Below are 57,671 nucleotides of genomic sequence, written 5' to 3'. Positions count from 1 at the left end.
AAGCGCCGCGCCCGGGCCAGTCGCGAGAGTGTGATTCTGCTCGACGGGCTGTTCTCCAAGCTCTCCCATCGTCGCCTGATCCAGGACTCGCTGGAGTCGCTGCGCAACACCCGCGGGCGCTTCCAGATGATCGGGTTGATCCACAACCCCAACTACGAGAACGACCCGAGCATCTTCCCCACCTATCTGGTGGGTAGCGTGATCGGCGGCCAGCAGGGGCAGGGCGGACACGTCATCGTGCGTGACGGGCGCCAGGTCGCGCCCGAGGAGACCGGGCGCGGTAGCGGCGAGGCGAGCCTGTTCGGCATTCACGTGACCCCGGCGACCGCGGAGTAGCGTCGACGGTGCCTAGGTGCTGCGCGGCCTCGTTGGGCCGCGCTGCGGGCCACTCGGCGGATCAGCGCGGGGCGTCGTAGCGGCCCTGGCGCGAGTGCGAGAATACCACCTGCCACAGCTGCAGCTCGCGGGCGCGGAAAGCCCCGGCGCAGGCGCCCAGATAGTAGAGGAACATGCGCTTGATGCGCTCGTTGTAGTGCTGCGCGATCTCGTGCCAGTGGGCGAGCAGGTTTTCCTGCCAGGCCATCAGGGTGGTGTCGTAGTCCGGGCCGAAGTTCTGCCAATCCTCCATCACCAGCTTGCCCTCGCTGGCATCAATGATTTGCTGCACCGAGGGCAGCACGCCATTGGGGAAGATGTACTTATTGATCCACGGGTCGGCGCTCACCTCGTTGGTGTTGGAGCCGATGGTGTGCAGCATGAACAGCCCACCCGGCTTGAGCAGACGCTCGACGGTGTCGAAGTAGGTGGCGTAGTTGCGCTGGCCGACGTGCTCGAACATGCCGATCGAGACGATGCGGTCGAACTCGCCGTCGAGATCGCGGTAATCCTCCATCAGGATCTCCACCGGTAGTGACGCGCAGCGCTCGCGAGCGAGCTTGGCCTGCTCTTCGGAGATGGTGATGCCGGTCACCTCGACACCATAGTGGCTCGCGGCGTGTTCGGCGAAGCTACCCCAGCCGCAGCCGATGTCGAGGACCCGCATGCCGGGTTCGAGTGCCAGCTTGCGGCAGGCCAGGTCGAGCTTGGCCACCTGGGCCTGGTGCAGCGTGGTCGCCTGTTTCCAGTAGGCGCAGGAGTAGCACAGAGTGGCATCGAGCATGCGTGTGAACAGGTCGTTGCCAAGATCGTAGTGCTCGCGGCCGACGATATAGGCGCGCGCCTTGCTCTGCAGGTTCATGAAGCTCGAGCGCAGTCGGTAGAGCAGCCTCCCGGCGGGGGTGTGGGCGGCATCGCCGAGACCGTGGTGCAGCAGTCGGTGCATCATCTCGTCGATGCGGTCGCACTCCCACCAGCCATCCATGTAGGCCTCGCCGAAGCCGATCGACCCCTGACGCACGATGCGTGAGAACAGATCGGGGTGGTGGACGCGAATGTCCCAGGGCTGGCCGCCATTGAGGGTGACGCCGGAGCCTTCGAGCATCTTTTCGATGGTATGGCGGGCACGCGTATCGGGTAGTGAGACGGGGGCGATGGGCGCATTGCTGGTCATGATCGTTCCTGGCAAAGGTCAGACTGCGCGGCTTGGCCGCACCACGAGAGCGGAGCGTGCATGTGATGAAACCTGCGCTGGAAAGGCTTGAAACAAGACCAGTGACGGCACTTGCCAGCCGGTTTCCCGACTCACCTAAAACGCCCCGATTGATCGAACGATGACGAAGTCAATCGCCGCTGCGCGCGCGCTGTTGCCTGCGAATGCCACGGCGGTGAGGCTGCTTCTCGACAGCCATTGCGTTTTCGCGACACCAATTGCATTGCGTGCTAACGGCTTTGTGTCTTTTGTTAATCCTAGCGCGACTACGGGATTATTCCAGAGGGGTTGGGCAGATTTGTCACTCGGCGGGCGAGCCCTCCCTGGGCATGGGGCCGACGTGGTGACCGCGGCAGTGCTAGGCTCAGGCTGAGCGGGCCGGCCGCGACCGGTGACATCAGTACATTCGGATGAACGACGATATGAGCAGCGATGTGAAAGACGATGTGAATGACGAGAGAGCCGAGTCCTTGCAGGTGATCGTGGATCTCTGCGTGGTGCCCCTGGGCGTCGGGGTCTCGGTATCCGAGTATGTGGCGGCGTGCCAGCGGGTGATCGATGCCTCCGGGCTCGGCTACCGTATGCACGCCTACGGTACCAATATCGAAGGGCCCTGGGATGCAGTGATGGCGGTGGTCAAGGCATGCCACGAGCGGGTTCACGCCATGGGTGCGCCGCGCATCACCACCACGCTGAAGCTGGGTACCCGTACTGATCGCGAGCAGGGGATGGATGACAAGGTAGCGAGCGTCGAGGCGCGCCTGCGCCCGTCGCAGGGGTAGCACGCGTTTTACCCACCGACGGCGCCTCCGCGCTGGCGGCGGACAGAGGCTGGGCCTGGGCGGAGGTTCAGCCCAGGACAAGAATTGGCTTCGAACAAAAAATCGGCCCCGGGGCGAGTGCCCGGGGCCGGGGGCTGACCTATCACTCGCGGCTCAGCGGCAGCGGATGGTCCAGGTCGCCTTGTAGCCGTCGCCTTCCTGGGTGGCTGCCTGCAGTTCAGTATCTTCGTTGACCGTGGCACCCTCCATCTGGGCATTGGCCTCGGCGGCCTTGCGGGCATCGTCGTTGGGCCCGAGGATCTGCTGCTTGACGATCACGAACTCTTCGCGATCTTCGGACTCGCACTGCTCCAGGGCTCGCTCCTTGGCGTTCTCCAGCGCCTCGTCCTGATCGTCGCCGAGGCCGGTGACCACGTACTGCGAGCTGTCCTTCTCCAGCGAGCTGCTGTCGCTGGCGCAGCCGGCCAGGGCGGTCAGCGAGAGGCTGGCGGCGAGGGCGATCAGCAGACGTTTGTCGAGGGTCGGAAAGGCCATGTCACATTCTCCTTGTGCATAAAGTGTCGATACCCATCCGGGTATCGCTAAGGTTGAGTCTAGAAGCTGGCGCCATCTACGCAAGTACCTGGAAAGTCTCGAAAAACGTTGCCAAATGGCGACACTCGAAGCGTCGCGGGAGTGTGCCGATCATGCGCCGGCGCTTGCCGATGTCTCCATGGGCAGCAGCCAGTCGTCGCTGGCAGAGAACAGATGCACGGTGAGCGCGTCCAGCAGCTCGCCGCCGTGACGCCAGAAGTGCCAGTAAAGCGGCACGTCGAGTGGCCGACTGGGGTCGAGATCGACCAGTTCGCCGCGTTCGAAGGCGGCCTGCGCCTGACACTCCGGGATCAGCGCATAGCCGATGCCCGCCAGCACCATGTGCAGCACCCCCTCCGACGACGGACACAGGTGGTGGGGGAAGGGCTCCTTGAACCCCTGGCTGTCGAGGTAGCGCTGCTGCAGGCGGTCATCGGGGCCGTAGAGAATGGCCGGTGCCCGCGCCAGCGCCTGGGTCGAGACGCCCTCGACGAAGTAGCGCTCGGCGAAGCCGGGGCTGGCGGCGACCCGGTAGCGCATGCGACCCAGCGCCCGCGCGCGGGCGCCTTGAACCGGGCGCGCGGTGGCGCAGATGCAGCCGGCGACCTCGCCGTCGCGCATGCGCCGCAGTGCCACCTCCTGATCGTCGACCACCAGGTCGAGCAGCACCCCGCGGCGGTGGCAGAAGTCGCCGATGGTCGGCGCCCACCAGGTCGCCAGGCTGTCGGCGTTGATCGCCAGGCGCAGGCGCTGGGTACCTTCGCCGAGGGCGGGGATGCGGTCGAGCAGATCGTGCTCGAGCAGGCGCACCTGCTGGGCGTGATTGAGCAGCCGCTGCCCCAGCGGCGTGGGCAGCAGGCGTGGCGTACGCACCACGACCGGCTGACCCAGGCGCGCTTCGAGTAGCTTGATGCGTTGCGACACCGCCGACTGGGTCAGATTGAGCTGCTGCGCCCCGCGTTCGAACCCGCCCTGGTCGACGATCGCCGCCAGGGCTTCGAGTAGCTTGTAGTCGAGCATTAGAAATCCTAATGATCCATTAGGGGTTTTAACTTCAATTAATAGAGCATAGCACGCCATTCTGCGGCCCTTCGCTCAGCCCAGGACCCATCGCATGAACCTCTCCCTCGACTCTGGCATGCTCGCCAGCGCGCCGCTGCTCGTCTCGCTACTGCAAGGGCTGGTGATCGGCGCCGGGCTGATCGTGGCGATCGGTGCCCAGAATGCCTTCGTCCTGCGTCAGGGGCTGCGCCGGGAGTATGCACTGCGGGTAGCGGCGATCTGTGCGCTGTGCGACCTGGCGTTGATCGCCGTCGGCGTGGCCGGGTTCGCGCCGCTGCTGGCATCGAGGCCGCTGTTGATGCAGCTGGCGCGCTGGGGTGGGGTCGTGTGGCTCTGCTGGCAGGCGTGGCTGGCGCTGGGGCGGGCACGTTGCCCGCAGGCGCTGGCGCCAGCGGCGGGCGGCGGGGCCAGTGCGCGGCGGGTGGTCCTGGCGACCCTCGGCGTGACCCTGCTCAACCCCCACGTCTACCTCGACACCCTGGTGATGCTGGGGCTGATCGGCAGTCAGCAGGCGAGCCCGCCGGCCTTCGTCGCCGGGGCCGCGCTGGCCTCGCTCATCTGGTTCTTCGGCCTGGTGGGGCTGGCGCAGTGGTTGGCGCCACGCCTGCGCGACCCGCGCTGGTGGTGCGGTATCGAGCTTGGCGTGGCGCTGGTGATGCTGTGGGTGGCGCTGCATCTGGCGCTGGGCTGACGCCGCGATTGATGCGGGCCAGGCCCGCACCGGCGGCGTCGACACGGCGTCGAGCGCTGCCAGGCCTCAACCGATCTGGATGTCGCCGCGGGCATAGCGCACGCCGCGGGCCCGTCGCGTGGCCAGGAAATAGCCCACCGAGAGTGGCCCCACGCGTCCCAGCAGCATGGTGATCCCGAGCAGCAGTTGCCCCGGCAGCGAGATATCGCTGGTGACGCCGCGTGACAGCCCCACGGTGCCGAAGGCGGAGACGCTCTCGAAGGCGAGGTCGAGGAAGCGCTTGTCGGGATCGGTGATGGTCAGCCCGAACAGCGTCAGCACCACCAGCAGCACTCCGGCCAGGGCCACGGTGATCGCCTTGATCACCGTCTCCTGGGGGATCGAACGACCGAATGCAGTGGGCTGCTCGGTGTTGCGGTAGAAGGCGCGGGCGGTCAGCAGCAGCACCACGAAGGTGGTGATCTTGATCCCGCTGGCGGTGGAGCTGGAGCCGGCCCCGATGAACATCAGCACCATGGTCAGCAGGGTCGAGGCGTTGGTGAGCGCACTGGTGTCGAGGGTGTTGAAACCTGCGGTACGCGGCGTGACCGCCTGGAACCAGGCGGCCTGGACACGGCCGAAGATGTCGCCGATGGCGCCCAGCGTCTTGGGATTCGACCACTCCAGCCCGAGCAGAATGGCGGTGGCGATCAGGTTGAGCCACAGCGTCGCCAGCAGCACCACCTTGGTCTGCATGGCCAGGCGCGACCAGCGGCGCTGGCGATAGAGATCGCTGACCACCACGAAGCCCAGCCCGCCAACGATGAACAGCAGTGTGATCACGCCGTTGACCAGTGGGTCATCGACCTCGCCCATGAGACTGTCGGACCAGGTCGAGAAGCCGGCGTTGTTGAATGCCGAGATGGCGTGGAACAGGCTGTTCCACAGGCCCAGGCGCCAGCCGTACTCGGGTACCCAGTGGGCTGCCAGCAGCGCGGTGCCCAGGCCCTCCACCAGCATGGCGAACAGGATCACCAGGCTGACCAGATGGCGCACGTCGCTGAAGGCGATCTCGCCGAGGGCCTCGCGCACCAGGTTCTGCTGCTGGATCGGCAGGCGCGCGCCGATCAGCAGTACCGTCAGCGCGGCGAAGGTCATGAAGCCGAGTCCACCGATCTGGATCAGGACCAGCAGCACCGCCTGGCCGGTGAAGGTGAGGTCATGGCCGACATCGATCACGCTGAGACCGGTCACGGTGACCGCCGAGGTCGCGGTGAACAGCGCCTCGTGCCACGCCAGCGGGCGCACCGCGCTGCCCGGCAACCACAGCAGCAGCGCCCCCAGCGCGCACAGCAGGGCGAAGCCGATCAGCAGCACCTCGGGCGGTGACAGGCGCAGGACGCTGCCGTGGGGCGCCCGACGCAGCGGTTTGACCAGGCGTTGCCAGCGTCTCATCGGCGTGACCCCGTGTGGCGGGCGGCAGCCCGCGGCACGCCACTCATATCTGCTTGCCGATTTCGCGCAGGGCGTCGAGATCGCCCATCAGTACCAGGTTGTCGCCGGCCTGCAGCGTGGTGTCGTCTGAAGGATTCTGGATCACCTCTTCACCGCGCTTGATCGCCACCAGGAACAGCGAGTCCCGGTCGATCGCCAGCTTGGCCACGCTCTTGCAGTTGTCGACCAGCCGTTCGGTGGTCTCGACCTCGACGATGAACTGGCGCTCGCCGAGGCGGATGAAGTCGACCATGGCGTGGTAGTTGAGGCTCTCTGCCACCCGTATGCCGGCATCGTACTCGGGGTAGATGACGCGGTCGGCGCCGAGACGCTTGAGCAGCTTGTAGTGGGCGTCACTGTGCGCCTTGGCCCAGATCTCCTTGGCTCCCAGCTCCTTGACGTGCAGGGTGCAGATCACGCTTGCCTCGAGGTTGCCGTCGACATCGATCACTACCGCGTCGTAGGTCTCCAGCGACAGCTCGGCCAGCGCCTTCTCGTCGGTGAGATCGGCGATCACGGCGTGATCGAGCAGATCCGAGAGGGCATCGACCCGCGACTCGTCGCGGTCGACGCCGAGAATCTGGTTCTGGTGACGCTTGAGCTCGCGGGCCACGGTACTGCCGAAATAGCCCAGGCCGAGAATGGCGAATTGCCGCGACATCGATCACTCCTCGTATCGCCCGCCACGGTGCGGACGCAGACACGCAGCTTGGCACAAGCCGCGGCATCGGCCAAACCGCGACACGCACCACGGCGGGACGGGGCGCGTGGCTGTCGCATCGTCGCCGGGCCGACGGTACAATTCCCGCCGCATTTTCGCAGGCGCGGCCATCGGGACCGTGTCATCGCGCTCCATTCGCTGCCTGGTCCGTCAGGCGCGCTTTGCGTTCGAGGAATCATGACCGACACCGCACCACCCAAGACCCTCTGGCTCGGCCGCTGGGGTTTCGTGCTCGCCGCCACCGGCTCCTCCGTGGGCCTGGGCAATATCTGGAAATTCCCCTACATGACCGGCGAGTACGGCGGCGGCGCCTTCGTGCTGGTCTATCTGCTGTGCATTGCCGCCATCGGCGTGCCGGTGATGATGGCCGAGATCGCCCTCGGCCGCCGTGGTCGCGGCAGCCCGGTGGACGCGATCCGCCGGGTGGCGCGGGAGTCGGGGCGCAGCGGGCTGTGGTCGGCCTTCGGCTGGATGGCGATGCTGTGCGGCTTCATGGTGCTGTCGTTCTACGTGGTGGTCGCCGGCTGGTCGGTCTCTTATCTGTGGAAGGCGGTCACCGGTGGGCTGCAGGCGGACAGCGTCGACGGCATGGCAGCGATCTTCTCGGACAACAACGCCAATCCTTGGAACCTGGGCTTCTGGAGCACCCTGGTGACGATCGCCACCATGGCGATCGTCGGCAAGGGCGTGCAGGCGGGGATCGAGCGCAGCGTGCGCTGGATGATGCCGGGGCTGGTGGTGATGCTGGCGATCATGATCGTCTATGCGCTGTTCAGCGGCGGCTTCGGCGCGGGCTTCCACTTTCTCTTCGCGTTCGATCCGCAGAAGCTGACCGGCCCTGCGGTGCTGGCCGCCATGGGGCACGCCTTCTTCACCCTGTCGCTGGCCTCCGGGGCGATCCTGACCTACGGCGCCTACCTGCCGGCGCAGCAGTCGATCGGCCGCACCACCCTGACGGTGGCGCTGTGCGACACCCTGGTCGCGCTGATGGCGGGGCTGGCGATCTTCCCGGTGATCTTCGCCAACGGCATGGACCCGGCCTCCGGCCCTGGCCTGATCTTCATGAGTCTGCCGCTGGCGTTCGCGCAGATGCCCTTCGGCGGCGTGGTGGAAGTGGTGTTCTTCCTGATGCTGGCGGTGGCGGCGCTGACCTCGGCGATCTCGATGATCGAGGCGACCGTGGCCTGGCTCAACCAGAGCCATGGCATCGCTCGGCGGCAGGCCGCCTGGGGCGTGGGGATCGTGCTGTGGCTGGTGAGCACGCTGGCGATGCTGTCGTTCAATATCGGCGCCGACTGGACCCTGGCCGGCAAGACCGTGTTCGACTGGCTCGACTTCCTCACCTCACGCCTGATGATGCCGCTCGGTGGGCTGGGCACGGCGCTGCTGGCCGGTTTCGTGCTGCGGCGTGAAGTGGTGCGCGAGGAGCTGGGGCTGCCCGTCGGGGCGTTCGCGCTGTGGCAGTTCGTGATCCGCTATGTCAGCCCGCTGGCGATCCTGGTGGTGTTCCTGGATGCGCTGGGCTGGCTGGGCGCCGGCTTCGACCTGCGCTGGGTCGCGGCGATCCTGCTGGTGGCGTTGATCGGCGAGATCGTGCTGGGACGCGCGACCCAGCGTCAGGCGTCTTGAGACAGATCGTTTGAGGCGGACCTCTTGAGAAGCCCTCTGCGCCGCGGAGGGCCCGCGGCGTAGAGGGTGGGCTCGACCGGCGCTGTCAGTCGTCGATCGACCAGGTCACATTGACCCCGGCGTCGATGTCGATCTCGCCGCTGCGGTACTCCGGTGCGCTGCCGGCGCTATTCTCGGCAGCGGCGCGCATCGTCATCATCTGTGGCTTGAAGCTGGGCGCGGTGGTCTCCTCGACGCTGATCACGTCGCCGAGGTCCACATCCAGGGTCTTGGCCATCAGCTTGGCCTTGTCCCGGGCGCGTTCGAGGGCCTGTGCCAGCGCCCGGTCGTCGGCGGCGTCGCTGTCCTTGAGGCCGTAGGTGACGCCATCGAGGGCATCGACCCCGGCCGTGGTGAGGGCATCGAGTACCCGCGGCAGACGGTCCAGATCGTCCAGGGTGAGGGTGATCGGGCGCTCCAGCTGGGTGCGCACCTGCGGCGGCTGGGCGTCGTCGCCACGCTGCGGCGACGCAATATAGTCAGGGCGCACGCTGAGCGAGCCGGCGCGGATGGCGTCACGCGGGATGCCGGCCTTCTCCAGCGTGCGGATCAGCTCGCCGGTGCGCTGCTCGAGCCGCTCACGGGCCTGCTTGAGCGCGGCGGCGTCGCCGCTGGTCTCGCTGCCCTGGGCCTGTGCCGGGGTGCGCTCCCACAGCCGGGCATCGAGGGTCGCGGTGTCGGGGGCGACGCTCAGGGTGGCATTGGCCTGGACGCGCAGTTCATGCGGGCTCTTGTCGGCCAGCGCCGGGGTGGCCAGGCTCAGGCTCGCCAGCAGGCCGACGGCACCCAGGCCGAGGGTGTGCGGTAGGCGACGCGTGAACGGGCGGGCGGCGGTCGGGCGGTAGCGAATCATGGCGTTTCCTTACGGTCGTTGCTGACTTCCAGCGTTTGACTTGCAGCGCTCACGGGGCCGGTGGCAGCAGCTGCCATTGTCGACGCACGCTGGGCTTGGACCCTCATGCTATGCTCGCCAATGCCCATGTCCCAAGCGAGAAGGGCTTCCATGCGCGCTTTTTCCCTAATCATTCGGCGTATCGCTAGCGATCTGCGCTGGCTCGGCGGCCCGTGTCAGGCGCAACGTCTATCTCGTTCACGAAGTCCATGCCTGGCCCGGAGCTTGCCGCGCGTGGCGCTGAGCCTTGCGCTACTCAGCCTGGTCGCGTTGAACCCGATGGCGCTCCCGGCCCAGGCCGAGATCCGGGTGGTCGACGATCATGGCGAAGCGCTGACGCTGGCCGCGCCTGCCCAGCGCATCGTCGCGCTGGCGCCGCATCTGGTCGAGGACGCCTTTGCCGCCGGGGCCGGCGCGCAGCTGGTCGGAGTGATCGCCGGCAGCGACTACCCGGCGGCGGCCCGCGAGCTGCCCCGGGTCGGTAGCTATCGCGGCATTGCGCTGGAGGCGGTGGTCTCGGCGCAGCCGGATCTGGTGCTGGCGTGGGGGAGTGGCACCCCGGATGACCTGGTGCGCCAGCTCCTGGCATTGGGGATTCCGGTCTACCGCAGTGAGCCCCGGCGGCTGGCCGATGTTGCCGGCAACCTGCGCGACATCGGCCTGCTGAGCGGCCATCCGGCGGCGGGGGAGCGTGCCGCGGCGCGCTTCGAGCGTGCGCTGCTGGAGAGTCGTCAGCAGCTCACGCCGGCGCCCCGGGTGTTCTATCAGTTAGGACAGGCGCCGCTGACCACGCTGGCCGACGGTCAGATCGTGACCCGGGTGATCCGCCACTGTGGCGGCGAGCCGCTGTTCGCCCAGGCCCCGGTGCTGGTGCCGGAGATCGGCTGGGAGTCGCTGCTGCTGGCGCGACCCCAGGTGATTCTCGCCGCTGCCAAAGACGACGCCTGGCAGGCGTTCTGGGCCGGGCACACGGCGCTGCCGGCGGTGGCTGCCGGCACCCTGTACAGCCTAGACCCCGACGCGATCAGCCGCCCCGGGCCGCGGCTGGCGCAGGCCGCACGCCAGATGTGCGCGGATCTGGCCGACGCCGCCGCGCGGCTGGCATCCTCCAGCCCCAGTGAGGGGCAGGATCAGTAGGCGACACGATCCGTCGTCGCGGCGATCCCTCATCGATGCTGTGATCAGTAGTCGATGCTTTGATCAATAGTCGATGCTGTGATCAATAGTCGATGCCACGGCGGGCCTGGATGCCGGCATCGAAGGCGTGCTTGACGTCCTGCATCTCGCTCACCGTGTCCGCCATCTCGATCAGCTCGCGATGGGCGTTGCGTCCGGTGACGATCACGCTCTGCTCCGGTGGCCGGTCGGCGATCGCCTGGCGCACGGTGTCGATGTCGAGATAGCCGAACTTGAGCATGTAGGTGATCTCGTCGAGTACCACCAGATAGACCTCGGGGTCGGCGAGCAGGCGCGCGGCGTCCTGCCACACCGCCTGGCAGGCGGCGGTGTCGCTCTCCCGGTTCTGGGTCTCCCAAGTGAAGCCGGTGGCCATGATCGACACCTCGAGATTGGCATCCGCGGCCAGTCGTTCGCGCTCGCCGCACTCCCACAGCCCCTTGATGAACTGCACCACACCGACCCGATAACCGTAGCCCAGGGCGCGGGTCACCGTGCCCCAGGCGGCGGTCGTCTTGCCCTTGCCATTACCGGTGAACACCAGCAGCAGGCCGCGCTGCTGGTCGGCGGCGGCGACCTTGTCGTCGACATGGGCCTTGAGCTTCTGCATCGCGCGCTGATGGCGCTGCTGGCGGTCGGTCATGCTGACTCCTGGTCTGGTCTGGTCTGGCTCTCGGCCGGATAGGTCGGAGCGCAGACGAAAACGACCCGCGTCCCTGGGCTTGGCGGCTTGGGCGAACGGGCGCGGTCGCGTCTACTCGGCAGGCGGCGGCGGATAGCCCAGGGTCTGGGCCAGGGCGGCGGCGTGGGTGGCGATCCACTCCGCCGACAGCGGGCCCCAGTCGTGGATCACGTAGCGGCCACTGAGGTGGCGTGCGCCGGGCGTCTGCTCGAACTCGCAGTGGATATCGAGCTCGCTCAGGGCGGCGAGGGTGTCCTGGGCGGTACGCCGTGGCATGCCGGTGGCTGCCACCAGCGCCGGCACGCTGGTGGCAAGCCCCGAGTCGATCAGATAGGCGACGTAGAGACGGCGGTAGAAGCTGGTACGGGTCTTGCTGAGCGACATGCGCAGGGCTCTGGCTGCGGGTTGTGCGCTCATCCTACGATATGAGCGCGGCGGCGACGAGCCCGCCGCGGTGGGCTCAGCCCGCCATCACCTGCTGCATCAGCGGGCGCTGCTCGCGATACCAGGCGGCGAAGCGCTTGATGCCGCTCTCCAGCGAGACCTGCGGCACATGGCCGGTGGCCTCGCGCAGGCGCGTGGTGTCGGCCCAGGTGCGCTCGATATCGCCCGGCTGCATCGGCTGGAAGTCGCGTGGGGCGCGGGCGTCCAGGGCGCTTTCCAGGGTATCTATGAAGTCGAGCAGGGCCACCGGGTCGCCACGGCCGACGTTGTAGAGCGCGTGCGGGGCGCCGGTGTCGCCGGCGGGAGCGCGGGGCAGCAGCCGCACCAGGCTCTCGACGATATCGTCGATATAGGTGAAATCCCGCGCCATGCGGCCATGGTTGAAGACCGCGATGGGATCACCGCGCAGCAGGCGCGCCGCGAACAGGCACGGTGCCATGTCCGGACGCCCCCAGGGGCCGTAGACGGTGAAGAAGCGCAGGCCGGTGGCGGGCAGGCGGTGCAGGTCGGCGTAGCTGTAGGCCATCATCTCGTTGGCGCGCTTGGTCGCGGCGTAGAGCGACGCCGGCGTATCGACCGGGTCGCTCTCGCGGAACGGCAGCCGCTGTTGACGCCCGTAGACCGAACTGGAGGAGGCATAGAGCAGATGCTCGACCGCGTGGCGCTGGCACACGTCGAGCAGATTGAGAAAGCCGGTGAGGTTGCTGTGGCCGTACTGGTGCGGGTGGCTGACCGAGTAGCGTACCCCGGCCTGGGCCGCCAGATGCATCACATGGGTGAAGCGCTCCCGCGCGAACAGCGCCTCCAGCGCGGCGAGATCGGCGATATCCAGGCGGACGAAGGGGAGCTGGCCCAGGCGTTCGAGGCGCGCCTGCTTGAGCGCCACCGCGTAGTAGTCGTTGAGATTGTCCAGAGCGACCACGCTGTGGCCCTCGGCAGCGAGGCGCAGGGCAAGGTGGAAGCCGATGAAGCCGGCGGCGCCGGTGACGAGAATTTTCATGCGGGGTCCTGAAAAAGGCGGCTGGACACGCCGGCGCTCAGGGCGCCGGCGTGGTGGCGCCACAGAGGGTCGACTGGCCGGCGGGGAAGAGTGCTCGGGTCGGCAGGATATCCAGCGTGCCGCCGCGGTAGTCGAAGCTGTGCACTGCGCTGGCGTCGGCGATATAGCGCCGCCAGTCACGGTCGCGGCCGACGATCCAGGCATCCGGATGAGCCTGGTGGAGCGCGCAGGCGTCCTCGGGCGAGCCGAGGGTGGCGAGCGGATGCTCCAGGCGTCCGGCGAACTGGAAGGTGGCCTGGTAGTTGCCGTCGAAGGCTACCGGCTTGGCGTCCAGCTGCAGCTGGGCGATGAGCTCGCCGGGGCGGGTCACGTCATAGCGCTGCCACAGCGGTGCCAGCATCAGCTGGGCCAGGATCAGCAGCGCGACGCCGCTGCCCAGCGCCAGCCCGCGTGCGGCGATGCTGCGCTTGGCGGGTCGCCAGCGCCACACGATCGCACCCCAGGCGATCAGCGCCAGGCTGCCGAAGAGCGACAGCGTGGTGGCATCGAGGACGCCATGGCCGAACAGCGAAAGCCCCAATCCCAGCGTTCCCAGGGCGATGATCGCGGCTGCCACCGCGCGCACCCGGCGCGGGCGCTCCTCCTCGGGTTGTGCCAGGCGGTCCATCACCATCAACGCCAGTGCCGGCAGCAGCGGCATCAGGTAATGGATCTGCTTGCCGCTGATCAGCGAGAACAGCACGAAGGGGACCAGCGCCCAGATCCACATCAGCCGCTGGTGACGCTGGCGCGGGCGGCGTGGCCAGGCTGTCGGCCACAGCGACCACGGGAACAGCAGCACCGGCAGCCATGGCAGATACCACCACAGCGGGCGGGCATGGGCCATGGAGTCGTGCAGGCGGTCGACACTCTGGCCCCACAGCAGCTCGCGGGCGTAGGCGTGTCCGCCGAGCACTGCGGCGCTCAGCGCCCAGGCGGCGAGCATGGCGATGCCCAGGGCCAGGGCCAGCAGCAGACGCCGGCGGCCGCCTGTGCCCAGCGGCTCGGCGCGCCACCAGCGCAGGCTGAGCAGGATCGGGGCGAAGGTGACGAACACCGCCGGGCCCTTGGCGAGCAGGGCCAGGCCCAGCCAGACGCCGCACTGCAGCGCACGCCGGCGGGTCATGGCGCCGCTCACCAGCGGACTGATCGCGCCCAGCAGGCAGGCGGTGAGCAGGATGTCGAACATCAGCGCGCCGCTGTAGAGATTCCACATCAGCATCGCCATCAGCACCATCGGCGCCACCCGCGCGCGGCTGCCGGCATAGCCCAGACGCCGGGCGATGCGGTAGAGGTGCTGCATTGCCACCAGCGTCGCCAGCGGCGCGATCAGCTTGGGCCACCAGGCGTTGACGCCGAACACTCCCCAGCCGGCCTGGATCAGCCAGAACAGCAGCGGTGGCTTGTCCGAGTAGGGCTCGCCGTTCATCAATGGCAGCACCCAGGAGTGGGCGTGCCACATTTCCCAGGCCACCGACACGTAGCGGGTCTCGTCGATCGGCATCAGCGGACGCGACAGCGCGCCGATGACGGCCAGCGCCCATAACAGGGCGATGGCCAGCGTATCGCGGTAGCGGGCATCCCAGCACAGGGCGGGAAGGCTTAGGCTTTTTTTCAAGGTCGTCATCACGGCTCTGGGCTCTCTACCTGACTCGGCGGCTACTGTGTACGCTGAGTCTTAACGCAATATTACTGTAGCGAGGTTCTGGCACCTGGGCGGGGTCAGCCGGCAGGCTAAGGAAGCGTTAAGCTGGCTGTGACTCAATGAGGGAAACGCTGAATAAATCGCCGAGCGAGATGAAGCGCAAGGCGCCTGGAACGCAGAGCACGAGACATAACTAGGGGTTAGGCGAGTGCTCGAGTACCACGCAACGCAGCGATTCGCTCGTGCAGGCATTTATGCCGTGATTCCTGGGTGTGTGATAGCGTCGCCAGGAGCCTGCCATCGGTTCGCTGGCGCGAGTTCGTGCGGCACGCCGGGCGGACAACGCTCGCCAGACAACGTAAAGGAATGGGACGACGATGCGCGTACTGTTGGTGGAGGACGATCCGCTGTTGGGGGACGGCATTCGCACGGCCCTGATTCGCGAAGGCTACGTGGTGGACTGGCTCACCCGCGGGCGTGAGGCACTCGAGGCGGTCAAGATCGAGCCGTTCTCACTGGTGGTGCTCGACCTGGGCCTGCCGGATATCGACGGCCTGGCGGTGCTCAAGGAGATCCGTCGTCAATCCGCGCTGCCGGTGCTGATCTTGACCGCCCGGGACGCCGTCGAGCAGCGGATCGAGGGCCTCGACGCAGGCGCCGACGACTACGTGCTCAAGCCCTTCGACCTGCAGGAGCTGCTCGCCCGCATGCGCGTGGTGACCCGGCGCGCCGAGGGGCGCTCGACCCAACTGCTGACCATCGGGCGGCTCTCCATCGACGAGTCCCAGCACGAGGTTACCTGGAAGGGCGAGCCGGTGATCCTGGGCCGGCGCGAGTTTGCGCTGCTGCTCGAGCTGGCGCGCCATCGCGACAAGGTGATGTCGCGGCCCAAGCTGGAAAGCCTGCTCTACGGCTGGGGTGAAGAGGTCGGCTCCAATGCGCTGGAAGTGCACGTGCATCACCTGCGGCGCAAGCTCGACAAGCAGCTGATCACTACCGTGCGCGGCATCGGCTATCGGTTGGACAGCCGCGTGGCATGACCTCGATTCGGCGTTACCTGAACTGGGCCCTGGCCACGCTGCTGCTGGTGGTGATGTCGCTGGCGGTGACCGCAGCCTACTTCGTCACCCGCCACGAGATGGAAGAGATCTTCGACGCTCAGCTGAGCCTGCAGGCGCGAATCGTCGCCGGTCTGGTGACCGATCGCACCACCACCGCGGACGAGTACGCCAAGATCGCTGCACAGCTCTCCCAGCCGGGCCACTTCGCGCGCTGGTACGGCAGCACCGGCAATCTGCTCACCGACCTGGCCGCGCCGGCGCTCTACGACCACGAGGAGAAGATGCTCTCGCTGGGGGTGTGGAGCGACAGTGGCCGGCCCATCCTGATGGGCGCGCGCTGGTACGACGATGGCGACAGCAGCAGTTTCCCTGCGCCCGCCAAGGAGGGGCATCGCTGGGTCAGCTACCAGGACCACCGCTGGCGCACTTTCAGCATGCCGATCGCCGGCGGACGCTGGCTCAGTATCGGCCTGCGCGAAGCCTTCCAGAGCGAGCTGTTCAACAAGGTCGCGCTGGGTAATTTCGTGCCGCTGCTGCTGACGCTGCCGATCCTGCTGTGGCTGATGGCACGTCTGATCCGACGCGGGCTGGCGCCGATCGGTGAGCTGTCGCGTCAGGTCGAGGCGCGGGACGAAAAGGATCTGCGCCCGATCCGGGTCGCGGTACCCCAGGAGCTTCAGGCGCTGCGCGGGGCGCTCAACGACTTCATCGAACGGCTAGGGCAGACCCTGGAGCGCGAGCGCCGCTTCACCGCCGATGCGGCCCACGAACTGCGCACCCCGCTGGCGGCGCTGAAGATTCATCTCGATAACGCGCGTTTCGGCGAACCCAGTGCGTTGGACAAGGCCTACAACGGTATCGAGCGGCTGCAGCGGGTGGTCGAACAGCTGCTGCTGCTGGCCCGCCTGGAGCTCGACGAGCAGGGCGGTGTGCCGGAATCGGTAGAGCTATCGGCGCTGGTGCTAGATCTTGCCGCCGAGCTATGGCCGCTGGCGGAGTCGCAGCAGCAGACGCTGGAGATCGTCGATAGCCCGACGCTGCGTCTCGAGGGCAATGTCACCGAGCTGGGGATCCTCATCCGCAACTTGCTCGACAACGCCCTGCGCTATACCCCGGAGGGGGGCCGGGTCGAGGTGGCGATGGGTCAGACCGCGGAGCGCCGGCCCTGGCTATCGATCCGCGACAGCGGCCCGGGAATCCCCGAGTCGCTGCTCCAGGCGGTGACCCAACGCTTCCAGCGCGCCGCCGACCAGCGCATCAGCGGCAGTGGCCTGGGGCTCTCCATCGCGGTCGAAATCGCCGAGCGTCAGCAGTTGAAGATGACGCTGGCCAACCGGCCCGAGGGCGGTCTGGAGGTACGGCTGGTCTGGAATCGCCCGGTGCTCGCGCCTCCCACGCCGGATATGGTGTGAGAAAAGACACTGTGGCGGAGGCTGATATGTTGACCGTTGCCTTCGCGAGCAAGCTCGCTCCTACAGGGGTGAAGTCGGGCTGAGGTGGCGGGGCTATCTCGGTGGCCGTTGCCTTCGTGAGCGAGCTCGTTCCTACAGGGAGCGAATTCGGATGGTGCTGGCCGGTGCGACCTGGGTCGCCGTGCATCCGTTAGCTGTCTCGGATGATCTCCCCGGCCATTGGCCGGGGAGCGGGACTCACAGACGCGGGGCCTTGCCGCTGGGATCGGGCAGGGTGGTAGGGGCGACGAACAGCGGGGCGGCGTTGGGGTCGCCCTGGCACTGGGCCGCAGCGCGGGCCGGGATCAGCCACCAGTCGTCACCGTTCTGTACGCCCATGTCGGTGATCTGGTCACGCGCGATACACGAATAGTCCTTGGCCTGATGCTCCATGGCGAACAGCCAGCGGTCATCGCCCTGCTTGAGCCAGGCGAAGGCGCGCCGGAACTGATCGCTCGTCGGGGTCTTGTCACCGAACTGGACGCTGGGCTGACGCGCCTGGAGCAGGAACTCCTCGTCGAAGTCGGGCAGGGCCAGCCATGCCTGGGGCCCGGTGATCTCAGCGACCTGGGTCATCATGTCGCGCGGCGAGCGGGCGTGATCCTGCAGCGCATAGCCCCAGGTGGACCAGCTGAGCCAGAACAGCGCCAGCCAGCCGCTCAGTGCCCACAGCCCGCGGGCTGGGCGGGTCCAGGCCAGCAGCCCGATCCCCAGCGCCCCGATCACGATCCACCAGGCCCAGGGGTCGACCTGATGGCGTGCCGCTACCCGCGCCAGGGCCGGCAGGCCGAACGCCCCCAGAGCGCCGGCGAGCAGGAGCACACCGGCGAGCAGTGCCAGCACCACGAAGGCGGCGCGGTGCAGGCCGCGGCGGCGGATCAGCCCGGGCAGCAGCGGCGCCAGCGCCATCACCAGCAGCGGCAGCGTGGGCAGCATGTAGACGCCGCGCTTGCCCGGCGAGAGCGAGAAGAACACCACGATCAGGATGACCGCGCTGAGTGGCATCCAGACCCGTGCATCACTGCGCTTGAGGCGATGCCACCAGGCCGGCAGTGCCCACGGCAGCGCCAGCACCAGCGGCATCCAGGCCCACGGCAGTACCTTGACGACGTAGTAGTACCACGGCTCCAGATGGGTCCAGGAGTCGGCGTAGCGCTGTCCGGTCTGCTTGAACAGGATATTGTCGCGGTAGGCGGCGAGTGCCGGATCGCCGCTGAAGCTGGCCATCAGCATCATCGGGATGGCCCAGGCGGCGATGCAGGCGAGCATCACCCCCAGCCCCAGCAGCAGCTCCTTGAGGCTCAGCCGCACCGCACGGCCGCGATAGCCGAACCATAGCCATGCCGGCAGCAGCGCCAGCGGCAGGATACCCACGCCCTTGGTGATCACCCCGATACCCATCGCCGCCCAGCCGATCAGCCACCAGCGTCGGGCCGGCCCGAGCAGGGCATGGCGCAGCAGCCCGTAGGCGCCGAGGGTGGTGAAGAAGGTCAGCATCATGTCGATCTGCGCGGTCTTGGCCTGCAGTACGAACTGGAACGCGGTCAGTAGTGCCAGGCCCGAGAGCAGGGCGACACGCCGCCCATGCAGGCGCCGGCCGAGATCGACCACCAGCAGCAGGGCGCCAAGGGCGCTGAGCGTGGTCGGGATCAGAAAGCCCAGGCGTACCGAGCCGGTCAGCCAGATCGAGAGCGCCGAGGCCCACATGAACACCGGTGGCTTGTCGGGGTAGAGCTCGCCGCCGCGATGGGGGAACCAGAACTGGCCGGTACGCAGCATCTCCAGCGCGTTGAGGGCGAAGCGTGGCTCGTCGGCGGGCCAGGGATCGCGCAGCCCGATACCGATACCCAGCAGCACGATCGCCAGCAATAAAAGCAGCAGCCAGGCACGCCGATAGTGCGCCTGGGAGGGGTCGTCGAGGAAAGATCGCATGGCCTTGGGCATCCGCTCAGGACGAGGGGTGGCTGGGTGTGGCGCTTTCGCGCTTCTCGCGTCGAATCAGCATCAGGTTGCGGATATAGATGATCAGCCCGGCGCCTTGGCCCGCGATGAACACAGGATCGCGCCGATAGAGAGCATAGGCGAGCAGGGTAGCACCACCGCCCAGACTGAAGAACCAGAAGGCGACCGGCACGATGCTGCGACGGGCGCGCTCGCTGGCCAGCCACTGGACGATGAAGCGCGCCGAAAACAGCGCCTGACCGACGAACCCGATCGCTACCCACACCCACTCGGCACTCATGCGCGGGCCTCCCCGTCGATCGGTGCATGCACTGCCCCCGGTGCCGGGCGCTCGGCCACGGCCAGCGGCTCGATCGCTGCGGGCAGGCGGCTGCGCCGGCGCAGCCACATCACCCCGACCATATCGACCAGACCGACCCACAGGCGGTTGTTGAGGCCGTAGTGCGAGGCGCCAGTGCCACGCGGGCGATGGTTGACCGGCAGCGACACGCACTCTCCGCCCTGGGATCGCACCAGCGCCGGCAGGAAGCGGTGCATGTGATCGAAGTAGGGCAGGTTGAGGAAGGCATCGCGGCGCACGATCTTGAGGCCGCAGCCGGTATCCGGGGTGGCATCGTTGAGCAGCGCTGAACGAACCCGGTTGGCGACCTTCGACGAGACCCGCTTGAGCCAGTCGTCGCGGCGATTGGTACGGTGGCCGGCGACCATCACCACATCGCCCCGGGAGGCGCGTTCGAACAGTCGCGGCAGATCGGCAGGATCGTTCTGGCCGTCGCCGTCTAGGGTTGCCAGCCAGGTGCCGCGGGCGGCCCAGGCCGCCTGCCAGACCGACGTGCTCTGGCCGGCGCTCTGCGCATGACGCAGCGGACGCAGGCGCGAATCGGCCGCGGCACGGCGCGTCAGCATCTCCCAGGAGCCGTCGCTCGAGGCGTCGTCGACCACGATCACCTCGTGATCGACCTCCTGCAGGGCGCGGGAGATTTCGTCGAGTAGACCCGGCAGATTGCCGACTTCGTCCTTGGCGGGAATGAGAATCGAGAGCTGTGGCGAATGCATTGACGCTGAGTTCCTGGCGATGGGACTTTTATTGGACGCTCCGTCACGTCACGCCTGCCGCTCCTGGCAGGAGGGCACGCCGATCGTGCGCTGGAGATCCGCCCTTTATGAAAGGCGCGCGATGAAAAAGCAAACGATGGCGCCACATGCGCCGCCACCGGATGTCGAATGGGGGCATGATGGCGAGCGCGTCTTAAAGGAAACTTAAAGCGGATGGTTCATCGTGCCAAAGTGGCGGCGTTATTAGAAGCTCAATGAGGAACTCAAAGAAAAAGATCCTGTTGCCGATGGGGCGGGCGGAAGAGGCGAGTGTCGAGCCCCTGATCGGGGCGCCGCTGCAGTCCCAGGCGGCTGGCGGCGCGGCGGAAGCGCTGCTCGATCATATCGACGAAGATCCCTTCGCCGCGCATGCGATGGCCGAAGCGGCTGTCGTTGCTGGTGCCACCACGCGACTGGCGAATCAGACTCATCACCTTGCCGGCGCGTTCCGGGTAGTGTGCCTCGAGCCACGCCTCGAACAGTGGCGCCACTTCATGCGGCAGGCGCAGCAGGGTCCAGCTGGCGCTGGTGGCGCCAACGTCGGCGGCGCGCTCCAGCAGCGTTTCGATCTCGTGGTCGTTGATCGCCGGAATCACCGGCGCTAGCAGTGCCCCCACCGGAATGCCCGCGGCGGCGAGTTCACGCAGGGTCTTGAGCCGGGCCGCCGGCGAGGCGGTTCGCGGCTCCAGCGTACGCTTGAGCTCGTTGTCCAGGCTGGTGAGGCTGATGAAGACCCGAACCAGGCGCTTTTCCGCCAGCGCCGCCAGCAGTTCGCGATCCCGCAGGATCAGTGCGCTCTTGGTCACCAGAGTGACCGGATGGTGGCACTCGAGCAGCAGCGTCAGCAGCTCACGGGTCGTACCGTACTCGGCCTCGATCGGCTGATAGCAGTCGGTGTTGCCGGAGAGGTTGATCGGCTGGCAGCGGTAGCCGGGTTTGCACAGCTCCTCGCGCAGTCGCGCCGCCATCCCCTGCTTGGCGATCAGCCGGGTCTCGAAGTCGATTCCCGGTGACAGATCCCAGTAGGCGTGGCTGGGACGGGCATAGCAGTAGATGCAGCCGTGCTCGCAGCCGCGATAAGGATTGAGCGAGCGGTCGAATCCCAGGTCCGGGGAGTGGTTCCAGGAGAGCGCGCGGCGCGGCGTCTCGTGCTGGATCTGGGTGGGGATACGTTGGGGCAGCGCTTCCTGCCACCAGCCATCGTCGAAGGCTTCGGTATGGCTCGGTTGAAAACGGTTGTGTGGATTGAAGGTCGCGCCGCGGCCCTTGAGCGGGCCCGGTGATGCGGCGTAGGGATCGCGCGGTGGGGTGGGAGACGACATGACGACTCCGTGATTGGGTGCTGTTCAAACATACAGTATCACGGGGTCGTCACGACGCAAAGCACGGGTCGTGGCTTCAGCACACCCGTACCTGGCAGTGGCCGCCAACGGATAAGGGTGCCATCGGGATGGGCTGTTAAAGCGTCAGCTTGACGCCGGCCTCGACGTAGCGGCCCTGGGTGTTGTAGCCCTCGATTAGGGTGTAATCCCGGTCGAAGGCGTTATCCAGCTTGGCCGAGAGTTCGACCTGCGGCGTCACCTGCCACGCCGTGCGCAGATCCACGATGCCGTAACCGCCGACGGTGGTGTCGCCGTACGGGGCGGTGTAGCGGGTGTCACGACGGTCGCCGGCGGCGCGCAGGGTGGCGCCGTAGCGCCAGTCGCCGAGGGTGTAATCGGCGTCCACGCGGCCGAAGGTCCTGGCCCGACGCTTCAGGCGCTCGCCGCTGTCGCTGTCCTCCGGGTTCTGGTGGGTCAGGCTGGCGCGCAGCGAGAGACCGGCGGAGTGCCAGCCACCGCTCAGCTCGACGCCGCGGATACGCGCACGATCGACGTTATAGGGCACGAAGGCCGGATCGAAGGCGATCAGATCGTCGATGCGATTCTCGAAGGCGGTGACGCGCGCGTTCCAGGCGTCATGCTCGATGGCCCAGAACGCTTCCAGGTTGCGCGAGGTCTCGGCGTCGAGGTCGGGGTTGCTGCCGTAGGGGCCGTAGAGGTCGATCAGGTTGGGGGCCTTGAACGCGGTCGAGTAGACCACCCCGAGGCGCTGGGCCGGCGTCAGATGATAGGCGTAACCGGCACTGCCGGTGGTCTCGTCACCGAAGCGCGAGTCGTCGTCGTAGCGCAGCGAGCCGCTCAGCTCGTGGCGCCCGTACTCGCGCTGCAGCATGCCGTAGAGGCCGTAGTTCTCGCGGCTATCCTTGGCGTAGCGGCCGGCGAACGGGCTGGCCGAGTCGAAGTCGACATGCTCCTGGCGGTAGTCCACCCCCAGGGTGTCGACGCCATTGGCGCGGGTGAAGCTGTGCTGGATGCCCAGCTCGTTGCGGTGCGATTCGGTGACGCTGTAGCGTTCGCCGGCGTAGCGCTCCTCGCGGCGCTCGTCGAAGTGCCCGGCGGTGATCGCCATGTCCCAGTCGGGGGCCAGGGCCAGATCGTAGCGGCCGCCGAAGGTCTGCAGATAGCCGTCGGTACGACAGTCGTTGCTGGCAGCGGTGGCATTCAGCGGGAAACAGTCGTCATAGTCGGCGTCGGTATCCTGGCGCAGCGCATTGAGGCTCAGGCTGGCATGCGGGCCGAAGCGGTGCGACAGCCCCAACTGGCCGCCGCCGCGCTGGAAGCCATCGCGTTCACCGCTGGTGTCGCTGGCGAGGGTGTTGAAGCCGTCGCCGTCGCGCCGGAACAGGCTGGCGTTGAGGCGGGTCTCGGCATCGCCGGTGGAGACGAACAGGTTCTGCTTCTGGGTGTGCTGGTCGCCGGCACGCAGGGACAAGGCTGCCTGGGTACCCTCGCCGCCGCGCCGGGTGAAGATCTGGATCACGCCGCCGATGGCATCGGCGCCGTAGGCGGCGGCGCGCGGGCCGCGCACGATCTCGATGCGCTGGATCGCCTCGACCGGCAGGAACTCCAGACTGGCACCGCCGCTGGTGGCGGCATTGATGCGCACGCCGTCGACCAGCACCAGGGTGTGGTCGGATTCGGTTCCGCGCATGAACAGACTGGTGGTCGTGCCGGGTGCGCCGTTCTGCGTGATCTCGATGCCGGCGCGATTCTGCAGCAGGTCGATCACGCTGTCGGCCTGGCTGCGTTCGATCTCCGCGCGGTCGATGATGGTGGTGCTGGCGAGCACGTCGGCCTGCGACTGTGGCAGCCGGTTGGCGGTGACCTGCACGTCGTCGAGCTGCTGGGCTGCGGCGCCGACGCTTTGCAGCAGCAGGGCCACGGCGACGCCGTGGGCCATGGTGGTAGGACGGTAACCCATGAAAGATGATCCCCAAACGCGTATCGGAACCGTTCTTGGGCGCGGCGCCGAAGGCGTCGCGGGCGGTTCCTCGTGTTGCGATGACGCGATGGGAGGGAATGGCGTGACGAATGTGCCGGCCACCTTGGGCGGCCGACGAACGATGTCGTCACTGGTTCGAGCCCTCCGCATCAACCAGTGAAGAGAACGACGCCGGTCTCCGGACTTACGCGCGGTGATCTTCGATCACCCGACACCGGGCCTTCCCATGAGTGGATGGCGCGCCGCAAAAGTGGGCGCCGCTGCTCACAGTGGCTGGACACAGAAAGTCCGCCGATGTCTGACGCGATTACCGTTGCGGGGGCAGTACGGGGCTCTCACCCGTTTCCCGAACACGTCGCTCTCGACGCGCGGATTGTCGCAGCTTCCTTGTGGCCAGGGAAAGCGCGCCTTCGTGGCCAGGGAAAGGGCGCCGTTCACGAATCGCCTCTGTCGGTCTCCTGCAGTACCAGTTCCACCCGGCGGTTGCGTGCCCGGCCTGCGGGGGTGTCGTTGTCGGCCAGCGGCTCGGTGGAGGCGTAGCCGATGGCGCGCAGACGGTCGCCGTCGATGCCGTCCAGCCGCAGGGCGCGCACCACGGCGGCGGCACGGGCCGCTGAGAGCTCCCAGTTGGAGGGGAACTGCTGAGTGGAGATCGGCACGCTGTCGGTGTGCCCCTCGACCGAGATGGTGCCCTTGAACTCCTGCAGCAGCGGGATCATCTTTTCGATCAGCGCGCGGCCGCTGTCGCTGACGCCCACGGCGCTGGAGTCGAACAGCAGGTGGTCCTGGATGCGCAGATTGAAACCATGCGGGATCGCGGTCACCTGTACCCCGTCGATCTGCGGCAGCGTCTCGTCCACCGGGTCGGGCAGGTCGAACAGCGGCACCGCGAACAGTAGCGGTGTCATCGGCACCAGCGGCGGGGGCGCCGGTCGCGGTGCGTAGAAACCGACATCGCTGGCCACGGGGGCGGCTGTCAGCTGGCGCGGCGGACGATAGAAACCGAGCTGGGCGGGGCTCGGGGCGGCTTTCGGCGGTGCCGGTGCCGGCACCTTGAGCGCCAGCGCGACCTTGGGCAGCGCGGTTTGCTCGGGGGTCGACAGCTGCCCGCCATAGAGCGCCAGCATCAGCACGAAGAAGGTGACCAGCAGCAGCAGCAGGTCGAGATAGCTCATCAGCCAGGAGTCGCTCTCGCTGCCGCGACCTCCCTCGGCCAGGGCGTCATCGTCGAACAGCAGCTCGGCGAAGGGCCCCCGTTCGGTGTAGTCCGTGCTGCCGTTCATGAGGTCGGGGACGAGAGATCCGTGGCCGCGGCCTGGCGCGGGTCACGCATCTCGTCGCGATGTTCGATGCGGTAGGTGTTGAGGGCTTCTTCGATGAAGGCGGGCAAGCGGCGCTTGCTGACCATCATGATGCCTTCGAGGATCACCGTCATCGCCATCAGCCGTGCTTCGGTGCGCCGCTCCAGCTTCACTGCCACCGGCTTGAACACCAGGTTGGCGAGCAGGATGCCGTAGAAGGTGGACATCAGGGCCACTGCCAGCCGCGGTCCGATGATCGCCAGATCGCCGGCCTGGATCACCTCGAGCATGTTGATCAGCCCGACCAGCGTACCGAGCATGCCGAACGCCGGGGCGTAGATCGCCATGGTGCGCAGGATCTGAGCCTCGGTGCGCTCGCGCGCCTTCACCCGCACCATGCGCCAGCGCAGCATCTCGCGAATCTCCTCCTCGCGGCTGTTGGCGATCACCATCTGCATGCCGGTGCGCAGAAAGGGGTTGGTGACGCCTTCCAGGGCGCTCTCGATGGCGCGGATGTTGCCGCGGCTCCAGTGGCGCGACATCTCGACCAGCTGATCGAGATCGGCGTCGAGCTCGCTCTGCTGGGATTCGCGCCGGAAGACCACCGCGATCTGGCGGCACAGGCGCTGCATCTCGGCGAGGGGATAGCTGATGAAGCTGGCGGCCAGGGTGCCGGTGAGCACGATCGCCAGCCCCGGCAGATTGAAGAAGCTGCTCGGGGCCTGAGCGGTGAAGAGCACGACGGTCATCAGCAGCAGCGCACTGGCGACCATGCCGATGAGGGTGGAGGGATTCATGGACGGCTCGCAACCTGGAAACGGGCAGATTGGCATCATAGCCCGTGGCGGTGGCCATCAAAGACGCTAACTGACGCGACTAACGGGCGCTTTTCTGACGCTGTATCAGACGCTGGCCCGACTCGGGTCGGCGTGGGCCTGCTGCTGGCCGGCGTGCTCGATGAAGCGCACCGGGTCGTCGCTGATCACGCCGTCCACGCCCCACTCCCAAAGCTTGTCGAAGGCCACCGGGTCGTTGGCGGTGTAGCAGAACAGCTTGATCTCCTCGTCGGCGATCTCGCGGGCGCGCTTGACCTTCAGCTTGCGCCAGTCCAGGTGCAGGCTGTAGGCGGAGAGACGCTCGGTCTCGCGCCACCAGCGCTTGGGTGCCTTGTCGTCGAGCACCCCCAGGCGCAGGCGATCAGGGTTCGTCTCCAGCGCACGCGCCGCGGTGAGGGCGTGTCGGTCGAACGAGGAGACGATCAGCTTCTCCGGCGCCAGGGCTTCCAGGGTCGGCGGCAGTGCCGCCTTGACCAGCTCGATCGCGTTGCGTCCGCGGGTCACCTTGAGCTCCAGGTTGAGTCCCATGTCGAGACGCTTGAGCAGCGCCAGCATCGCCTCGAGCGTGGCCATGCGTTCGCCGCGGAACTGCTCGCCGAACCAGGCGCCCACGTCGAGCCGCGCAGCGCTGGGGGCATCGAAGCGGAACAGCTTGCCGCGGCCATTGGAGCAGCGTTTGACCCCGGCGTCGTGCCACAGCACCGGGGTGCCATCGCCGAGCAGTTGAACGTCCAGCTCTACCCACCGGCATCCGGCCGCATGTGCGGCCTGCACCGCCGCCAGCGTGTTTTCCGGCGCCCGTGCGGAGAGGCCACGGTGCGCGATATAGCGGGGTCCATCGCCCGGGGCGGGCTGAGGGGACGAACTCTGTGTCATGCGTCTAGGGTCTCCGGTGAGAGGTGGGCGGTGGCCGACCGGCGGGGCGGGTGCAGGTACCAGGGCCGCGCCCCGAAATCAGGCTTGACCTTCGTCCACGCCGCGGCCGGCGTCAAGACGGCGCGCGGATTATTTCCGGGCGGTCTTTCGCGTTGCTCGCTTACACAGCCGGGGAGGGTGATGTCGGCTCGCTCAAAAACAAATGATTCTTATTCGTTGATAGTTATGCATTTCATTTGCAATAATCCGCCGGCGTTCACGGCGGGGTGCTGGCGGGAGCACCTGGCGACCCGACAAGATCGACAACAAGAGGCGAGACATGAGATCAAAGGGAACCGTCATGACCTGGGGCGCACTAGCGACACTGGTGACGTCGCCGGGGGTGATGGCAGACAGTACCGATCAGCAACCGATGGTGGTCACAGCCACGCGCTCGGGTACCGAACAGCAGGACTCCCCGCAGGTGATCCGGGTGATTTCACGCCAGGAGCTGGAGCAGCAGCGACGCATCACCTCCGACTCCTCCGAGATACTCAGCAACCTGCTGCCGGACTATTCACCGCCGCGCCAGAAGATGAGCGGAAGTGGCGAGACCCTGCGCGGACGTACGCCGCTGGTGATGATCGATGGCATACCGCAGTCCAACCCGCTGCGCCCCACGGGGCGCGAGCTGCATACCATCGACTTCTCGATGATCGATCATATCGAGGTGATCAAGGGCGCAAACGCCACCAACGGTCTGGGCGCCGCCGGCGGGGTGATCAACCTGATCACCAAACGCCCCGAGCCGGGCTCGCTCAATCAGCACTTCGAGGCCCAGCTCACCACGCCGACCTCCAAGCTGGATGGCGATACCAACAGCTACCGCACCAACTACGGTGTCAGCGGCAATCGCGGGCCGGTCGACTACCTGTTCTCGCTGAGCTACGAGGATCAGGGGCTGTTCCTGGATGGGAAGGGGAACGCTATCGGCGTCGACAACACCCAGGGCGATCTGATGAACTCCCGTGCCTACGATGTATTCGGGAAGATCGCCTACTGGTTCGATGACGACCGGCGCCTGCAGTTGAGTGTCAATCGCTATCGCATCGAGGGGCAGAACGATTATGTCGGCGTGCTGGGCGATCGCAACGCCGGTGTCCCCACGACCTCGCGCCGCGGCGATCCAGAAGGCTCGGCGCCCTTCAACAGTGTCTGGACCACCGGCGTCACCTGGGACGATTACGATCTCGCCGGCATGCATCTCAATGTGCTGGGCTTCTATCAGGATTACGAGTCACTGTTCGGGGCGACCAACTCCGGCACCTTCCAGGATCCCGCGATTGCGCCGGTCGGAACGCTCTACGACCAGACCATGGCCGAGACCACCAAGTACGGCATCAAGACCTCGCTGACCAAGGAGGGGCTGTGGGATGACCGGGTCAAGCTCACCTTCGGCTTCGACGCCATGCGCGACGATACCGAGCAGTATCTGTGGGGCACCGATCGCACCTACGTGCCGAAGGTGAAATACACCGATCTATCACCGTTCGCCCAGATCGACTTCAGCCCGATCGAGTCGCTGACCTTCTCGGCGGGGGCGCGTTACGAATACGCCAAGCTCGATATCGACAGTTACCGCACGGTGGCCGCCAACAATGGCGTACGGGTCGACGGCGGCTCCCCCGATTTCGACGAGACGCTCTACAACGCCGGTGTGGTATGGCGACCGGTGAAGCACTGGAGCCTGTTCACCAGCTATTCCGAAGGGTTTGCCATTCCCGATGTCGGCCGCGTGCTGCGCGGTATCGACACGCCAGGACAGTCGGTCGACAGCTTCGAGAATCTGCGCCCGATCGTGACCGACAATATCGAGACCGGGGTGCGCTATGACGATGGCCGCCTCAACGCCGAGCTGAGCTATTACGTGTCGTCTTCCGACTATGGCACGCGCCTGACGACCCGTAACGACGCTTTCGTGATGCAGCGAGAGAAGACCGAGATCGAGGGCGTCGAGGCGTCTGTCGGCTATCGATTCAACGACCGGCACAGCGCACGCCTTGCCTACTCCCACATGAAGGGGCGTTATGACAGTGACGACAATGGCACCCTGGATGCCAAGTTGAATGGGCTAAACGTGGCGCCGGACCGGCTGGTCGCGAGCTGGAGTGCCCGTTGGTCTCCGCGCTGGACGTCGTTCGTACAGATCGATCACGCCTTCGACAAGGATTTCGACAGCAGTCGCAATGGCTGGGACACCGACTTCGATGGCTACACCCTGGTCGATGCCGCCGTCGGCTACCGGCTACCGGTGGGGCAGTTGAATCTCGCCGTGGCCAACCTTTTCGACAAGCAGTACATCACCTACTACTCGCAGAGTGCGCTGGACAGTCCCAATGCAGACTATATGAACGAACGCTACTTCGCCGGGCGAGGGCGGACTCTGACCCTGGGCTATAGCGTGGACTTTTGATGCCGACCCCTATCAGCCACGGTGGCGTGCCGAGTGATAATGCGGATTCGCGATGAAACGTCGTGACTTCATGGCCCGGGCGCTGGCACTGGGCGCCATGCCGACGCTGGCGCGAGCCGGCATGGCGCGCCAGCAAGAGGCACGCAGGCCGCACCGTCCGCAGCGGATCGTCACGCTGTTCCAGGGGGCCACCGATACCGCGGTGGCGCTCGGCGTGGTACCGGTCGGGGTCGTGCTGTCATGGCAGGACCCACCGATCTACCCCTACCTGCGCTCGGCGCTGGCCCAGGCTTCGCTCCTGGGGCTGGAGACGCAGCCGAACCTGGAGCGGATCGCACTGCTGGAACCGGATCTGATCGTCGCCTCGCGTTTCCGTCATCAGCGCATCGCTCCGCTGCTGTCGGCGCTGGCTCCGCTGACGATGCTGGAGGATATCTACCACTATCGACATACCCTCGAGACGATGGCGCAGGCACTCGATCGCCAGGCCCGGGGCGAGTACCTGCATCGGGTACTGGCATCGCGCATGGCGGCACTGCGCGCACGACTGCAGCAGCGTTTCGGCGCGCGCTGGCCGTTGACGGTGGCGCTGCTCGATATCAGGGCCGGTGAGATTCGCAGCTATCTGGCACCGAGCTTTGGCGGCTCGGTGCTGACCCAGCTCGGGTTTCGCTGGCCCCGACAGGTCGAGGAGCAGCCCGGGGTGGTGCTGAGACTGGGCGGCGTGGAGAGTCTGCCGGCGATCGATGCCGATGTCTTCTTCCTGCTGCAGCCCCGCGACCGGCCCGCGCGCGAGCACTATGGGCGTCTGCGTGCGCATCCACTTTGGCAGCGGCTGGCGGCGGTGCGTCAGGGACGTGTCTGGCAGGTCGACCCGGTAGCCTGGAGTCTCTCCGGGGGCATCCTGGGCGTATTCGGCATGCTCGATGACCTGGATGCCTGGCTGGATACCAGCGAGGCCTCGGCATGAGCCCGCGCACGATGCTGGCTGTCGCCGGGCTGGCCATCGCCGTAGTGGTGAGCCTGATGGCGGGTGGTCACTGGTCCAGCCCGCTGCAGGTATGGCACGCGCTGTGGTCGCCGTCGCCGACCGATGTCGATGACCTGCTCATTCGCACCACCCGTATGACCCGCACCCTGGTGGCGCTGACGGTAGGCGCAGGGTTGGGCGTGGCCGGCGGTATCATGCAGACCCTGACCCGCAATCCCCTGGCTTCACCCGGGCTGCTCGGCGTCAACGCCGGTGCGCTGCTGGTGGTGGTCTGTCTGGCCACCCTGGGGAGCGGCTTGCCAGGGTGGCTGGCGAGCGGCGGGGCCTTCGCGGGCGCGGCCCTGGCGGCTTTGGCGGTCTGGGCGATTGCCATGCGTCCAGCGGCCCCGAGTGGGCCGCTGCGACTGATCCTGGCCGGTGCCGCGTTGAGTGCGCTGTTCCATGCTTTCAGTCAGGCGCTGCTGGTGATCGATCAGCAGGGGCTGGATGCGATGCTGTTCTGGCTGGCGGGGTCGGTCGCGGCCCGGCCGTTGACGCAGGTCTGGCCGCTGATGCTGGTCACGCTGGCGGTGCTGCTGGCGTGCTGGCCCTGCCTGCGGCAGTGGAACGTGCTGGCGGCGGGCGAGGCGGTGGCACTCGGCGCCGGGGTCTCGGTGTGGCGTCTGCAGCTGATCTCGGTCGTGTGTGTGGTGCTGTTGGCGGGCGCGGCGGTGGCGATGGCGGGCAATATCGTCTTCATCGGGCTGATCGTGCCGCACCTGGCGCGACGTCTGGCAGGGCCGGATCATCGCCACTGGCTGCCCCTGGCGGCGCTGCTGGGGGCTGCGCTGCTGCTCGTCGCGGACGTGATGTCGCGAACCCTCATCCCGCCCCGGGAGGTGCCCATCGGCGTGATGACGGCGCTACTCGGGGCGCCGGTATTCATGGCACTGGTGCGTCGCCAGGGGGGCCGCCATGGGTGAGGCTCGCGTGCTGCGTCTTGGCCGCTTGTCACGGGTCGTCGTCTGGCGAGCGTGGCGCCGGGTGGCGGCGGCACTGCTGGTGGCGCTGCTGATTCTGCTGGCCTCGCTGGCTCTCGGCGAGGCCGCCCTGTCTGCGCCGCAGTGGCTGGCGGCACTGTGCTCGCCCGGTAGCGGCGCTGGCCTGATCCTGTGGCAGCTGCGCCTGCCGCGGGCGCTGTTGGGCGCGCTGGTGGGGGCGGCCCTGGCGCTCTCCGGTTGGTTGCTGCAGCAGGTCATGCGCAATCCGCTGGCTTCGCCGGACACCCTGGGCGTGACCGCCGGCGCCGCGACCTTGGCGGTCGGCTATCTGGTATTCCTGGCCGCCGATGTCGGCAGCGCCTGGATGCCGCTGGCGGCGGCCCTGGGGGCGCTGCTCGCGGTGCTGCTGGTCATGCTGGCAGCCTGGCGGGGAGGCACGACGCCGCTGCGGCTGGTGCTGATGGGCATCGGACTATCGACGTTGCTGAGTGCCGTGACGACGTTCGTGCTGGTGTCCAGTCCGCTCACGACCACACTGTCGGCCTATGTATGGCTGACCGGCAGTGTTTATGGCGGCAACTGGTCCGATGTCGGGTGGCTGGCGGCTTGCTTCGGCGTGGCACTCGTGGTGCTGATGCCATTGGTGCGTCTTGCCTTGCTGGCACCGCTGGACGACGGCTTGGCGGTGGGTATCGGGGTGCGGGTACAGTGGACACGCACGCTGCTGATTCTGCTGGCAGCCGGGTTGGCGGGTATCGCGGTGGCCTGGGGCGGGGCGATGGCGTTCGTCGGACTGGTGGCACCGCATGTGGCGAGACGCCTGTTGCGCCAGCCGGGGGCGGCGCAGATCGCAATGGCGATCGTGGTCGGCGCTAGCATGACGATGGCGGCAGATCTTGCCGGGCGGCTGCTGTTTCCGCCGCTGGATCTGCCCGCGGGACTCTTCGTGGCGGCCATCGGGGCGCCGTTCTTTCTGGGGTTGATGATGAAGCAGGCACGCTGACGCCATGGCGACTCTCTCTGCGAACCGACTCACGCTGGGTTACCAGCGTCAGGCCATCCTGCGCGAGCTGTCGCTCGAGCTGCCGGAAGGGCGCATCTCGGTGCTGGTCGGCAGCAACGGCTGCGGCAAGAGTACGCTATTGAAAGCATTGGCTCGGCTGCTGACGCCGTGGCAGGGTCAGGTCGCTCTCGAGGGCGAGGACATTCGGCAGCGGCCGACCAAGGCGGTGGCCAGGACCTTGTCGCTACTGCCGCAGCACCCGGTGGCACCGGAGGGCATCAGCGTGCGTCAACTGGTGGGGCTGGGGCGTCATCCGCATCAGAGCTGGCTGGCGCAGTGGTCCGAAGGCGATGAACGCGCCGTCGAGCAGGCGTTGTTAAGAACCGGCCTCGATGACCTCTCCGAGCAGCGCGTCGAGACGCTCTCCGGTGGCCAGCGTCAGCGTGCCTGGATCGCCATGGCGGTGGCCCAGGACACGCCGCTGATGCTGCTCGATGAGCCCACCTCGTTTCTCGATCTGACCCATCAGATGGAGGTGCTGGAGTTACTCGTCAGCCTAAACCGCGATGCCGGCAAGACCATTGTCATGGTCTTGCACGATCTCAATCTGGCGTGCCGCTATGCCGACCATATCGTGGCGATTCGCGAGGGCCGCGTTCATGCCCAGGGTCGGCCTCAGGCGGTGATTACCCGGGAACGGGTCAAGGAGATATTCCAGCTCGAATGTCGGGTGATCGAGGATCCGTTCTTCCATACGCCGCTATGCATTCCATTCGGCAAGGGGGCGGCGTGATGATGCCGGCAGCGGCGCGGGACCCGCTGGGACACCTGGAGTGCGCGTCGGTGGCGGCCGAGCACCGCCACTATCTGCATGGGGCCCTGTGCCTCGAGTCGGCGGATGCCGCGGGGGTGTCGGCCCTGTCGGTGGCGGCGTTCTCCGATCCCCTGCGCTGCAATGAACTGCTGGCACGTCTAGGGCCGACTCTCGGTTCCCCCGACCGGCGGACCACCGCCTCGCTGCTGTCGAAGCGCCTGGGTTTTCTGTTCACCGGCGCGCCGCTCTATCTGCTGTCGGTGTGTGATCGTGGGCTCGATCTGGCGCCGGCCAACTGCCTGGTCGATGTCCGTCACGACGGACAGGCGTGGCGTTCGACACTGCCGCTGCGCTCGCTGCGACTGCAGACCTGGTCGCCGGCGGCGCGGGAGCGCTCGCGTCGCCAGTTGCTGACGCAGCTGTTCGCCGGGCTGATCACGCCGCTGTGGCAGACCCTGCGCGAGGTGGGTGGGGTGCCGCCGCGCATGCTGTGGGAGAACCTGGCGGTGCGGGTCTACTCGCTCTACGAACGCCGCCTGGTCGAGCTCGACGGCACGCAGGTCGACGCCGCGGCACGCCAGCGCTGCGAGGCGGACTACCGTTTCCTGCTCGATGCCGACCCCGAGCTGTTCGGCATCGATGTCAACCCGCTGGCGCGTTTCCATCACGCCAAGATCCGCCGCTCGGATGGCGTCGAAGTGCGCTATCGGCGCAGCTGCTGCCTCTATTACCGTGCCGCCTGCCCGGTGGCCTACTGCCAGTCCTGCCCCTTGAGCCGCGCGCGCCCCCGGAGTTGAGGTCGAGGGTAGCGGTGGCGGCGCGCCCGCGGCGATGGAATATGCTAGGCTGCGCGCTTTTGCCTGCCCGCGTCCGCTGGACACGCCAGCGGCGTGTCCCGTCTGTTGTTCTGCTGTCAGCGCGGGTGGGGTCGAGTCGATGCGTGCGGAGAGTCCGATGAAAGTCGTTCATGTGAAGAATCCCGAGAGCCGCGAGGCGTGCCTGGCCCAGCTGTGCGCCAATGTCTATGGCCGTGAGGCGGGTCTGGCACCGCTGGTCACCTTCGCCGGAACCCTGGGTGTGCTGTTCGAGCAGGAGGCCGCACGGCTGTTCGCCCTGACCGACGAGGCACGCCAGGTGCTGAGCCTGGCGCTGGTGTCCGCCGACACCGAGGGGCGCAGCATGGAGCTGGCGATGGTCTCGACACCCCAGGGGGACGGTCACAGCGAGCACAGCGCGCGCCTGATCCGTCTGCTCGCCGAGAAAGCGCCGCTGCGTGTGCTCGCCAGCGACGCCGACGCGGAACGCTTCTTCCGTGACTGCGGCATCACTCGCTGGATCGATGCCGAGGGCGGCATGCGTGTCGGTCTCGCGCCGCGGCATCCGGAGCCGCAGGCGGGGAAACTGCCCGGCGTGGTGCGCTTCGATGGCGAAGGTATCGTCAAGACCTTCAAGGCCGATCCGGAGACCTTCGAGTCCTACAAGCAGCGCTTCGTCGCCGCCCTCGAGCGTTTTCCCCAGAGTGTGATCTGACCCCTTCGAGCGGGCCGAGCACGGGGACATCGGATGGGCCGTTCGCGGCGTATGGCTTGACCCGGCTGGCGAATGGCGCTTGGATGAGGTATTGGACAGGACTGAGGTATCGATAGGGTTTCGGTTCGTCTCGTCCAATACCCCCACGCACGCCAAGTACGCCCAGCTCAACCCGTTTCTCCACAAGGACAGTTCATGGTCAAGCGCATTCAGTTTTCTCGCACCGGCGGCCCCGAGGTGCTCGAGTATGTCGACTTCGAACCGGCGGCACCCCAGGCGGGCGAGGTGCGCATCGAGAACCGTGCCATCGGCCTCAACTTCATCGATATCTACTTCCGCACCGGGCTCTATCCGGCGCCGTCGCTGCCGTCCGGGCTGGGCACCGAAGGGGCCGGGGTGGTCGAGGCGGTGGGCGAAGGCGTGACCCACCTTGCTGTCGGTGACCGCGTCGCCTATGCCCAGGGGCCACTCGGCGCCTACTCGCAGCTGCACGTGCTGCCGGCGGAGAAAGTGGTCAAGCTGCCCGAGGATATCTCCTTCGAGATCGCCGCGGCGTCGATGCTCAAGGGGCTGACGGTGCAGTATCTGTTGCGCCAGACTTTCCCCCTCGAGGGTGGCGAGACGATCCTGTTCCATGCTGCGGCCGGCGGCGTCGGCTCTATCGCCTGCCAATGGGCCAAGGCGCTCGACGTCAAGGTGATCGGCACCGTGGGCTCTGACGAGAAGGCCGAACTGGCCAAGCGCAACGGCGCCTGGGCCACGATCAACTATCGCGAGGAGAACGTGGCCGAGCGGGTACGCGAGCTGACCGATGGGGCCATGGTGCCGGTGGTCTACGACTCGGTGGGCAAGGATACCTTCATCACGTCGCTCGACTGCCTCGCCCCGCGCGGGCTGATGGTGAGTTTCGGCAACGCCTCCGGCGCGGTCGAGGGGGTCAATATCGGCATTCTCAACCAGAAGGGGTCGCTCTACCTGACCCGGCCCAGCCTCCATGGCTACACCGATACCCGCGAGCGGCTGGAGGAGATGAGCCTGGATCTGTTCGACCTGCTCGAGAGTGGCAAGGTCAAGGTGGATATCGCCCAGCGTTTCGACCTGGCCGACGCGGGCAAGGCCCAGGAGGCGCTGGCTGCGCGGCGTACCACGGGGTCGACCATTCTGATCCCCTGAGCCGTGTCGCGATCGTTGGCGAGCGGTCGCCGACGTGACATTGTCGTATGATGCAAAAGCCGGCGGCACCTCTGGGTGCTGCCGGCTTTTTCGCTGCTGCAGGCGGGCTCGGCAGGGAGTTTGCCTACCAAGCCTGGTGCCGGGAGGGCAGCAGTGCACGACAAGGAGTCATACCCATGCAGGATGCTTACTGGGTCTTCGCGGTTCTCTTCCTGACCCTGGTCGCCTTCGTCTGGGGGCGCTTTCGTTACGACATGGTGGCCATGGCGGCGCTGCTGGTGAGCGTGCTGCTGGGGCTGGTGCCCGCCGACGAGGCGTTCTCCGGCTTCGGCCATCCGGCGGTGATCACCGTCGCCGCAGTGCTGATCCTGAGCCGTGGCTTCGAGCATGCCGGCGTGGTCGACTGGATCGCCGAGAAGACGCTCAGGGCCGGCAGCCGTCCGGTCTGGCAGCTGACGGTACTCACCGCGACGGTGATCCTGCTCTCGGCGATGATGAACAATGTCGGGGCGCTGGCGCTGCTGCTGCCGGTGGCGGTGCGCGTCGCCCGCGAACACGACACCTCGCCGTCGTTGTTGCTGATGCCGCTGGCTTTCGGCTCGCTGCTGGGCGGGCTGATCACGCTCATCGGCACGCCGCCCAATATCATCATCAGTGCCTTCCGCGCGGGGCAGGGCGAGGGCCCTTTCAGCATGTTCGACTTCGCCCCGGTGGGCGGCGCGGTGGCGCTGGCCGGGTTCGCCTTCATGATCCTGCTGGGCGGGCGGCTGACCCCGCAGCGTCAGGGCCAGGCCTCCGCCGACGAGCTGTTCGAGACCTCGGCCTATCTCAGCGAGCTGCACGTCAACGAGGACGCCAAGGCGGTGGGTTGGCGCCTGCGCGAGCTGCAGGAGGTGTGCGGCGACCCGGTGCCGGTGCTGGCGGTGCTGCGCGGCGACGAGCGCTACTCCGGCCACCGCTTCTTCGGCCCCCTGGCTGCCGGCGACATCCTGCTGCTGGAGGCGGGCCCGGATGACCTCAAGCTGCTCGAGGACAAGGCCGGGTTGAGTATCAGCGCCAGCGGCGAGGATGACGATGATGCCGAACGGCCGCGGCTCGATGCCGATGAGCTGCAACTGGTCGAGGTGGTGGTGCGAAACGACTCGATGATGATCAATCGCACCGTCTCCCAGCTGCGCTTGCTCAACCAGCACGGCCTGCATCTGGTGGCGGTATCCCGCGACGGTACCCGGCTCAAGCAGCGCCTGCGCGAGGTGCGCTTCCAGCCCGGCGATGTCCTGCTGCTGCAGGGCGACGAGAACAACCTGAGCGAGAGCCTTTCGACGCTGGGCTGCCTGCCGCTGGCCAGTCGCAAGCTGGCGCTGGGGCAGCCGCGTCAGCTCTGGCTGTCGGTGGGCATCTTCGCGCTGGCCATCGTCGCCATGGTGTTCGATCTGCTGCCCGCGGCCATCGCCATGTCGCTGGCGGCGCTGGTCACCCTGGCGCTGGGGGTGCTGCCCCTGCGCGAAGGCTACGACGCGATCGAGGGGTCGGTGATCGTGCTGCTGGCGGCGATGCTGCCGCTGGGCAAGGCGCTGGAGACCAGCGGAGGGGCGCAGATGATCGCCGATGGCATGATGTCCGCGGGCAGCGGCTGGCCGCCGGTGGTTACCCTGGCGGCGCTGTTCGTGCTCACCCTGCTGCTCTCGAACGTCATCAACAATGCCGCTGCGGCGCTATTGATGGCGCCGATCGCAGCCAATCTGGCCAGCGGCATGCAGGTCTCCCTCGACCCGTTCCTGATGGCGGTGGCGGTGAGTGCCTCCTGCGCTTTCCTCACCCCGATCGGGCATCAGTCCAATACCCTGGTGATGGGCCCGGGAGGCTATCGCTTCCGCGACTACTGGAAGCTGGGGCTGCCGCTGTCGGCGGTGGTCACGCTGACCGCCATTCCTCTGATTTTGCTTATTTGGCCGTTATGATGAGCGCCGCTTCCGTCATCCGTGCCGTATCGCGATCCACCCTCGCGACCCGCTTGCCGAGAGACTCGCATCCCATGGTCATTAGTCCCGTTTCCCTGGTGCGCGCCCGCGCGGGCGGCGCAGTTCGCGGTCATCCAGGCTGCGCGAACTCACCCTGCGCTCACTCATCACGTGCTCACTCATCACGCTCTTCTGTGCCGCCGACGTCCCGGGCCGTGCTCGGATTGCGGTCTGTACTCGCCGCGCTCGCTGTGGGCCTGCTGCTGGCGGGCTGTGCCACACCCCAGGGCACCCAGTCGGATGCCGCACCGGCGGCAACCAGCGCTGCCGGCAAGGCTGCTGGCAAGCGCAAGGGTCCGGGTCCGGTGATGACAGACGCGGGTGAGCCTCAGCCGGTGCCCCACCAGCGCCGCCGGGTCGGCGAAGCGACCTACTACGCGTCCTATTTCGAAGGGCGGCCGACCGCCAGTGGTGAACCCTACGACGGCCAGGCGATGACCGCGGCGCACAAGACGCTGCCGTTCGGCACCCGGGTCAAGGTGACGCATCTGAGCACCGGTGACAGCGCCATCGTGCGCATCAACGACCGCGGGCCCTTCGTCGCCGGGCGGATCATCGACCTGTCGCAGCGGGCTGCCGAGAAGCTCGGGTTGATCGACGACGGCACCGCCGAAGTCCAGCTGCAGGTGCTGGAGCCGTAGCCAGCCGAGATCCGCTGTCACCCCGTTCTGCCTGCTCCCAGTCCCCAGAACGCAAAAAGGCCGCGGCCTTTGCGTGTGAGGGATGCCGGGGGCGGCGCCCCCGGCGCACGTTCACGCCGGCGTGGTGTGGGTCTGGCGCTCGTGGCTGGCGTTCGGCTGCTGGTTGGTGAAGGCATCGAAGTCGAAGTCGTCGACCGTCAGCATCTCCAGCACCTCGGCCTCGTGGGCGCGCATGAAGGTAGCGTCCTCTTCGCTCAGCAAGCCCGCCTCGAGACCCGCCTCGATCCACTGCTCGGGGTGCAGCGCGGCTTCCGGCAGTTCGCGCTTGGCCCGCGCCTTGGCCAGCGTGCGGTAGATCTTCTCGGCGCGCTCGGCGTTGGCCAGCAGCGCGTTGTAGCGCGCCAGCGGGTTCTCCTGCTGACCCTCTTCCCAGCTGTCCCAGGTGTTGCGGGTGAGCTTGTGACGCAGCGCGGTGTCGGTGGAGATCGCCTTGGCGATGTCGCGGGTCAGGCTGTCCTGCGGCTTGTGCCAGCGGCGTCCCAGCGGCATCGTCACGCCGGCGAGCAGATGGGCCAGGGCGCGATTGGGGAGGTTCTCGTAGAGCTCCACCAGCGCCTGCTCGGCGCGGTTGAGCAGGAAGCGGCAGCTGTAGTGGAACAGGGCGGCTTCGCCGTCGACCCGGTCGCTGTCGTGCCACTGCTTGAGCACCATCGAGAGCAGATAGAGGTTGGAGAGCACGTCGCCCAGGCGGGCCGAGATCATCTCGCGCTGCTTGAGCTTGGCGCCCAGGCTGGCCATGGCGGCGTCGGCACACAGGCCGAAGGCGGAGGAGAGGCGTGCCACCTCCTGCGCATAGGGCTTGGCCAGGGAGTCGAACGGCACCTCGGCGCGGCCCAGCCCCAGCGCCTGGGTGAAGGCGCGCGCGGCATTGCCGAAGATCAGCCCGGTGTGGCGGAAGAAGAGCTTGTCGAAGGCCGCGAAGTCGTTGCTGTCCTTGGCCGCCAGCTCATCGAGCACGTAGGGATGGCAGCGGATGGCGCCTTGACCGAAGATCATCAGGTTGCGGGTCATGATGTTGGCGCCCTCGACGGTGATCGACACCGGCGTGGCGCTGAAACCGATCCCCAGGTAGTTGCGCGGACCCAGGGTCACGGTACGGCCGCCATGCACGTCCATGGCGTCGATCATCATCTCGCGCTGGAATTCGGTCAGCTGGCTCTTGAGGATCGCCGAGGGCACCGCCGGCTTGACCCCATGGTCGATGGTGTTGGCGGTCTGCATCACGGCGGCCTGGGAGATGTAGGCCTTGGCCGCGAGACGCGCCAGCGGCTCCTGCACCCCCTCCATGTCGGCCACCGCGATGTTGAACTGGCGCCGGATACGCGCGAAGCCGCCGGTCCAGCCCACCGCGTAGCGCCCGGTGCCGGCGGCGCCGGAGGGCAGGGTGATGCAGCGCCCCACGGAGAGGCACTCGACCAGCATGCGCCAGCCCTGGCCGGCCATTTCCAGACCGCCGATCAGGTAGTCGAGCGGGATGAACACGTCCTTGCCGCGGATCGGACCATTCATGAACGGGCTGCCGATCGGATGGTGACGGCGGCCGATCTGCATGCCTTCGGTCTCACGCGGGATCAGCGCACAGCTGATGCCGATATCGCTCTCGCCGCGTTCGAGCAGGTTGTCCGGGTCGAACATACGGAAGGCCAGGCCGACCACGGTGGCGATCGGCGCCAGGGTGATCCAGCGCTTCTCGAAGGTGAGCCTGAGGCCGAGCACTTCCTTGCCTTCGTGCATGCCGCGGCAGACGATACCCACATCGGGGATCGAGGTCGCGTCGCTGCCGGCGCGCGGCCCGGTCAGCGCAAAGCAGGGGATGTCGCGGCCATCGGCCAGGCGCGGCAGGTAGTGATTCTTCTGCTCTTCGGTACCGTACTTGAGCAGCAGCTCGCCCGGGCCGAGCGAGTTGGGCACGCCGACGGTGCTCATCAGGGTCTCGTTGAAGGCGAGCTTCTGCAGTACCGCCGACTGCGCCTTGGCCGAGAACTCGAGACCACCGTAGGCCTTGGGAATGATCATGCCGAAGAAGCGCTCTTTCTTCAGATACTCCCACAGCTCGGGGGGCATGTCGGCGCGCTCGCGGGCGATCTCCCAGGCGTTGCACATGCCGGCGGCGACCGCGCACTGGTGATCGACGAAGGCTTGCTCCTCGTCACTCAGGCCGGGGTTGTCGAACGCCAGCAGGCGTTTCCAGTCGGGGCGGCCGCTGAACAGCTCGCCATCCCAGGCGACGGTGCCGGCGTCCAGCGCCACGCGCTCGGTCTCCGAGACCTTGGGCGCGATCTTCTTGAACACGCCGAACAGGCGCGGCGAGAGCCACAGCCGACGCAGCGGCTTGAGCCCGCAGACGGCGACGCCGACGGCGGCGATCAGCAGCAGGACGCCGATGATCTCGGCATCGAAAACCAGCCCCAGCACGCCGAGAACGGCGAGCACCACGACGGCCGGCAGGGCACCGGCCTCGCGGCGCATGACGACCAGACAGCCGATGATGGCGGCAACGAGAAGCAGCAGTGTGATCATGGCGAACTCCGCAGGAGAAGACGTCAGGAGTGCCGGCCTCGGGTGACGCGGCCAATGGCGCTCCCACAAATTCAGACGAGCGTTTGAATTTGGTTTTCAGACTAGCGGATCCCGGGCCGGCTGGCTAGCGTGGCGAGCCTTATCCTTTTGGGCTAGTCGCTATCCCGCCCTCCGGGGTGGGGCGGGATAGCGCCGTGTCAGGCGTGCTGCTCGTGGCCGAGACGCCGTGGGCGCAGGCGCCGGTGCAGGCGGTCGAGATAGAGATAGACCACCGGCGTGGTGTAGAGGGTGAGCAGCTGGCTGACCACCAGACCGCCGATGATGGTGATACCCAGCGGGGCGCGCAGAGCGGCATTCTCGTCGGTGCCCAGCAGCAGCGGCAGGGCGCCGAGAATCGCCGCCAGGGTGGTCATCATGATCGGGCGGAAGCGCACCAGGGCGGCGTGGCGAATCGCCTCCAGCGGGCTCATGCCCTGCTCGCGTTCGCAGATCACGGCGAAGTCGATCAGCATGATGGCGTTCTTCTTGACCACTCCGATCAGCAGGATGATGCCGATCAGCGCGATCAGGGTGAACGGCGTATCCAGCGCGATCAGGGCGAGCAGCGCGCCGACCCCGGCCGAGGGCAGCGTCGACAGGATCGTCAGCGGGTGAATATAGCTCTCGTAGAGAATGCCCAGCACCAGATAGACGGTGACCAGCGCGGCCAGGATCAGCCACGGCATCGCCTCGATGCCGCTCTGGAAGGTGCCGGCACTGCCCTCGAAGTCGACCTGGATCGCGGTGGGCGGGCGCAGCGCGTCGACGGCGGCGCGAATGCGAGCGGTGGCCTCGCCGAGGGAGACTCCATCCTCCAGGTTGAACGAGATCGTCGCGGCGGCGAACTGCCCCTGGTGGTTGACGCTGACCGGCGTGGTGCTGCGCTCGACATGGCTGAACGCGGAGATCGGCACCAGGGTGTCGTCCTTGCCGCTGACATAGAGTTCACCGATTGCCGCCGGCCCCTGGCGATAGGGTGCCGCCACCTCCATCACCACGTAGCGCTGTTCGTCGGCGTCGTAGAGGCTGGCGATCTTGCTCTGGGCGAAGGCCTGGCCCAGGGCGGTGTCGATGCTGCGCATGTCGACGCCCAGGCGCGCAGCCAGGGCGCGATCCACTACCAGCTTGGCCGACTGCCCCTCGCCGCGATTGTCGCTGTCGATCGCGGTGATGCCGTCGACCCCTTCCATTGCCGTCTGTACCTTCTTCGACCACTGGCCGAGCAGATTCAGGTCGTCGCTCTTGAGCGTGATCTCGTACTGCGAGGCACTGGTCGAGCGGCCGCCGACGCGGATGTCCTGCAGCGGAAACATGAAGGTGCTGACCCCGGGCATCCCCTGCAGTCCGGCCATCAGGCGATTGCCGATGGCCTGGGTCGACTGCGTTCGCTGTGGCTTGAGGGTGATGAAGAGCGTCGCCGAGGCGCCGCCGCGTCCGGGGCCGCGGCTGCCCATGAAGCCGAGCACGCTGGCCACCGCGGGGTCGGCGCTGAGACGTTCGCGCACCTGGCGCAGCTTGTCCGAGGCGGCGTCGAACGACAGCGCCTGGTCGACGCGCATGGTGCCGAGCAGGCGCCCGGTGTCCTGCTCCGGCACGAAGCCCTTGTCGACCGCGACGTAGAGATAGCCGTTGAGCACGATCACCCCGAGCAGCGACAGCAGCGTCAGGCGGCGGTGCTTGAGCGCGATATCCAGGGTGCGCGCGTAGAGATCGAGACAGCGCCGGCCGAACCCGGCGAGCGCGCGCGACCAGCGTGGCTCGCGGCCGCGGTCTGGCTTGAGCCAGCGTGCGCAGAGCATCGGCGTCAGCGTCAGCGAGACCAGCAGCGATACCGCGATGGCCAGCGACAACGTGACCGCGAACTCGTGGAACAGTCGCCCGATGAAGCCGCCCAGCAGCAGCAAGGGGATGAACACCGCCACCAGCGAGACGCTCATGGCGGTGACCGTGAAGCCCACCTCGCGGGCGCCATCCAGTGCCGCCTGTAGTGGCGGTGCGCCGCGCTCGATGTGGCGGGCGATGTTCTCCACCACCACGATGGCGTCGTCGACCAGGAAGCCGATCGAGACGATCAGCGCCATCAGCGACAGGGTGTCGAGGGAGAAGTCGAACACCCGCATCATGGCGAAGGTGCCCACCAGCGAGACCGGGATCACCACGCTGGGAATGATGGTGGCGCGGGCGTTGCGCAGGAAAGCGAACACCACCAGCACCACCAGTACCACCGCCAGCAGCAGCGTCAGCTGGGTCTCGTGCAGTGAAGCCTGGATACCCGGTGCGCGGTCGAGCTCGACGCTGAGATCGACGTCGCCCGGCAGCGCCGCACGGATACTGTCGAGCCGTTCGCGCACCCCGGCGATGGTCTCGATGATATTGGCCCCGCTGGCCGCACTGATCACCAGCAGCACCGCTGGGCGGTCGTTCTGGAAGCCGACGTTGTAGCGATCCTCGACCCCGTCGCGGATCTTGGCGACATCGCCCAGGCGCACCGTGGCGCCGTCCGCGCCGCGCTTGATCACCACCTGGTCATAGTCACTGGCTTCGAGCAGCTGGGAGTGGGTATCGATCTCCCAGCGGTGGTCGATGTTCTGGACGAAGCCGGTGGGCGACTGGGTGGTCGCGGCGCGCAGCGCCCCGGCCACCGCGTCAAGGGTGATGCCGGCGTGGTTGAGTCGACGCGGGTCGAGGGCCACCCGTACCGCCGGCGATGAACTGCCGCCGACGCTGACGTCGCCGACACCCTGGACCTGGGCGATGGGCGGGGCGATCTGGGTATCGGCGAGGCGGTAGAGCTCGCCGGTGGGCAGGGTGTTGGAGGTGACCGAAAGAATCAGTACCGGTGCTGCCGAAGGGTTGAGCTTGCGGTAGCGGGGACGGCTTGTCATGGCGCTGGGCAGCAGCGGCTGGGCATCGTTGATTGCCGCCTGCACCTCCTGGGCGGCGACGTTGATGTCCTTGTCGAGATCGAACTGGACGATGATTCGGCTCGACCCGTTGCTGCTGCTGGAGGTCATCTGGGTGATGCCGGGGATACGCCCCAGCGAACGCTCCAGCGGGGTCGCCACACTCGACGCCATGGTCTCCGGGTTGGCACCGGTCAGGTTGGCGATCACCAGAATGGTGGGGAAGGAGACATTGGGCAGCGGTGCCACCGGCAGCCGCTGATAGGCCAGCGAGCCCAGCATCACCACCGCCAGCGCCAGCAGCAGCGTGGCCACCGGGCGGCGGACGAAGGGCGCCGATAGGCTCATGCCGCGCCCTCGTCGTCTGCCGTGGCCGGCGCGTCCCGCCGCCAGCGCGCCGCCTGGCGGTCGAAGAACAGGTACACCACCGGGGTGGTGAACAGCGTCAGCAGCTGGCTGAAGAGCAGACCGCCGACCATGGTCAGCCCCAGCGGCTGACGCAGCTCGGCACCGTAGCCGCTGGCGAACATCAGCGGCAGTGCCCCGAGCAGTGCCGCACAGGTGGTCATCATGATCGGCCGGAAGCGCAGCAGCGCCGCGGTGTGGATCGCCTGCGCCGGGGCCATGCCGTGTTCGCGCTGCGCCTCAAGGGCGAAGTCGATCATCATGATCGCGTTCTTCTTGACGATGCCGATCAGCAGGATGATGCCGATCACCGCGACCAGGCCCAGGGCGCCGCCGCTCAGCTGCAGTGCGAGCAGGGCACCGATCGCCGCCGAGGGCAGCGTCGAGAGGATCGTCAACGGGTGGATGAAGCTCTCGTAGAGAATCCCCAGCACGATATACATGGTCACGATGGCGGCCAGGATCAGCCACAGGGTGTCGCCGGTGGAGTCGTTGTAGGCCAGCGCCGCGCCGCGATAGCTGAGCGTGGTCTGCGCGCTCAGGTCCTCGCTTGCCGCGGCATCGACCGCGGCGAAGGCCTGCGACAGCGAGTAGCTGTCGGCCACCGCGAACGACATCAGCGCCGAGGGGAACTGGTTCTGACGCTGCAGCGAGAGCGGGGTGGTGGTCTCGTGCAGGCTGACCAGAGTGGTCAGCGGAATGCGCTCACCGTCATCGTTGATCACGTAGAGCCTCGAGAGCGCCTCCGGGCCGTCGCTGTCGGCGTGGTTGGCGGAGAGCACCACCCGGTACTGGCTGGCCTGGGTGAAGATGGTCGAGACCAGGCGCTGGCCGAAGGCGTCGTAGAGGGCGTCGTCGATATCGGCGACGCTGACGCCAAGACGTCCGGCGCGGCCGCGGTCGATGGTCACCTGGAGCTTGCGCCCGGCGTTCTGCACGTCGCTGGAGACGCCGGCCAGCGCCGGCGCCTGACGCAGCCGGGCGAGCAGCTTGGCAGCGTCGGCATCGAGGGTGGCGCGGTCGCCCTGGGTCAGCGCGAACTGGTAGGGATAGCGGCTGATGGTGTCTTCCAGGGTCAGATCCTGGACCGGCTGCAGTGCCACTGTCAGCCCGGGGATGCCGCGGCTCGCCTGGCGCAGCCGGGTGAGCACGGTGTCGAGGTCGTCGCGTGCTCCCAGCGGCTTCAGGTTGATCGTCACCCGGCCGCTGTTGAGGGTGGTGTTGGTGCCGTCGATGCCGATGCTCGAGGAGAGGCTCGCCACCGCAGGATCGGCCAGCAGCCGGTCGATCAGCTGCTGCTGGCGCGTCGACATGGCGTGGAACGAGGTCGACTGGGTGGCGGTGGTGATGCCGCGGATCACCCCGGTGTCCTGGACCGGAAACAGCCCCTTGGGTGTGAACGCGAACAGCAGCGCGGTCACCGCCAGGGTGGCCACGGCCACGCCGAGGGTGAGGCGCTGGTGGCGCAGTACCCAGTCGAGGGCATGCTCATAGCCGCGTGTCACCCGCCCGAACAGCCCCTGGCGGCCGCGGACCAGCGCCTCGTCGTTGCTCTCCGCGACGGCCTCCGGGCGGTGCTTGAGCCAGCGCGCGCAGAGCATCGGGGTCAGCGTCAGCGAGACAAAGGCCGAGATCACGATCGAGATCGCCAAAGTCAGTGCGAACTCGCGGAACAGGACCCCGACCACGCCGCTCATGAAGACCAGCGGGATCAGCACCGCCAGCAGCGATACCGTCAGCGAGAGAATGGTGAAGGCGATCTGGCGCGAGCCCTTGAGGGCGGCGGCCAGCGGCCGTTCCCCCTTCTCGATGTAGCGGGTGATGTTCTCCAGCACCACGATGGCGTCATCGATGACGAAGCCGGTGGCAATGGTCAGCGCCATCAGGGTGAGGTTGTTGAGACTGAAGCCGGCCAGCTGCATGGCGCCGAAGGTGCCTACCAGCGACAGCGGTACCGCGAGGCTGGGGATCAGCGTGGCCGGCAGGTTGCGCAGGAACAGGAAGGTGACCATGACCACCAGGGCGATCGCCAGCATCAGCTCGAACTGCACGTCCTTGACCGCGGCGCGGATGGTGGTGGTGCGGTCGGTGAGCACGCGCACGTCGACACTGCCGGGCAGGGTACGTTCGAGCTGCGGCAACGCGCGCTTGATGCTGTCGGCTACGGCGACCACGTTGGCCCCGGGCTGGCGCAGCACGTCGATCAGGATGGCGCCGTCCTGGTTGGCACGCGCCGAGAGATAGGCGTTTTCAGCCCCTTCTTCGACCTCGGCGACGTCGCCTAGCCGCAGCACGCCGTTGGCGTCGCTCTTGAGCACCAGATCGCGGTAGCCGGCGGCGGAGAGCAACTGGTCGTTGGCGTCGATGGTATAGGCGCGGTAAGGGCCGTATAGGGTGCCCTTGGCCTGGTTGACGTTGGCTGCGGCGATGGCGCTGCGCACCGCGGCCAGATCGAGGCCGTGGGCGGCGAGCTGGCGCGCGTCGACGCTGACCCGGATCGCCGGCTGATGGCCGCCGGCGAGCTTGACCTGACCCACGCCGCTGATCTGGGCGATCTTCTGCGCCATGCGCGTATCGACCAGATCGTAGACCCGGGTCAGCGGCAGGCTCTGGGAGCTCACCGCCAGGGTCATGATCGGCACGTCGGCGGGATTGACCTTGCTGTAGCTGGGCGGGCGCGGCAGATCGTCCGGCAGCAGGGTTTCGGCCTGGCTGAGCGCTGCCTGGACCTCCTGCTCGGCGACCCCCAGATCCGAATCGAGGCCGAAGCGCAGGGTGATCAGCGAGGCGCCGCCGGTGCTGGTCGAGCTCATGTCTTCGAGCCCGGCGATCTCGCCCAGTTGATCCTCCAGCGGCGAGGTGACGTGGGAGAGCATCACGTCCGGTCCGGCGCCGGGGTAGAGCGTGGTCACCTGGATGGTGGGGAAGTCCACCTCCGGCAGCGACGAGATCGGCAGCAGCCGATAGGCCAGGGCGCCGGCGATCAGGATCGCCAGCATGATCAGCGAGGTGGCGACCGGACGCAGAATGAACAGGCGAGAGGGGTTCATGAGCGACTGCCGTCCGCGCCTCCTGCCTGAGCGGCCTTGGCCGCCCCGGCCTGGGTGGCGCTGGTGTCGGCGCTGTCTCCTCCGCTATCACCACGATCTCCGCCACTATCTCCGCCACTCGCTCCGTCGCTGTCTCCGCCAATAGCCGCACCGCTCTCGCTGTCGTCGGTGGACTCTCCCGGCAGGGCGTCGCTGACCACGCGTACCTTGGCGCCGTCGCGCAGGCTGTCGACGCCATCCACCACCACGCGCTCGCCGGCCTCGAGACCGCTGGCGATGGCGCTCTGGTGCCCCTCGCTGGCGCTCACCTCGACGTCGCGGCGGCTGACGCTGTCGTCATCGTTGACCACATAGACGTAGTCGCCGTTCTGACCGGTCTGGATGGCTGGTTCGGGCACGATCACGCGATCGCGCAGGGTCTGCGAGACCAGGCTGACATCGACATAGCCGTTGGGATAGAGCCCGCCACTGGGATTGTCCAGGGTGGCGCGCAGGCGAATGGTACCGGTGGCGCTGTCGATGCGGCTGTCGATGCTGGTCAGGTGGCCGTTGACGACCTGGCCGTCGGGGCCGGTCACGCTGACCGCCGGACGCTCGCCGGCTGCGAGGCGCGCGCGGATGGTGTCGACGTAGCGGCTGGGCAGCGAGAAGATCACTGAGATCGGATCGAGCTGGGTCAGGGTGACGATGGGCTCGCTGTCACCCAGTTGCACGATATTGCCTGGGTCGACGTTGCGAATCCCCACCACGCCGCTGAAGGGGGCGGTGATGCGGGTGTAGTCCAACTGCACCTGGGCGCTGTCGACCGCCGCCTGGTCGGCGGCCACGGTGCCTTCGTACTGGCGTACCAGTTGGCGCTGCTGCTCGAGCTCCTGGCGCGAGACATAGTTGGTGGAGATCAGCTTCTGGTAGCGCGCCAGGTCCTCCCGCGCCGAGGCCAGTTGGGCCTGGTTCTGGCGCAGGTCGCCCTGGGCCTGGGCCAGCGCCGCCTGGTAGTCGCGCGGATCGATCCGCGCCAGCAGTTGGCCTTTTTCCACCCGATCGCCCTCGTCGAATGCCACCTCGGTCAGCTCGCCCTCGACCCGGGTGCGGATATCGACGCTATTGAGCGCGCGCACCGTACCCAGGGCGCTGAGGCGCAGCGGCAGGTCACCGCGGCTAGCGCTGACCGCCGACACCGCGGTGGCGGGGGCGCCTGCGCCGGCGGCTGGGTTGGCCTTGTCCGCCGGGCTCAGGAACAGGCGATAGGCGATCCCGGCGAGCACGACCAGCAGCAGAAGCAGCAGCAACCAGCGCAGCGGATGGCGAGAGCGGTGGGTAGGCGAAGACGACATGGGCGGCGGCAATCCTTGGACGGCGTTCGTGACGAGCCTGCGCCAGAAGCGTAGACGCAAACCGTGACAGGCTAAACAGATTCGCAGTCTAACGGAACAGTGTTCACGAAATGCGCAACCTGACGACGCTGACAGAATCCTCGGCACAGCGATCCTGCGGCCACAAAAAAGCCCGGCCATCGTGGCCGGGCTTTGGGGTAGGGATTTGGGGCAGGGCAGCCGGCTCGCGGCGATATCAGGATGCGCGTGCCGGCGTCTTGCGCGCCGGGGCGCCATCGGCGACATAGTAGTCGACCTCGGCCGGCGGCAGCGGCGTTTTGCCGCGCACGCGGTCGGCCAGCTTCTCCGCGATCATGATGGTGGTGGCGTTGAGGTTGCCGGTGACGATGATCGGCATGATCGAGGCGTCGATCACCCGCAGCCCCTCCAGGCCATGCACGCGGCCTTCGGCATCCACCACGGCGTCGTCGCCGGTGCCCATGCGGCAGGTGCCGCAAGGGTGGTAGGCGGTCTCGGCGTGCTCGCGCACGAAGGCATCGAGCTCGGCGTCGCTCTGCAAGTCAGGGCCGGGGGCGATCTCGCGGCCGCGGAACTCGTCCATCGCCGGCTGGTTGATGATCTCGCGGGTCACCCGGATCGCGGCGCGGAACTCTTCCCAGTCGCGCTCGGTGGACATGTAGTTGAACAGGATGCTGGGCGCGCTCCTGGGGTCACGGTCGGTGAGCTGCACGCGGCCGCGGCTCTCCGAGCGCATCGAGCCGACATGCGCCTGGAAGCCGTGGGCCTCCACCGCGCTCTTGCCGTTGTAGCTGATCGCGATGGGCAGGAAGTGGTACTGCAGGTTGGGCCACGGCTCGCTGTCGTCGGTGCGGATGAAGGCACCGGCCTCGAACTGATTGCTGGCGCCCACACCCTGGCCCAGGAACATCCACTCCGCCCCGATCTTGGGCTGGTTGTACCACTTGAGCGCCGGGTAGAGCGAGATCGGCTTCTTGCACTCGTACTGGATGTACATCTCCAGGTGATCCTGCAGATTCTCGCCGACGCCCTTGAGGTCGTGGACCACCTTGATGCCATGCTTTTCGAGCAGTGCCGGGTTGCCCACGCCGGAGCGCTGCAGGATCTGCGGCGAGGCGATCGCACCGCCACACAGCAGCACCTCACGGCGCGCCAGCGCCTGCTGTGGCTGGTTCTTGCGCAGATAGTTGACCCCGACCGCCCGCTTGTCCTCGAACAGGATGCGATCGGTGGTGGCGTGGGTGACGATGGTCAGGTTGTCACGCTGCTTGGCAATATCGAGATAGCCCCGCGCGGTGGACGAGCGCCGCCCGTTGGGCGTGGTCGTCCGGTCCATCGGACCGAAGCCCTCCTGCTGGTAGCCGTTGAGATCGTCGGTACGCGGATAGCCCGCCTCCACGCCCGCCTCGATGAAGGCCTGGTAGAGCGGGTTGTTGCCGGCCTTGGGCGTGGCCACCGAGAGCGGGCCATCGCCACCATGGAAGTCGTTGGCACCGATATCGCGGGTCTCCGCCTTCTTGTAGTAGGGCAGGCAGTCGAGATAGCGCCACGCCTCCAGCCCCGGGCGCTTGGCCCAGCTGTCGAGATCGAGGGCGTTGCCGCGGATGTAGCACATGCCGTTGATCAGCGACGAGCCCCCCAGGCCCTTGCCGCGGCCGCACTCCATGCGGCGGTTGTCCATGTGCGGCTCCGGATCGGTCTCGAACGCCCAGTTGTAGCGCTTGCCCTGCAGCGGGAAGGCCAGTGCCGCCGGCATCTGGGTGCGGAAGTCGAAGCGATAGTCGGGGCCGCCGGCCTCGAGCAGCAGGACCTTGACCTCGGGGTCTTCGGTCAGCCGAGTGGCCAGCACGTTACCGGCGGAACCGGCGCCGATGATGATGTAGTCGAATTCGCGAGCCTGTTGCATACACACGCTCCTTGAGTCAGCGAAGGGATGAGAGAAGCCGCGGGGGCAGGTGGGGGGAGAGGGCGGGCCTTGATGGCCCGCCTTTTCATCGCCTGGATCGTCGCCTGGACGTCGTCCCGTGTTGTCCACAACGTTGTACTGGGAACGTTGTACTGGGAACGTCGTGCTCAGAACACGGAGGCGAAGGGCCCCATCTCGATCTGCACCGACTTCGTTTGAGTATAGTGCGCCAGCGTCTCGACGCCGTTCTCACGGCCGATGCCGGACTGCTTGTAGCCGCCCACCGGCATCTCTGCCGGGGAGTCGCCCCAGGTGTTGACCCAGCAGATGCCCGCCTCGAGGCGATGGATCACCCGGTGAGCGCGGTTGAGCCCCTCGGTGAAGAGGCCGGCGGCCAGGCCGTACTCGGTATCGTTGGCGCGGCGGATCACCTCTTCCTCGTCATCGAAGGCCAGGATCGACATCAGCGGGCCGAAGATCTCCTCGCGCACGATGCGCATCTCGTCGCCGCAGTCGGTGTAGACCGTGGGCGCCACCCAGGCACCCTGGGCGAAGTCGCCATCGCTCAGGCGCGAACCGCCGATCAGCAGCCGGGCGCCGTCCTGCTTGGCGATATCGAGATAGCTGACCACCTTCTCCAGGTGCTCGAAGCTCACCAGCGGGCCGAAATTGGTCTGCGGGTCGAGCGGATCGCCGGCCTTGATGCGCTCGACGCGCTCGACGATCTTGGCCTCGAAGGCCTCCTTTACCGAACGCTGCACGAACACCCGGGTGCCGTTGGTACAGACCTGACCGCTGGAGTAGAAGTTGGCCATCATGGCGCCGTCGGCGGCGCGGTCGAGATCGGCATCTTCGAACACGATCAGCGGCGACTTGCCACCCAGCTCCATGGTGACGTCCTTGAGCGTCGAACCGGCGGCGGCCGACATCACCTTCTTGCCGGTGCCGACTTCGCCGGTGAAGCTGATCTTGGCGATGCCGGTGTGCTCGGTCAGCATCGCGCCGACGCTGCCGTCGCCGTGCACGACGTTGAACAGGCCATCGGGCAGGCCGGCTTCGGTGAAGATCTCGGCCAGTTTCATCGCGGTCAGCGGTGTCACCTCGCTCGGCTTGAACACCACCGCGTTACCGGCGGCCAGCGCCGGCGCGGCTTTCCAGCAGGCGATCTGGATCGGATAGTTCCAGGCGCCGATGGCACCGATCACGCCCAGCGGCTCGCGCCGGGTGTAGACGAAGGAGTCCTCGCGCAGGGGGATCTGGTTGCCTTCGATAGCGGGGGCCAGGCCGGCGAAGTACTCCAGCGCATCGGCGCCGGTGACCACATCGACGCTGGCGGTCTCGCTGATCGGTTTGCCGGTGTTGAGGGTCTCCAGCTCGGCCAGCTCATCGTTGCGTTCGCGCAGCAGAGCCACCGCCTTGAGCAGGATGCGCGAGCGCTCCATGCCGTTCATGGCGGCCCATTCACGCTGGGCGCTGGCGGCGCTGGCGACGGCCTTGTCGACGTCCGCGGCGCTGGCCTGCTGGACGCTGGCGATCACCTCGCCGGTGGCCGGGTTGACGGCGTCGAAGGTGGTCTCGCCGCTGGCCGGCGTGCGACGCCCGTCGATGTAGAGTGTCTGCGTCTCGAGTCGTGCCATGGTGGTCTCCCTTCGCAGGCGAATGTCTGGTGCGAATGTCTGGTGTGAAATCGAAATCGGGTATCGACGGCCTGGCTCAGGCGTAGTCGGTTGTGCGGCGCTGTGGTGTGTCGAGCTGCTCACGCACGTAGTCATAGGCCAGCTGCCGGGCGCGCTCCACGTCGAGCCCCTCCTGGGCCAGCGCGCCACGCAACCACAGCCCGTCGATCAGTGCCGCCAGCCCGCGGGCCGCATCGCGCGCCTGGCGCTTGGGCAGCACACGGCGGAATTGGCTGCTCAGATTTGAATATAGACGGCGGTCGTTGACCCGCTGCAGCCGCTGCAGATTGGTGTGGTGCATGCTGCTGGCCCAGAACGCCAGCCAGGTCTTCATCACCGAGCGGCTGGTCTGACTGCGATCGAAGTTGCCATCGATGATCGCGTGCAGATGGGCCTGGGCCGGCGCCTCGCCCAGCGCGCGGCGACGCTCGCTCACGGCGCTGCCGAGATCGCCGAGAATGTGGCGCATGCTGGCTTCCAGCAGCCCATCCTTGCCGTCGAAATAGTGACTGATGATGCCGGTGGAGACGCCGGCGTGCCTGGCGATACGGGCAATCGTGGCATCCGCCAGGCCGACCTCGTCGATCGCCTCGAGCGTCGCTTCGATCAACTGCCGGCGACGAATGGGCTGCATACCGACTTTCGGCATAGGGCTCTCCTACTGCAGTCTGAAACGGCGGATACTCGAAGATGGCGCCAAGGCGTGCTTTCGACATCAGGATAGCGGCATTATGCGATTTTTTTATTGAACGGTCAATCAACAAAAAGTACGCTATTGCAGTTTGGAATGAAAATGGCATCATTCGATAATTGCGGGTTATCAATGCCGGCGATCATCGACAGTAGACATACAACAGCAGAAAAGTCGTCCGGCAGCAGCGGGGCATGGCTTGGCCGCAGGCCAGTGCTGGGTCGTGGCCGCAGCGCGCGATGGGGATTCCGCGTCTGGCCGGGCGGCATTTTCGTATCAGGGAGATCTTGCATGAAACGACAGTCGCTACTGCTGGCCCTTGCCGGTGCCAGCCTGAGCCTCAGCGCCGCTTCCCAGGCGGCGGTGCCGGAAAGCTGCCAGAGCGTGCACTTCGCCGAGGTCGGCTGGACCGACATCCAGGCCACCACCGCGCTCACCAGCGTGGTGCTGGAGGGGCTGGGCTATGAGCCGTATTCCGACACCGTCTCCGTCCCGGTCGCCTATGCCGGCATGAAGAACGGCGATTTCGATGTCTTCCTGGGCAACTGGATGCCGTCGATGGCGTCGATCAGTGACCCCTACATCGAGCGCGGCGAGGTCGAGCGGCCGCGGGCCAATCTGGAGGGGGCCAAGTACACCCTGGCGGTACCGCAGTACGTGCTCGATGCCGGGGTTACCTCGGTCAAGGATCTGGATGCCCACGCTGATCAGTTCGGTCACAAGCTGTTCGGCATCGAGGCCGGCAACGACGGCAACATGATCATCCAGAAGATGATCGATGACGATGCCTACGGCCTGGGCGACTGGCAGCTGGTGGACTCCAGCGAGGCCGGCATGCTCGCCGAGCTGAAGGCGCGCACCCGGAGCAAGGAGTGGATGGTGTTCCTCGGCTGGGAGCCGCACCCGATGAACACCAACTTCGATATGGGCTATCTGTCGGGGGCCGATGACTACTTCGGGCCTGACTACGGCGGGGCCACGGTCTACACCAATACCCGCGCCGGCTACTCTGACGAGTGCACCAACGTCGGTCAGCTGCTGAACAACCTGAGCTTCACCCTGGCGATGGAGAACCAGGTGATGGGCGCGATCATGGACGATGGCAAGAACGAGAAAGACGCGGCCCGAGCCTGGCTCAAGGCGCATCCGGACACTCTGACGGCATGGCTCGAAGGTGTCACCACGGTGGACGGCCAACCGGGCCTGCCGGCGGTCAAGCAGTCGCTGGGACTCTGAGCCCGCGCGGCTGATGACACCGTTCCCGGACCGCTGCGGTTCGGGAACGGTTGCCACCCGGGCAAGGGTTTGCGATCAAGGGCTTGCGGTCTCGGTTCGACACCGGTATAGTGCGCCACCGTTGCCTTACGGCAACCACCCCGGATGGCTACGTAGCTCAGCTGGTTAGAGCACATCACTCATAATGATGGGGTCCCCTGTTCGAATCAGGGCGTAGCCACCAACTCCCTCTCGCGGTATTCGATTTTTCCCCCTCTGTACGTATCGTGGTCGTTTTGGGTCACGATGTTTGGGTCACGATGTCTCGATCGTGTCCGCTCGCCTGTCCAGTGTCCGCTCGTCGGTCACTTCAGTCCGTCGGTCACTTCAGTCCGTTGATCCCTGATCTCCGGTCATCACAGTCTGACGCTGCTGCGCCGCTAATGCCGTAACGCTGCCGTGAGAACCGCGGTTGTCTTGTTTCCGCCGACTGGCCGTCGTGGGTTTTCGCTTCCCGTGCGCCTGATCTCGACGGGAAGCGATGGCCCAGGGCCGCCTCGCGGGCCGATGTCGGCACGCCGGCGGCTCACGCTTCACGCCTGCAAGCACTCCCCCAGCCGCTGCATGAACGCCTCACCCTGGGCGAGTTGCTCTTCACTGATGAACTCGTCCGGCTGGTGCGCCTGGGTAATGCTGCCCGGGCCGCAGATGATCGCCTCGAGCCCGGCGTTCTGGAACTGGCCCGCTTCGGTGGCGTAGGCCACCGCTTGCGTCTCCCGCTCGCCCAGCAGGCGCTGGCAGAGGGCGATGGCATCGCGGTTGTCGCTGCCGGCGAGGCCGGGCACAGTGTGCGTCAGCGGTGTGGTCTCGATGGCGAAGCGTGCGTCGCGGGCCTTCAGCTCCTGCTCCAGGCTTTGGCTGAAGGCGTCGAAGCGCGAGAACACGGCATCGAAGCCCTGCTCGGGCAGGTGGCGGATCTCCCACTCGAAGCTGCACTCCCGGGCCATGATGTTGATCGCGGTGCCGCCCTGGATACGGCCGACGTGGAGGCTCGAGTGGGCGACGTTGAAGTCGGCGTTGGTCTCTCCCTCGCTGACCATCTCGGCCATGATCTCTTCGATCCGCGTGACCAGGCGGGCCGCGACATGGATCGCCGAGATGCCCTGATCGACCTGGCTGGAGTGGGACTCCACACCGTGCACCACGGTCTTTAGCGAGGTGATGCCTTTCTGCTGCGTCACCGGCTGCATCAGCGTCGGCTCGCCGACTATCACCACTGCCGGTCGCGGGAAGTCCGCCACCAGGCGCTCGATCATGCGCGGTGCGCCGAGGCAGCCGATCTCCTCGTCGTAGGAGAATGCCAACCATACCGGCTTGGACAGCTCTGTTGCCGTCCACTGTGGCACCGCTGCCAGGGCGCAGGCGATGAACCCCTTCATGTCGCAACTGCCGCGGGCGTAGAGCTTGCCGTCACGGGCAGTCAGGGTGAATGGGTCAGTGCTCCACGGCTGGCCATCCACCGGCACCACGTCGGTATGCCCGGAGAGCACCACGCCGCCCTCGACCGCCGGGCCGATACGCGCGAGCAGGTTGGACTTGCTGCCGTCGTCGTTCTCCACGCGCCAGCTCTCTACGCCGTGGGCGGTGAGATAACGCTCGATGAACTCGATCAGCGCCAGGTTGGAGTGGCGTGAGACGGTATCGAAGGCGACCAGCTCGGCGAGCATCTCGGTCGCGGTGTAGTGGGTACGGGGGGTGTGGTTGGTGCGCTCGGAAGGTGTAGTCATGGGTCTCTCGTCTCTTCGTTCTGGTGGCCGCCGGCGCGCTGGCTGAGCGCAGTCAGTTCGCCCATGTAGCGCTCGGCGGCCTGCATGTGGGCATACATCACGGCCTCGGCGCGCTCGGCGTCGCGGGCGTGAAAAGCGTCGATCAGTTCCAGATGATAGTCGTGGCCGTGGTAGTTGATATCGACCCCCGCCAGCGCCGGGTCGTGGTGCTGGGCTGCCACCACCTTCAGCAACAGGCCGTTGAGGAACTCGATCAGAAACCGCAGCAGCGGGTTGGGCGAGACCGCGGCGAGCAGGTTGTGAAAATCGAGCTCGTCCTCGCGTTCGGCGACACCGCGCCCCGCCTGGCGCTGGCTGCAGCAGCGCCCGGCGGTGGCGCTCAGACGAGCCAGGGTGGGCGCGTCGAGCAGCGGGGTGACTTCGCGGGCGAGCATCGGCTCCAGCAGTTTGCGCAGGGCGTAGATGTCCGCCACCGACAGGTCGCGGCTGAAGCAGAAGTTCCACAAAAGCTCGTTGGCGGTGGATGCACTCACCTCGGTGATACTGGCACCGCCACCGGGACCGCTGCGGATCCGGATCAGGCCCTGGGTCTCGAGCGACTTCAGCGCTTCGCGCAGGGTCCATTTGCTGGTGGCCAGGCGCGCGCTCAAGGCGGCCTCGCTCTCCAGCCGGGCGCCAGGCGGCAGCTCGCCGGAGAGAATGCGCTGGCGCAGCCCCTCGGCGATCTGGTCCGACCGTTTTCGGCTCACGCCGGCCCCCAGCCGATCGCCACCGCGAAGGCGAGCACCAGCCAGCTGAGCAGGAATACCTGGATCAGCAGCGGGAAAAAGAAGCGTACCCAGCGGTCGTAGGGCACACGGGCGATCGCCAGCATCGCCAGGGTGCCGCCGGAGGTGGGTACTACCATGTTGGTCAGCCCGTCGCCGACCTGAAAGGCCAGGATCGCGGTCTGGCGGGTCATGCCGATGAGGTCGGAGAGCGGGATCATGATCGGCATGGTAGCCATGGCCTGGCCGCTGCCGGAGGGGATGAAGACGTTGATCACCGAGTGCACCAGAGTCATCGCCAGGGTCGAGACCAGCACCGGCAGGCTGGCCAGTGGCTCGGCCAGGCCATGGACGATGGTGTCGCCGATATGGCCTTGCTCGATCATCACCTGCAGTGCGCGGGCCAAGCCCACCAGCAGCGCGCCACTGGTCACCGAGGCCGCCCCCTCGAAGAAGTACTGGTTGATGCGTGAAGGGGAGAGCTTGGCCATGGCGCCGATGGCCAGCGCCATGGCCACGAACACGCCGGAGATCTCGTTGATGTACCAGCCATGGGCAAAGACGCCGTAGAGCATGATCGCCAGGCCGACGACGAAGGTGGCGAGGACGCGGATATCGGCAGCACGCAGGCGGTAGCTCTCGACCGGTTTGTCCAGGCTGCCTGAGCGATCGTCGCGGTCAAGCAGCGAAGTTTCGGCATCCGCCCGCACGCGTTTCAGATAGCGGCTGGTGTGATGCGCCAGCAGTGCCAGCGCGCCCACACAGAGCACGGTGCGCAGCCCGGCGCCGGAGAACAGTGGCAGCTGTGCGATCTGGTCCGAGACGCCGACGGTGTAGACGTTGATCGGCGAAGTGGCGAAGCCGATCCCCACGCCGCCGAGGGCGATGGCTGTGCCGACCAGACGATCGCCGCCCATGGCCAGGCCGAGCAGCACCGCCAGGGGGATCAGCGCAATGTTGTTCTCATAGCCCACGGCCACGCCGAGTGCGCCGAAGACGAAGGTCATCAGCCACACCAGGGCGCTGGGGCGCTCGCGACCCAGGCGCCGGACCAGGGTGCCGACCAGATTCTCCAGCGCGCCGGTCGCCTCCATCACCCGAAACAGCCCGCCACCGATGAACACGATCACGATGACGCTGGCCGCGGCGATCATGCCCAGCGGGATGGCGTGAAAGATCTGCAGCACCGAGGGCGCTGGCTGGTCGATTAGATGAAAGGTGCCGGGGATCACCGCGCTGCGCCCATTGACCTCATGGCGCTCGTAGGTGCCGGCAGGGATGATCTGCGTCAGCAGCCAGACCACGCAGAGCAGGCAGAAGATCAGAATGGCTGGGTGCGGAATGCGCTGGTAC

The 57,671-nt window shown here is 67.1% G+C and carries 47 protein-coding genes, 1 tRNA gene and 1 riboswitch (2 of these 49 running past the window's edge); of the genes, 19 read left to right on the top strand and 29 right to left on the bottom strand.

Translation table 11 applies throughout. The features are described from left to right. A protein-coding gene (locus DOM67_RS03550) for a hypothetical protein (RefSeq protein WP_110674292.1) crosses the window boundary here: on the top strand, positions 1-336 show its end. Its footprint begins 4,563 nt before the window's first position; the window shows 336 of its 4,899 coding nt (coding positions 4,564-4,899); its start codon lies off the left edge, out of view; it ends in the stop codon at positions 334-336. Between the two features lie 61 nt (positions 337-397). Here the strand turns inward: DOM67_RS03550 and cfa are convergent, their stop codons facing one another. Continuing rightward, positions 398-1,549, bottom strand: coding sequence for a cyclopropane fatty acyl phospholipid synthase (cfa, locus tag DOM67_RS03545; protein ID WP_110674291.1), 1,152 nt, complete (start codon positions 1,547-1,549; stop codon positions 398-400). Positions 1,550-2,058: 509 nt separating this feature from the next. On the opposite strand from cfa, the gene DOM67_RS03540 reads away from it, so the two are divergent. Continuing rightward, positions 2,059-2,370: an MTH1187 family thiamine-binding protein gene (locus DOM67_RS03540; RefSeq protein ID WP_198651720.1), complete on the top strand. Its 312-nt coding sequence runs from the start codon at positions 2,059-2,061 to the stop codon at positions 2,368-2,370. Between the two features lie 153 nt (positions 2,371-2,523). Here DOM67_RS03540 and DOM67_RS03535 read toward each other — a convergent pair whose 3' ends face one another. Together DOM67_RS03535 and DOM67_RS03530 are read right to left on the bottom strand one after the other, a co-directional pair. Continuing rightward, positions 2,524-2,904 (bottom strand): hypothetical protein, encoded by a 381-nt coding sequence (locus DOM67_RS03535; RefSeq protein WP_110674289.1) that lies wholly within the window; start codon positions 2,902-2,904, stop codon positions 2,524-2,526. 150 nt (positions 2,905-3,054) lie between these two features. Next, complete coding sequence (locus DOM67_RS03530; protein WP_110674288.1) at positions 3,055-3,963, bottom strand: LysR family transcriptional regulator ArgP; 909 nt, start codon at positions 3,961-3,963, stop codon at positions 3,055-3,057. A gap of 94 nt (positions 3,964-4,057) precedes the next feature. Between DOM67_RS03530 and DOM67_RS03525 the strand changes: the two genes are divergently transcribed. Then, on the top strand, positions 4,058-4,696 hold the full coding sequence (locus DOM67_RS03525; RefSeq protein WP_232825120.1) for a LysE family transporter: 639 nt from the start codon (positions 4,058-4,060) through the stop codon (positions 4,694-4,696). A gap of 66 nt (positions 4,697-4,762) precedes the next feature. Here the strand turns inward: DOM67_RS03525 and DOM67_RS03520 are convergent, their stop codons facing one another. Both DOM67_RS03520 and DOM67_RS03515 read right to left on the bottom strand, forming a co-directional pair. Continuing rightward, a complete protein-coding gene (locus tag DOM67_RS03520; protein WP_110674287.1) occupies positions 4,763-6,130 on the bottom strand; it encodes a TrkH family potassium uptake protein in 1,368 nt (455 codons plus the stop codon). Positions 6,131-6,173: 43 nt separating this feature from the next. Next, positions 6,174-6,830, bottom strand: coding sequence for a TrkA family potassium uptake protein (locus DOM67_RS03515; protein ID WP_110674286.1), 657 nt, complete (start codon positions 6,828-6,830; stop codon positions 6,174-6,176). 237 nt (positions 6,831-7,067) lie between these two features. Between DOM67_RS03515 and DOM67_RS03510 the strand changes: the two genes are divergently transcribed. Then, positions 7,068-8,519 (top strand): sodium-dependent transporter, encoded by a 1,452-nt coding sequence (locus DOM67_RS03510; RefSeq protein WP_110674285.1) that lies wholly within the window; start codon positions 7,068-7,070, stop codon positions 8,517-8,519. Between the two features lie 85 nt (positions 8,520-8,604). Here the strand turns inward: DOM67_RS03510 and DOM67_RS03505 are convergent, their stop codons facing one another. After that, on the bottom strand, positions 8,605-9,411 hold the full coding sequence (locus tag DOM67_RS03505; RefSeq protein ID WP_110674284.1) for an SIMPL domain-containing protein: 807 nt from the start codon (positions 9,409-9,411) through the stop codon (positions 8,605-8,607). Between the two features lie 273 nt (positions 9,412-9,684). Here DOM67_RS03505 and DOM67_RS03500 point away from each other — a divergent pair, with 273 nt between their 5' ends. Continuing rightward, the gene (locus tag DOM67_RS03500) at positions 9,685-10,587 is read left to right on the top strand and encodes a cobalamin-binding protein (protein WP_157958785.1); all 903 of its coding nucleotides are present in this window, start codon (positions 9,685-9,687) and stop codon (positions 10,585-10,587) included. A gap of 82 nt (positions 10,588-10,669) precedes the next feature. Here DOM67_RS03500 and cobO read toward each other — a convergent pair whose 3' ends face one another. The 4 genes from cobO to DOM67_RS03480 form a co-directional block, all read right to left on the bottom strand. After that, entirely contained in the window at positions 10,670-11,269 is a 600-nt protein-coding gene (cobO, locus tag DOM67_RS03495) for a cob(I)yrinic acid a,c-diamide adenosyltransferase (protein ID WP_110674282.1), read from the bottom strand. A 111-nt stretch (positions 11,270-11,380) separates the two neighbouring features. Continuing rightward, positions 11,381-11,692: a winged helix-turn-helix domain-containing protein gene (locus tag DOM67_RS03490; RefSeq protein WP_110674281.1), complete on the bottom strand. Its 312-nt coding sequence runs from the start codon at positions 11,690-11,692 to the stop codon at positions 11,381-11,383. A gap of 76 nt (positions 11,693-11,768) precedes the next feature. Continuing rightward, positions 11,769-12,752, bottom strand: a complete 984-nt coding sequence (locus tag DOM67_RS03485; protein ID WP_110674280.1) for an SDR family NAD(P)-dependent oxidoreductase — start codon at positions 12,750-12,752, stop codon at positions 11,769-11,771. Positions 12,753-12,789: 37 nt separating this feature from the next. Beyond that, positions 12,790-14,409: a glycosyltransferase family 39 protein gene (locus DOM67_RS03480; RefSeq protein ID WP_198651715.1), complete on the bottom strand. Its 1,620-nt coding sequence runs from the start codon at positions 14,407-14,409 to the stop codon at positions 12,790-12,792. A gap of 404 nt (positions 14,410-14,813) precedes the next feature. Between DOM67_RS03480 and DOM67_RS03475 the strand changes: the two genes are divergently transcribed. Then, the gene (locus tag DOM67_RS03475) at positions 14,814-15,476 is read left to right on the top strand and encodes a response regulator (RefSeq protein WP_110674278.1); all 663 of its coding nucleotides are present in this window, start codon (positions 14,814-14,816) and stop codon (positions 15,474-15,476) included. Beyond that, positions 15,473-16,909: an ATP-binding protein gene (locus DOM67_RS03470; RefSeq protein WP_110674277.1), complete on the top strand. Its 1,437-nt coding sequence runs from the start codon at positions 15,473-15,475 to the stop codon at positions 16,907-16,909. The genes DOM67_RS03475 and DOM67_RS03470 overlap by 4 nt, the downstream gene beginning before the upstream one ends. A gap of 237 nt (positions 16,910-17,146) precedes the next feature. Here the strand turns inward: DOM67_RS03470 and DOM67_RS03465 are convergent, their stop codons facing one another. From DOM67_RS03465 to DOM67_RS03430, 8 genes are all read right to left on the bottom strand, one after another. Then, entirely contained in the window at positions 17,147-18,880 is a 1,734-nt protein-coding gene (locus DOM67_RS03465; RefSeq protein WP_198651714.1) for a glycosyltransferase family 39 protein, read from the bottom strand. A gap of 16 nt (positions 18,881-18,896) precedes the next feature. Continuing rightward, positions 18,897-19,190, bottom strand: coding sequence for a lipid-A-disaccharide synthase N-terminal domain-containing protein (locus DOM67_RS03460; protein WP_110674275.1), 294 nt, complete (start codon positions 19,188-19,190; stop codon positions 18,897-18,899). Further along, positions 19,187-19,966, bottom strand: coding sequence for a glycosyltransferase family 2 protein (locus tag DOM67_RS03455; RefSeq protein WP_110674274.1), 780 nt, complete (start codon positions 19,964-19,966; stop codon positions 19,187-19,189). Before DOM67_RS03455 ends, DOM67_RS03460 begins: the two co-directional genes overlap by 4 nt. 263 nt (positions 19,967-20,229) lie before the next feature. Beyond that, on the bottom strand, positions 20,230-21,327 hold the full coding sequence (locus DOM67_RS03450) for a PA0069 family radical SAM protein (protein WP_110674273.1): 1,098 nt from the start codon (positions 21,325-21,327) through the stop codon (positions 20,230-20,232). 136 nt (positions 21,328-21,463) lie between these two features. After that, entirely contained in the window at positions 21,464-23,308 is a 1,845-nt protein-coding gene (locus tag DOM67_RS03445) for a TonB-dependent receptor (protein WP_188115139.1), read from the bottom strand. A gap of 172 nt (positions 23,309-23,480) precedes the next feature. Next, a riboswitch (cobalamin riboswitch) is annotated at positions 23,481-23,716 on the bottom strand. Between the two features lie 47 nt (positions 23,717-23,763). Next, entirely contained in the window at positions 23,764-24,612 is an 849-nt protein-coding gene (locus DOM67_RS03440) for an OmpA family protein (protein WP_110674271.1), read from the bottom strand. Then, complete coding sequence (locus tag DOM67_RS03435) at positions 24,609-25,427, bottom strand: MotA/TolQ/ExbB proton channel family protein (protein ID WP_110674270.1); 819 nt, start codon at positions 25,425-25,427, stop codon at positions 24,609-24,611. The genes DOM67_RS03440 and DOM67_RS03435 overlap by 4 nt, the downstream gene beginning before the upstream one ends. A gap of 105 nt (positions 25,428-25,532) precedes the next feature. Next, a complete protein-coding gene (locus tag DOM67_RS03430; protein ID WP_110674269.1) occupies positions 25,533-26,342 on the bottom strand; it encodes a glycerophosphodiester phosphodiesterase family protein in 810 nt (269 codons plus the stop codon). A gap of 319 nt (positions 26,343-26,661) precedes the next feature. Here DOM67_RS03430 and DOM67_RS03425 point away from each other — a divergent pair, with 319 nt between their 5' ends. The 10 genes from DOM67_RS03425 (at position 26,662) to DOM67_RS03380 (ending at position 37,947) form a co-directional block, all read left to right on the top strand. Beyond that, complete coding sequence (locus DOM67_RS03425) at positions 26,662-28,794, top strand: TonB-dependent receptor (RefSeq protein WP_198651713.1); 2,133 nt, start codon at positions 26,662-26,664, stop codon at positions 28,792-28,794. Between the two features lie 52 nt (positions 28,795-28,846). Then, positions 28,847-29,764 (top strand): iron-siderophore ABC transporter substrate-binding protein, encoded by a 918-nt coding sequence (locus DOM67_RS03420; protein ID WP_198651712.1) that lies wholly within the window; start codon positions 28,847-28,849, stop codon positions 29,762-29,764. Further along, on the top strand, positions 29,761-30,747 hold the full coding sequence (locus tag DOM67_RS03415; protein WP_110674268.1) for an iron ABC transporter permease: 987 nt from the start codon (positions 29,761-29,763) through the stop codon (positions 30,745-30,747). Before DOM67_RS03420 ends, DOM67_RS03415 begins: the two co-directional genes overlap by 4 nt. Beyond that, positions 30,740-31,768 (top strand): iron ABC transporter permease, encoded by a 1,029-nt coding sequence (locus DOM67_RS03410; RefSeq protein ID WP_110674267.1) that lies wholly within the window; start codon positions 30,740-30,742, stop codon positions 31,766-31,768. The genes DOM67_RS03415 and DOM67_RS03410 overlap by 8 nt, the downstream gene beginning before the upstream one ends. A gap of 4 nt (positions 31,769-31,772) precedes the next feature. Beyond that, entirely contained in the window at positions 31,773-32,561 is a 789-nt protein-coding gene (locus DOM67_RS03405; protein WP_110674266.1) for an ABC transporter ATP-binding protein, read from the top strand. Further along, on the top strand, positions 32,561-33,379 hold the full coding sequence (locus DOM67_RS03400; protein WP_157958784.1) for an IucA/IucC family C-terminal-domain containing protein: 819 nt from the start codon (positions 32,561-32,563) through the stop codon (positions 33,377-33,379). Before DOM67_RS03405 ends, DOM67_RS03400 begins: the two co-directional genes overlap by 1 nt. Before the next feature lie 157 nt (positions 33,380-33,536). Further along, entirely contained in the window at positions 33,537-34,112 is a 576-nt protein-coding gene (locus tag DOM67_RS03395; protein ID WP_110674264.1) for a hypothetical protein, read from the top strand. Positions 34,113-34,307: 195 nt separating this feature from the next. Then, positions 34,308-35,285, top strand: coding sequence for an NADPH:quinone reductase (locus DOM67_RS03390; protein ID WP_110674263.1), 978 nt, complete (start codon positions 34,308-34,310; stop codon positions 35,283-35,285). A 176-nt stretch (positions 35,286-35,461) separates the two neighbouring features. Continuing rightward, entirely contained in the window at positions 35,462-37,246 is a 1,785-nt protein-coding gene (locus DOM67_RS03385) for an SLC13 family permease (RefSeq protein ID WP_110674262.1), read from the top strand. Positions 37,247-37,470: 224 nt separating this feature from the next. After that, positions 37,471-37,947, top strand: a complete 477-nt coding sequence (locus tag DOM67_RS03380) for a septal ring lytic transglycosylase RlpA family protein (protein ID WP_232825119.1) — start codon at positions 37,471-37,473, stop codon at positions 37,945-37,947. A 111-nt stretch (positions 37,948-38,058) separates the two neighbouring features. Here DOM67_RS03380 and DOM67_RS03375 read toward each other — a convergent pair whose 3' ends face one another. From DOM67_RS03375 to DOM67_RS19745, 8 genes are all read right to left on the bottom strand, one after another. Next, positions 38,059-40,527: an acyl-CoA dehydrogenase gene (locus DOM67_RS03375; RefSeq protein WP_110674261.1), complete on the bottom strand. Its 2,469-nt coding sequence runs from the start codon at positions 40,525-40,527 to the stop codon at positions 38,059-38,061. 197 nt (positions 40,528-40,724) lie between these two features. Next, a complete protein-coding gene (locus DOM67_RS03370) occupies positions 40,725-43,817 on the bottom strand; it encodes an efflux RND transporter permease subunit (RefSeq protein WP_110674260.1) in 3,093 nt (1,030 codons plus the stop codon). Next, on the bottom strand, positions 43,814-46,924 hold the full coding sequence (locus DOM67_RS03365) for an efflux RND transporter permease subunit (RefSeq protein WP_110674259.1): 3,111 nt from the start codon (positions 46,922-46,924) through the stop codon (positions 43,814-43,816). Before DOM67_RS03365 ends, DOM67_RS03370 begins: the two co-directional genes overlap by 4 nt. Continuing rightward, positions 46,921-48,258 (bottom strand): efflux RND transporter periplasmic adaptor subunit, encoded by a 1,338-nt coding sequence (locus DOM67_RS03360; protein ID WP_157958783.1) that lies wholly within the window; start codon positions 48,256-48,258, stop codon positions 46,921-46,923. Before DOM67_RS03360 ends, DOM67_RS03365 begins: the two co-directional genes overlap by 4 nt. 235 nt (positions 48,259-48,493) lie before the next feature. Next, a complete protein-coding gene (gene betA, locus DOM67_RS03355) occupies positions 48,494-50,182 on the bottom strand; it encodes a choline dehydrogenase (RefSeq protein WP_110674257.1) in 1,689 nt (562 codons plus the stop codon). 167 nt (positions 50,183-50,349) lie between these two features. Then, positions 50,350-51,819, bottom strand: a complete 1,470-nt coding sequence (gene betB / locus DOM67_RS03350) for a betaine-aldehyde dehydrogenase (RefSeq protein ID WP_110674256.1) — start codon at positions 51,817-51,819, stop codon at positions 50,350-50,352. A 76-nt stretch (positions 51,820-51,895) separates the two neighbouring features. After that, entirely contained in the window at positions 51,896-52,507 is a 612-nt protein-coding gene (gene betI, locus DOM67_RS03345; protein ID WP_110674255.1) for a transcriptional regulator BetI, read from the bottom strand. Positions 52,508-52,611: 104 nt separating this feature from the next. Next, positions 52,612-52,842, bottom strand: coding sequence for a hypothetical protein (locus tag DOM67_RS19745; RefSeq protein WP_157958782.1), 231 nt, complete (start codon positions 52,840-52,842; stop codon positions 52,612-52,614). Here DOM67_RS19745 and DOM67_RS03340 point away from each other — a divergent pair. Then, positions 52,841-53,785, top strand: a complete 945-nt coding sequence (locus tag DOM67_RS03340) for a choline ABC transporter substrate-binding protein (protein WP_110674254.1) — start codon at positions 52,841-52,843, stop codon at positions 53,783-53,785. The genes DOM67_RS19745 and DOM67_RS03340 overlap by 2 nt on opposite strands. A 146-nt stretch (positions 53,786-53,931) precedes the next feature. Continuing rightward, a tRNA-Met gene (locus DOM67_RS03335) sits at positions 53,932-54,008 on the top strand. 349 nt (positions 54,009-54,357) lie between these two features. On the opposite strand, the gene argE is transcribed toward DOM67_RS03335, so the two are convergent. The 3 genes in view from argE to DOM67_RS03320 are tightly spaced (each overlapping or abutting the next) and all read right to left on the bottom strand, a layout consistent with a single transcriptional unit that may run on beyond the window. Further along, positions 54,358-55,551: an acetylornithine deacetylase gene (argE, locus tag DOM67_RS03330; protein WP_110674253.1), complete on the bottom strand. Its 1,194-nt coding sequence runs from the start codon at positions 55,549-55,551 to the stop codon at positions 54,358-54,360. After that, a complete protein-coding gene (locus DOM67_RS03325) occupies positions 55,548-56,300 on the bottom strand; it encodes an FCD domain-containing protein (RefSeq protein ID WP_110674252.1) in 753 nt (250 codons plus the stop codon). The genes argE and DOM67_RS03325 overlap by 4 nt, the downstream gene beginning before the upstream one ends. After that, positions 56,297-57,671, bottom strand: partial view of an AbgT family transporter gene (locus DOM67_RS03320; protein ID WP_110674251.1) — the 3' portion only. 35 nt of this gene lie beyond the right edge of the window; 1,375 of the gene's 1,410 nt are visible here — the last part of the coding sequence; its start codon lies beyond the right edge, outside the window; the stop codon is at positions 56,297-56,299. Before DOM67_RS03320 ends, DOM67_RS03325 begins: the two co-directional genes overlap by 4 nt.

This window comes from Salinicola sp. RZ23 (assembly GCF_003206675.1).
Taxonomy (GTDB): domain Bacteria; phylum Pseudomonadota; class Gammaproteobacteria; order Pseudomonadales; family Halomonadaceae; genus Salinicola; species Salinicola endophyticus.
Note: the sequence above shows the minus strand (reverse complement) of the source record. Positions and strands in the feature narration are given on the sequence as shown.

Coding starts and splice junctions, on each gene's coding strand:
- DOM67_RS03405 (WP_110674266.1), top strand. CDS start 31,773: ATGGCGACTCTCTCTGCGAACCGACTCACGCTGGGTTACCAGCGTCAG.
- DOM67_RS03475 (WP_110674278.1), top strand. CDS start 14,814: ATGCGCGTACTGTTGGTGGAGGACGATCCGCTGTTGGGGGACGGCATT.
- DOM67_RS03440 (WP_110674271.1), bottom strand. CDS start 24,612: ATGAACGGCAGCACGGACTACACCGAACGGGGGCCCTTCGCCGAGCTG.
- DOM67_RS03395 (WP_110674264.1), top strand. CDS start 33,537: ATGAAAGTCGTTCATGTGAAGAATCCCGAGAGCCGCGAGGCGTGCCTG.
- DOM67_RS03465 (WP_198651714.1), bottom strand. CDS start 18,880: ATGCGATCTTTCCTCGACGACCCCTCCCAGGCGCACTATCGGCGTGCC.
- DOM67_RS03515 (WP_110674286.1), bottom strand. CDS start 6,830: ATGTCGCGGCAATTCGCCATTCTCGGCCTGGGCTATTTCGGCAGTACC.
- DOM67_RS03360 (WP_157958783.1), bottom strand. CDS start 48,258: ATGTCGTCTTCGCCTACCCACCGCTCTCGCCATCCGCTGCGCTGGTTG.
- DOM67_RS03510 (WP_110674285.1), top strand. CDS start 7,068: ATGACCGACACCGCACCACCCAAGACCCTCTGGCTCGGCCGCTGGGGT.
- argE (WP_110674253.1), bottom strand. CDS start 55,551: ATGACTACACCTTCCGAGCGCACCAACCACACCCCCCGTACCCACTAC.
- DOM67_RS03415 (WP_110674268.1), top strand. CDS start 29,761: ATGAGCCCGCGCACGATGCTGGCTGTCGCCGGGCTGGCCATCGCCGTA.
- DOM67_RS03455 (WP_110674274.1), bottom strand. CDS start 19,966: ATGCATTCGCCACAGCTCTCGATTCTCATTCCCGCCAAGGACGAAGTC.
- DOM67_RS03385 (WP_110674262.1), top strand. CDS start 35,462: ATGCAGGATGCTTACTGGGTCTTCGCGGTTCTCTTCCTGACCCTGGTC.
- DOM67_RS03445 (WP_188115139.1), bottom strand. CDS start 23,308: ATGGGTTACCGTCCTACCACCATGGCCCACGGCGTCGCCGTGGCCCTG.
- DOM67_RS03410 (WP_110674267.1), top strand. CDS start 30,740: ATGGGTGAGGCTCGCGTGCTGCGTCTTGGCCGCTTGTCACGGGTCGTC.
- DOM67_RS03470 (WP_110674277.1), top strand. CDS start 15,473: ATGACCTCGATTCGGCGTTACCTGAACTGGGCCCTGGCCACGCTGCTG.
- DOM67_RS03375 (WP_110674261.1), bottom strand. CDS start 40,527: ATGATCACACTGCTGCTTCTCGTTGCCGCCATCATCGGCTGTCTGGTC.
- DOM67_RS03430 (WP_110674269.1), bottom strand. CDS start 26,342: ATGACACAGAGTTCGTCCCCTCAGCCCGCCCCGGGCGATGGACCCCGC.
- DOM67_RS03520 (WP_110674287.1), bottom strand. CDS start 6,130: ATGAGACGCTGGCAACGCCTGGTCAAACCGCTGCGTCGGGCGCCCCAC.
- DOM67_RS03420 (WP_198651712.1), top strand. CDS start 28,847: ATGAAACGTCGTGACTTCATGGCCCGGGCGCTGGCACTGGGCGCCATG.
- DOM67_RS03425 (WP_198651713.1), top strand. CDS start 26,662: ATGAGATCAAAGGGAACCGTCATGACCTGGGGCGCACTAGCGACACTG.
- DOM67_RS03530 (WP_110674288.1), bottom strand. CDS start 3,963: ATGCTCGACTACAAGCTACTCGAAGCCCTGGCGGCGATCGTCGACCAG.
- DOM67_RS03400 (WP_157958784.1), top strand. CDS start 32,561: ATGATGCCGGCAGCGGCGCGGGACCCGCTGGGACACCTGGAGTGCGCG.
- DOM67_RS03525 (WP_232825120.1), top strand. CDS start 4,058: ATGAACCTCTCCCTCGACTCTGGCATGCTCGCCAGCGCGCCGCTGCTC.
- DOM67_RS03490 (WP_110674281.1), bottom strand. CDS start 11,692: ATGTCGCTCAGCAAGACCCGTACCAGCTTCTACCGCCGTCTCTACGTC.
- DOM67_RS03450 (WP_110674273.1), bottom strand. CDS start 21,327: ATGTCGTCTCCCACCCCACCGCGCGATCCCTACGCCGCATCACCGGGC.
- betA (WP_110674257.1), bottom strand. CDS start 50,182: ATGCAACAGGCTCGCGAATTCGACTACATCATCATCGGCGCCGGTTCC.
- DOM67_RS03365 (WP_110674259.1), bottom strand. CDS start 46,924: ATGAACCCCTCTCGCCTGTTCATTCTGCGTCCGGTCGCCACCTCGCTG.
- DOM67_RS03370 (WP_110674260.1), bottom strand. CDS start 43,817: ATGAGCCTATCGGCGCCCTTCGTCCGCCGCCCGGTGGCCACGCTGCTG.
- cobO (WP_110674282.1), bottom strand. CDS start 11,269: ATGACCGACCGCCAGCAGCGCCATCAGCGCGCGATGCAGAAGCTCAAG.
- cfa (WP_110674291.1), bottom strand. CDS start 1,549: ATGACCAGCAATGCGCCCATCGCCCCCGTCTCACTACCCGATACGCGT.
- DOM67_RS03535 (WP_110674289.1), bottom strand. CDS start 2,904: ATGGCCTTTCCGACCCTCGACAAACGTCTGCTGATCGCCCTCGCCGCC.
- DOM67_RS19745 (WP_157958782.1), bottom strand. CDS start 52,842: ATGCAAGATCTCCCTGATACGAAAATGCCGCCCGGCCAGACGCGGAAT.
- betI (WP_110674255.1), bottom strand. CDS start 52,507: ATGCCGAAAGTCGGTATGCAGCCCATTCGTCGCCGGCAGTTGATCGAA.
- DOM67_RS03485 (WP_110674280.1), bottom strand. CDS start 12,752: ATGAAAATTCTCGTCACCGGCGCCGCCGGCTTCATCGGCTTCCACCTT.
- DOM67_RS03390 (WP_110674263.1), top strand. CDS start 34,308: ATGGTCAAGCGCATTCAGTTTTCTCGCACCGGCGGCCCCGAGGTGCTC.
- DOM67_RS03460 (WP_110674275.1), bottom strand. CDS start 19,190: ATGAGTGCCGAGTGGGTGTGGGTAGCGATCGGGTTCGTCGGTCAGGCG.
- betB (WP_110674256.1), bottom strand. CDS start 51,819: ATGGCACGACTCGAGACGCAGACACTCTACATCGACGGGCGTCGCACG.
- DOM67_RS03505 (WP_110674284.1), bottom strand. CDS start 9,411: ATGATTCGCTACCGCCCGACCGCCGCCCGCCCGTTCACGCGTCGCCTA.
- DOM67_RS03340 (WP_110674254.1), top strand. CDS start 52,841: ATGAAACGACAGTCGCTACTGCTGGCCCTTGCCGGTGCCAGCCTGAGC.
- DOM67_RS03435 (WP_110674270.1), bottom strand. CDS start 25,427: ATGAATCCCTCCACCCTCATCGGCATGGTCGCCAGTGCGCTGCTGCTG.